At 71.7% G+C, this 56,287-nt stretch carries 51 protein-coding genes (1 of these 51 cut by a window edge); 20 read left to right on the plus strand and 31 right to left on the minus strand.

Going from position 1 to position 56,287, the window contains the following annotated elements; genetic code table 11:
* The 12 genes from ABZ016_RS35375 to ABZ016_RS35430 form a co-directional block, all read right to left on the minus strand.
* A partial coding sequence (locus tag ABZ016_RS35375) for an aspartate ammonia-lyase (RefSeq protein ID WP_356920810.1) occupies nt 1-962 on the minus strand: 962 nt, incomplete at its 3' end.
* A gap of 124 nt (nt 963-1,086) precedes the next feature.
* Entirely contained in the window at nt 1,087-2,103 is a 1,017-nt protein-coding gene (locus tag ABZ016_RS35380) for an asparaginase (protein ID WP_356920881.1), read from the minus strand.
* Nucleotides 2,104-2,135: 32 nt separating this feature from the next.
* Entirely contained in the window at nt 2,136-3,578 is a 1,443-nt protein-coding gene (locus ABZ016_RS35385; RefSeq protein ID WP_356920811.1) for an amino acid permease, read from the minus strand.
* Nucleotides 3,575-4,252, minus strand: a complete 678-nt coding sequence (locus ABZ016_RS35390) for a FadR/GntR family transcriptional regulator (protein WP_039931813.1) — start codon at nt 4,250-4,252, stop codon at nt 3,575-3,577. The genes ABZ016_RS35385 and ABZ016_RS35390 overlap by 4 nt, the downstream gene beginning before the upstream one ends.
* 186 nt (nt 4,253-4,438) lie before the next feature.
* Nucleotides 4,439-5,275, minus strand: coding sequence for an undecaprenyl-diphosphate phosphatase (locus ABZ016_RS35395; protein ID WP_356920812.1), 837 nt, complete (start codon nt 5,273-5,275; stop codon nt 4,439-4,441).
* Nucleotides 5,276-5,398: 123 nt separating this feature from the next.
* On the minus strand, nt 5,399-5,746 hold the full coding sequence (gene crcB, locus ABZ016_RS35400) for a fluoride efflux transporter CrcB (RefSeq protein WP_356920813.1): 348 nt from the start codon (nt 5,744-5,746) through the stop codon (nt 5,399-5,401).
* On the minus strand, nt 5,743-6,123 hold the full coding sequence (locus tag ABZ016_RS35405; protein ID WP_356920814.1) for a DUF190 domain-containing protein: 381 nt from the start codon (nt 6,121-6,123) through the stop codon (nt 5,743-5,745). Before ABZ016_RS35405 ends, crcB (ABZ016_RS35400) begins: the two co-directional genes overlap by 4 nt.
* Nucleotides 6,120-6,575, minus strand: coding sequence for a fluoride efflux transporter CrcB (crcB, locus tag ABZ016_RS35410; protein WP_356920815.1), 456 nt, complete (start codon nt 6,573-6,575; stop codon nt 6,120-6,122). The genes ABZ016_RS35405 and crcB (ABZ016_RS35410) overlap by 4 nt, the downstream gene beginning before the upstream one ends.
* 343 nt (nt 6,576-6,918) lie before the next feature.
* The gene (locus ABZ016_RS35415; protein WP_356920816.1) at nt 6,919-7,878 is read right to left on the minus strand and encodes an SMP-30/gluconolactonase/LRE family protein; all 960 of its coding nucleotides are present in this window, start codon (nt 7,876-7,878) and stop codon (nt 6,919-6,921) included.
* Between the two features lie 46 nt (nt 7,879-7,924).
* Complete coding sequence (locus ABZ016_RS35420; RefSeq protein WP_356920817.1) at nt 7,925-8,182, minus strand: helix-turn-helix domain-containing protein; 258 nt, start codon at nt 8,180-8,182, stop codon at nt 7,925-7,927.
* Between the two features lie 207 nt (nt 8,183-8,389).
* On the minus strand, nt 8,390-9,949 hold the full coding sequence (locus ABZ016_RS35425; protein WP_356920818.1) for an arabinogalactan endo-1,4-beta-galactosidase: 1,560 nt from the start codon (nt 9,947-9,949) through the stop codon (nt 8,390-8,392).
* Nucleotides 9,950-10,061: 112 nt separating this feature from the next.
* Nucleotides 10,062-12,083 (minus strand): beta-galactosidase, encoded by a 2,022-nt coding sequence (locus ABZ016_RS35430; protein WP_356920819.1) that lies wholly within the window; start codon nt 12,081-12,083, stop codon nt 10,062-10,064.
* A 184-nt stretch (nt 12,084-12,267) separates the two neighbouring features.
* On the opposite strand from ABZ016_RS35430, the gene ABZ016_RS35435 reads away from it, so the two are divergent.
* The 5 genes from ABZ016_RS35435 (at nt 12,268) to ABZ016_RS35455 (ending at nt 16,958) form a co-directional block, all read left to right on the plus strand.
* A complete protein-coding gene (locus ABZ016_RS35435; RefSeq protein ID WP_356920820.1) occupies nt 12,268-13,587 on the plus strand; it encodes an extracellular solute-binding protein in 1,320 nt (439 codons plus the stop codon).
* Nucleotides 13,584-14,561 (plus strand): sugar ABC transporter permease, encoded by a 978-nt coding sequence (locus ABZ016_RS35440; protein WP_356920821.1) that lies wholly within the window; start codon nt 13,584-13,586, stop codon nt 14,559-14,561. Before ABZ016_RS35435 ends, ABZ016_RS35440 begins: the two co-directional genes overlap by 4 nt.
* Nucleotides 14,558-15,469 carry a carbohydrate ABC transporter permease gene (locus tag ABZ016_RS35445; protein WP_356920822.1) on the plus strand — a complete coding sequence of 304 codons (912 nt, stop codon included), beginning with the start codon at nt 14,558-14,560 and terminating at the stop codon, nt 15,467-15,469. Before ABZ016_RS35440 ends, ABZ016_RS35445 begins: the two co-directional genes overlap by 4 nt.
* Nucleotides 15,466-16,497, plus strand: a complete 1,032-nt coding sequence (locus ABZ016_RS35450) for a LacI family DNA-binding transcriptional regulator (protein ID WP_356920823.1) — start codon at nt 15,466-15,468, stop codon at nt 16,495-16,497. Before ABZ016_RS35445 ends, ABZ016_RS35450 begins: the two co-directional genes overlap by 4 nt.
* Before the next feature lie 71 nt (nt 16,498-16,568).
* Nucleotides 16,569-16,958: a MarR family transcriptional regulator gene (locus ABZ016_RS35455; protein WP_356920824.1), complete on the plus strand. Its 390-nt coding sequence runs from the start codon at nt 16,569-16,571 to the stop codon at nt 16,956-16,958.
* Nucleotides 16,959-16,971: 13 nt separating this feature from the next.
* Here the strand turns inward: ABZ016_RS35455 and ABZ016_RS35460 are convergent, their stop codons facing one another.
* On the minus strand, nt 16,972-17,841 hold the full coding sequence (locus tag ABZ016_RS35460; protein WP_356920825.1) for a LysR family transcriptional regulator: 870 nt from the start codon (nt 17,839-17,841) through the stop codon (nt 16,972-16,974).
* Nucleotides 17,842-18,165: 324 nt separating this feature from the next.
* On the opposite strand from ABZ016_RS35460, the gene ABZ016_RS35465 reads away from it, so the two are divergent.
* From ABZ016_RS35465 to ABZ016_RS35505, 9 genes are read left to right on the plus strand one after another with little or no spacing between them, the layout of a single operon-like run.
* A complete protein-coding gene (locus ABZ016_RS35465) occupies nt 18,166-18,870 on the plus strand; it encodes a lysophospholipase (protein ID WP_356920826.1) in 705 nt (234 codons plus the stop codon).
* Nucleotides 18,867-19,709 carry a sulfurtransferase gene (locus tag ABZ016_RS35470; protein WP_356920827.1) on the plus strand — a complete coding sequence of 281 codons (843 nt, stop codon included), beginning with the start codon at nt 18,867-18,869 and terminating at the stop codon, nt 19,707-19,709. The genes ABZ016_RS35465 and ABZ016_RS35470 overlap by 4 nt, the downstream gene beginning before the upstream one ends.
* A gap of 14 nt (nt 19,710-19,723) precedes the next feature.
* Nucleotides 19,724-20,602 (plus strand): ABC transporter permease, encoded by an 879-nt coding sequence (locus ABZ016_RS35475; RefSeq protein WP_356920828.1) that lies wholly within the window; start codon nt 19,724-19,726, stop codon nt 20,600-20,602.
* 3 nt (nt 20,603-20,605) lie between these two features.
* Complete coding sequence (locus ABZ016_RS35480; RefSeq protein WP_356920829.1) at nt 20,606-21,322, plus strand: ABC transporter ATP-binding protein; 717 nt, start codon at nt 20,606-20,608, stop codon at nt 21,320-21,322.
* Nucleotides 21,319-22,287 carry an ABC transporter substrate-binding protein gene (locus tag ABZ016_RS35485; protein WP_356920830.1) on the plus strand — a complete coding sequence of 323 codons (969 nt, stop codon included), beginning with the start codon at nt 21,319-21,321 and terminating at the stop codon, nt 22,285-22,287. Before ABZ016_RS35480 ends, ABZ016_RS35485 begins: the two co-directional genes overlap by 4 nt.
* Before the next feature lie 13 nt (nt 22,288-22,300).
* Complete coding sequence (locus ABZ016_RS35490; RefSeq protein WP_356920831.1) at nt 22,301-23,398, plus strand: LLM class flavin-dependent oxidoreductase; 1,098 nt, start codon at nt 22,301-22,303, stop codon at nt 23,396-23,398.
* Between the two features lie 10 nt (nt 23,399-23,408).
* Entirely contained in the window at nt 23,409-24,416 is a 1,008-nt protein-coding gene (locus tag ABZ016_RS35495) for an ABC transporter substrate-binding protein (protein WP_356920832.1), read from the plus strand.
* A complete protein-coding gene (locus ABZ016_RS35500; protein ID WP_356920833.1) occupies nt 24,413-25,519 on the plus strand; it encodes an acyl-CoA dehydrogenase family protein in 1,107 nt (368 codons plus the stop codon). The genes ABZ016_RS35495 and ABZ016_RS35500 overlap by 4 nt, the downstream gene beginning before the upstream one ends.
* Nucleotides 25,516-26,892, plus strand: a complete 1,377-nt coding sequence (locus tag ABZ016_RS35505) for an FAD-linked oxidase C-terminal domain-containing protein (RefSeq protein WP_356920834.1) — start codon at nt 25,516-25,518, stop codon at nt 26,890-26,892. The genes ABZ016_RS35500 and ABZ016_RS35505 overlap by 4 nt, the downstream gene beginning before the upstream one ends.
* Nucleotides 26,893-26,927: 35 nt before the next feature.
* Here ABZ016_RS35505 and ABZ016_RS35510 read toward each other — a convergent pair whose 3' ends face one another.
* The 3 genes from ABZ016_RS35510 to ABZ016_RS35520 form a co-directional block, all read right to left on the minus strand.
* Nucleotides 26,928-27,326: an SseB family protein gene (locus ABZ016_RS35510; RefSeq protein WP_356920836.1), complete on the minus strand. Its 399-nt coding sequence runs from the start codon at nt 27,324-27,326 to the stop codon at nt 26,928-26,930.
* Between the two features lie 137 nt (nt 27,327-27,463).
* Entirely contained in the window at nt 27,464-28,141 is a 678-nt protein-coding gene (locus tag ABZ016_RS35515) for a 1,4-alpha-glucan branching protein (protein ID WP_356920837.1), read from the minus strand.
* Between the two features lie 51 nt (nt 28,142-28,192).
* Nucleotides 28,193-29,188: an aminoglycoside phosphotransferase family protein gene (locus ABZ016_RS35520; protein ID WP_356920838.1), complete on the minus strand. Its 996-nt coding sequence runs from the start codon at nt 29,186-29,188 to the stop codon at nt 28,193-28,195.
* A gap of 296 nt (nt 29,189-29,484) precedes the next feature.
* Here ABZ016_RS35520 and ABZ016_RS35525 point away from each other — a divergent pair, with 296 nt between their 5' ends.
* The 4 genes from ABZ016_RS35525 to ABZ016_RS35540 all read left to right on the plus strand — a co-directional run bounded on the left by ABZ016_RS35525 (nt 29,485) and on the right by ABZ016_RS35540 (nt 35,944).
* Nucleotides 29,485-30,618 (plus strand): MFS transporter, encoded by a 1,134-nt coding sequence (locus ABZ016_RS35525; RefSeq protein ID WP_356920882.1) that lies wholly within the window; start codon nt 29,485-29,487, stop codon nt 30,616-30,618.
* Between the two features lie 29 nt (nt 30,619-30,647).
* Nucleotides 30,648-32,414 (plus strand): glycoside hydrolase family 35 protein, encoded by a 1,767-nt coding sequence (locus ABZ016_RS35530; protein WP_356920839.1) that lies wholly within the window; start codon nt 30,648-30,650, stop codon nt 32,412-32,414.
* Complete coding sequence (locus ABZ016_RS35535) at nt 32,408-34,792, plus strand: beta-galactosidase (protein WP_356920883.1); 2,385 nt, start codon at nt 32,408-32,410, stop codon at nt 34,790-34,792. The genes ABZ016_RS35530 and ABZ016_RS35535 overlap by 7 nt, the downstream gene beginning before the upstream one ends.
* 87 nt (nt 34,793-34,879) lie before the next feature.
* The gene (locus ABZ016_RS35540) at nt 34,880-35,944 is read left to right on the plus strand and encodes a LacI family DNA-binding transcriptional regulator (protein ID WP_356920840.1); all 1,065 of its coding nucleotides are present in this window, start codon (nt 34,880-34,882) and stop codon (nt 35,942-35,944) included.
* A gap of 10 nt (nt 35,945-35,954) precedes the next feature.
* Here the strand turns inward: ABZ016_RS35540 and ABZ016_RS35545 are convergent, their stop codons facing one another.
* The 13 genes from ABZ016_RS35545 to solA all read right to left on the minus strand — a co-directional run bounded on the left by ABZ016_RS35545 (nt 35,955) and on the right by solA (nt 51,134).
* Complete coding sequence (locus tag ABZ016_RS35545) at nt 35,955-37,922, minus strand: heavy metal translocating P-type ATPase (RefSeq protein WP_356920841.1); 1,968 nt, start codon at nt 37,920-37,922, stop codon at nt 35,955-35,957.
* A 121-nt stretch (nt 37,923-38,043) separates the two neighbouring features.
* Nucleotides 38,044-39,327, minus strand: a complete 1,284-nt coding sequence (locus ABZ016_RS35550; protein ID WP_356920842.1) for an FAD-binding oxidoreductase — start codon at nt 39,325-39,327, stop codon at nt 38,044-38,046.
* Between the two features lie 29 nt (nt 39,328-39,356).
* Nucleotides 39,357-40,022, minus strand: coding sequence for a haloacid dehalogenase type II (locus ABZ016_RS35555; protein WP_356920843.1), 666 nt, complete (start codon nt 40,020-40,022; stop codon nt 39,357-39,359).
* 37 nt (nt 40,023-40,059) lie between these two features.
* A complete protein-coding gene (locus ABZ016_RS35560; RefSeq protein ID WP_356920844.1) occupies nt 40,060-40,998 on the minus strand; it encodes an aldo/keto reductase in 939 nt (312 codons plus the stop codon).
* Entirely contained in the window at nt 40,995-42,449 is a 1,455-nt protein-coding gene (locus ABZ016_RS35565; protein ID WP_356920845.1) for an aldehyde dehydrogenase family protein, read from the minus strand. Before ABZ016_RS35565 ends, ABZ016_RS35560 begins: the two co-directional genes overlap by 4 nt.
* Nucleotides 42,446-43,399: a M14 family metallopeptidase gene (locus ABZ016_RS35570; protein ID WP_356920846.1), complete on the minus strand. Its 954-nt coding sequence runs from the start codon at nt 43,397-43,399 to the stop codon at nt 42,446-42,448. Before ABZ016_RS35570 ends, ABZ016_RS35565 begins: the two co-directional genes overlap by 4 nt.
* Nucleotides 43,400-43,436: 37 nt before the next feature.
* Nucleotides 43,437-44,828, minus strand: coding sequence for an aminotransferase class III-fold pyridoxal phosphate-dependent enzyme (locus tag ABZ016_RS35575; RefSeq protein WP_356920847.1), 1,392 nt, complete (start codon nt 44,826-44,828; stop codon nt 43,437-43,439).
* Nucleotides 44,825-45,691, minus strand: a complete 867-nt coding sequence (locus tag ABZ016_RS35580) for an ABC transporter permease (protein WP_356920848.1) — start codon at nt 45,689-45,691, stop codon at nt 44,825-44,827. The genes ABZ016_RS35575 and ABZ016_RS35580 overlap by 4 nt, the downstream gene beginning before the upstream one ends.
* On the minus strand, nt 45,688-46,608 hold the full coding sequence (locus tag ABZ016_RS35585; RefSeq protein WP_356920849.1) for an ABC transporter permease: 921 nt from the start codon (nt 46,606-46,608) through the stop codon (nt 45,688-45,690). Before ABZ016_RS35585 ends, ABZ016_RS35580 begins: the two co-directional genes overlap by 4 nt.
* A gap of 5 nt (nt 46,609-46,613) precedes the next feature.
* Nucleotides 46,614-47,753 (minus strand): ABC transporter ATP-binding protein, encoded by a 1,140-nt coding sequence (locus ABZ016_RS35590; RefSeq protein ID WP_356920850.1) that lies wholly within the window; start codon nt 47,751-47,753, stop codon nt 46,614-46,616.
* The gene (locus ABZ016_RS35595) at nt 47,746-48,876 is read right to left on the minus strand and encodes an ABC transporter substrate-binding protein (protein ID WP_356920851.1); all 1,131 of its coding nucleotides are present in this window, start codon (nt 48,874-48,876) and stop codon (nt 47,746-47,748) included. Before ABZ016_RS35595 ends, ABZ016_RS35590 begins: the two co-directional genes overlap by 8 nt.
* A 57-nt stretch (nt 48,877-48,933) precedes the next feature.
* Nucleotides 48,934-49,995: a succinylglutamate desuccinylase/aspartoacylase family protein gene (locus ABZ016_RS35600; RefSeq protein ID WP_356920852.1), complete on the minus strand. Its 1,062-nt coding sequence runs from the start codon at nt 49,993-49,995 to the stop codon at nt 48,934-48,936.
* Nucleotides 49,996-49,997: 2 nt separating this feature from the next.
* Nucleotides 49,998-51,134: an N-methyl-L-tryptophan oxidase gene (solA, locus tag ABZ016_RS35605; protein WP_356920853.1), complete on the minus strand. Its 1,137-nt coding sequence runs from the start codon at nt 51,132-51,134 to the stop codon at nt 49,998-50,000.
* A gap of 277 nt (nt 51,135-51,411) precedes the next feature.
* Between solA and ABZ016_RS35610 the strand changes: the two genes are divergently transcribed.
* Both ABZ016_RS35610 and ABZ016_RS35615 read left to right on the plus strand, forming a co-directional pair.
* Nucleotides 51,412-52,158 carry an IclR family transcriptional regulator gene (locus tag ABZ016_RS35610; RefSeq protein ID WP_356920884.1) on the plus strand — a complete coding sequence of 249 codons (747 nt, stop codon included), beginning with the start codon at nt 51,412-51,414 and terminating at the stop codon, nt 52,156-52,158.
* Between the two features lie 303 nt (nt 52,159-52,461).
* The gene (locus tag ABZ016_RS35615) at nt 52,462-53,205 is read left to right on the plus strand and encodes an IclR family transcriptional regulator (protein WP_356920885.1); all 744 of its coding nucleotides are present in this window, start codon (nt 52,462-52,464) and stop codon (nt 53,203-53,205) included.
* 15 nt (nt 53,206-53,220) lie between these two features.
* On the opposite strand, the gene ABZ016_RS35620 is transcribed toward ABZ016_RS35615, so the two are convergent.
* Nucleotides 53,221-54,660, minus strand: coding sequence for an NAD-dependent succinate-semialdehyde dehydrogenase (locus ABZ016_RS35620; protein ID WP_356920854.1), 1,440 nt, complete (start codon nt 54,658-54,660; stop codon nt 53,221-53,223).
* Nucleotides 54,657-56,287, minus strand: the 3' portion of a protein-coding gene (locus tag ABZ016_RS35625) for an FAD-binding and (Fe-S)-binding domain-containing protein (protein WP_356920855.1). 1,240 nt of this gene lie beyond the right edge of the window; only the last 1,631 of its 2,871 coding nucleotides appear in the window; the start codon falls outside the window, past its right edge — the gene reads right to left on this strand; the stop codon is at nt 54,657-54,659. The genes ABZ016_RS35620 and ABZ016_RS35625 overlap by 4 nt, the downstream gene beginning before the upstream one ends.

A 56,287-nucleotide genomic window follows, 5' to 3' on the forward strand; every position in this document is an offset into this window, starting at 1 on the left:
GACGAACCCGCCTGCACCGGCGGCAGGTTGATCTCGCCGAGCCCCGCGCGCGGGCCGGAGGACAGCAGCCGCAGGTCGTTGCAGCTCTTGGAGAGTTTGACCGCGATCCGCTTGAGCACGCCCGACATCTGCACGAACGCCCCGCAGTCCTGGGTCGCCTCCACCAGGTTGGCCGCCGTCACCAGCGGCAGGCCGGTGAGGGCGGCGAGGTGCCGGCGGGCCGCCTCGGCGTACCCGGCGGGGGCGTTGAGGCCGGTGCCGATCGCCGTGGCGCCCAGGTTGATCTCATGGATCAGCTCGACAGCCTCGGCAAGACGGGACCGGTCCTCGTCGATCATGACGGCGTACGCCGAGAACTCCTGACCGAGCGTCATCGGGACCGCGTCCTGCAACTGGGTACGGCCCATCTTGAGCACGTCGCGGAACTCCACCGCCTTGCGGGCGAAGGAGTCCTGGAGCACGGACATCGCCTTGAGCAGTCCGCGCACCGCGAAGACCGTCGCGATCTTGACGGCGGTCGGGTAGACGTCGTTGGTGGACTGGCCGAGGTTGACGTCCTCGTTCGGGTGGAGGTACCCGTACTCGCCCTTGGCGTGACCCAGCAGTTCCAGCGCCCGGTTCGCCACGACCTCGTTGGCGTTCATGTTGGTCGAAGTGCCCGCGCCGCCCTGGACGACGTCGACCACGAACTGGTCGTGCAGCTCGCCGTCGCGGATCTCCCGGCAGGCGGCGACGATGGCGGCGGCCTTCTTCGGGTCCAGCAGGCCGAGTTCCTCGTTGGCGAGGGCGGCGGCCTCCTTGACGGCGGCCAGGGCGTCGATCAGGTGCGGGTACGCGGAGATGGGCGTGCCCGTGATGGGGAAGTTCTCCGTGGCCCGCAGGGTGTGCACACCCCAGTAGGCATGGGCGGGGACGTCACGGTCGCCGAGCAGGTCGTGTTCGGAGCGGGTGGCGGCGGTCATGAGAGTTCTTTCTGAGGTGAGGAGTGGGTACGCGCCCCGAAAGGGGCGCGGGGAACTGCGCGATCAACCACGGACGGCCGTCAGACCGGCGACGACCCGCAGTCCCCCTCGGTTCGGCCTGGCACTACACGCAGGCCGTGGACGGAACCGGGTCCAGAGCTCGCACGGCCCGCACACACCCCACCGGCTCCCCTCCCCCGAGCAGCGGCTCACCCGCGAACTCGGTGAGCAGCTCCGGATCGACGCCCGCACGGGCCAACGCGGCGGCGGCGACCGGCACACGCGCCCGGTTCGCGCCATCCGCGATCTTCACCGCGACGGCCCGCCCGTCGGGCAGCGCCGCGACCTGCACCCCCTCGAAGCCGTCCTTGCTGAGCAGCCCGGGCACGGCCCGCATCAGCGCGGCGACGTCCCGGCCGGAGCCGGAGGCCATCTCGGCGTGCTCGCGCATCGCGTCCGCGACACGGGCCTCGGGCGTGCCCGGTGCCGCGGTGGCGATCCGGGCGGTGGCGCGGGCGAGGCCGTGCAGGGAGATGGAGAACAGGGGGGCGCCGCAGCCGTCCACGGTGACCCGGGCGATGCGCTGCCCGGTGAGGTCCTCGACGATCTCGGCGATGGCCTGCTGGAGCGGGTGGCCGGCGTCGACGTAGTCCTCCAGGGGCCAGCCGTTGAGGGCGCAGGTGTAGAGCATGGCCGCGTGCTTGCCGGAGCAGTTCTGGGCGAGCCGTGAGGGCAGCCGGCCCTCACGCACCCAGGCGTCCCGCACGACCGGGTCGAACGGCATGTCCGGGACGTTGCGCAACTGCTCCTCGGTGAGCCCGGCGAGATCGAGGATGCGCCGGGCACCGGAGAGGTGGCGGTCCTCCCCGGAGTGGCTGGCCGCGGTCAGCGACAGCAGCTCGCCGTCGAGCGGCAGCCCGGCCCGCACCATGGCCACGGCCTGGACGGGCTTGATCGCGGAGCGCGGATAGAAGGCGGCCTCGATGTCTCCGATCTGGAGCTGGACCTCTCCGTCGGCGCCGAGGACGACGACGGAGCCGTAGTGGATGCCTTCGACGATTCCGCCGCGTATGAGGTGGGCGACGGGGGCGTGGACGGGTTCACGGACAAGGGGTGCGTCCGCAAGGGAACTGCTGAACATCACTGCCTGCTTCTCGGGGAGCGGCGCGTCGGTCACGCGTCGGCTCCGGTGGTGGACTTGCGCGCGATACGGCCGCGGATGGCGAACCATCCGGCGACCAGTGCTCCGACGATCAGCGGCAGGCACAGCACGGTGGTGCGTCCCGCGCCGCCGTCGGCGTACATGAGGACCAGGACGGAGGCGAGGAACGCCAGCGTCACGATCTCGGTCCAGGGGGAGCCCGGCAGCCGGTAGCCCGGGCGGGTCAGCTCGCCCTTCTGGGTCTTCTGCCAGAAGAGGAGGTGACAGATCATGATCATGCCCCAGGTGGCGAGGATGCCGATCGCGGCGAAGTTCAGCACGATCTCGAACGCCTCGGCGGGCACGACGAAGTTGAGGCCGACGCCCAGGACGCAGATTCCGCTGGTGAGCAGGATGCCGCCGTAGGGCACCTGGCTGCGGCTCATCACGGAGGTGAACTTGGGCGCGGATCCGGCCATGGCCATGGAGCGCAGGATGCGGCCGGTGGAGTAGAGGCCGGAGTTGAGGGAGGACATCGCGGCGGTGAGGACCACGAGGTTCATCACGCCGCCGGCCGCCGGGATGCCGATGTTGGACAGCACCGTCACGAAGGGGCTCTCGCCGGCGGTGTACTTGTTCCACGGCAGCAGCATCGACAGCAGGACGACCGAGCCGACGTAGAACAGGCCCACGCGCCACATGATCGAGTTGATCGCCTTCGGCATGATCTTCTCGGGGTTCTCGGTCTCACCGGCAGCGACGCCGACCAGCTCGACGGAGGCGTAGGCGAAGACGACGCCCTGGATGATCAGCAGCATGGGCAGCAGGCCGTGCGGGAAGACGCCGCCGTTGTCGCTGATGAGGGACGGGCCCGGGCTGTGGCCGTCGACGGGGTGCTGGGTGACCAGCAGGAAGATGCCGATGCACATGAAGACGACCAGCGCGCCGACCTTGACGATCGCGAACCAGAACTCCAGCTCGCCGAAGATCTTCACCGAGATGAGGTTCACGGTGAGCACCACGGCCAGCGCGATCAGCGCGATCACCCACTGCGGGATGTCGGAGAACATGCCCCAGTAGTGGGTGTAGGTCGCCACGGCGGTGATGTCGGCGATGCCGGTGGTCGCCCAGTTGAGGAAGTACATCCAGCCCGCGGTGTAGGCGCCCTTCTCCCCCATGAACTCGCGTGCGTACGACACGAAGGCGCCGGAGGAGGGCCGGTACAGCACGAGTTCGCCGAGGGCGCGCACGACCAGGAAGGCGAAGAGGCCGCAGACCCCGTAGGCGATGAAGAGGGACGGGCCGGCGTCGGCCAGCCGGCCGCCGGCGCCGAGGAACAGGCCGGTGCCGATGGCACCGCCGATGGCGATCATGTTGACGTGCCGGGACTTCAGGGACTTGCTGTAGCCGGCGTCTCCGGCGTCTACATGGCTGGAACGTTTCTGCACGCCTTCGTGCAGGGACTGCTCACTCACGCCTCGGGTCCGCCTTCCGTGGGGGTGTCCGTGCGCGAAGAACGCACGATGTCGGTGAGGGTCGTCTCGACGCGGTCGAGGTGGTGGGCCATGGCCTCCACCGCGTCGTTCTCGGAACCGTCGATCAGCGCCTCGACGATCGCGCGGTGCTCGCGGTTGGACTGCTCGCGGCGCCCGCCCAGCTCGTTGAGGAAGGCCGACTGACGGGCCAGCGCGTCCCGGATCTCCTCGATGACCCGGCGGAACACCGGGTTCTGCGCGGCCTCGGCCACGGCGAGGTGGAACAGCGTGTCCATGGCGACCCACGCGGTGGTGTCCGTCTCCCGCTCCATCCGGTCCAGGAGGTGGGCCAGGTGGTCGAGGTTCTCCGGGGTGCGCCGCCGGGCCGCATACCCGGCGACCGGGATCTCGACGTGGCGGCGCACCTCCAGCAGGTCGCTGGCCGAGTAGTCGCCGAAGGTGGGGTCCTCGACGGTGCTGGCCACGACGAAGGTGCCCTTGCCGGTCCGTGAGACGGTCAGGCCCATGGTCTGCAGGGCCCGCAGCGCCTCACGCAGCACGGGCCGGGAGACCTCGAGGGTGCGGCACAGCTCCGCCTCGGAGGGGAGCTTGTCGCCGATGGCGTACTCGCCCCGCTCGATGGCACCGCGAAGGTGCGCCAGCACCGCTTCCATGGCACTGACGCGACGCACAGGCTGTCCGGCTGTCCGGCTGTCTGACAGGTTCACGGTGGCGATCCTGAGGGGCGCGGGAGGCCCCTGTCAAGAGGCCGAAAAGAAACGTTCACGGGGCCGGAAGCCTGCGTTCAGGCGCCCGGCCCCCTGTTCCGAGGGGCAGGCCGGGCGTGCCGGCGCGGACGGTCAGCTGTTGAGCACACCCGTCCCGAGCAGGCCGAACAGCAGCACGCCGACGGCGATCCGGTAGATCACGAAGGCGTTGAAGGAGTGCTTGGCGACGAACTTCAGGAGCCACGCGATGGAGCCGTAGGCCACGACGAACGAAACGAGCGTCCCCACCGCCAGCGGGGCCGCGCCCACGCCGGTGCCGAGGGCGTCCTTGAGTTCGTAGAGCCCGGCTCCGGTCAGGGCGGGGATGCCGAGGAAGAAGGAGAGCCGGGTGGCGGCGACGCGGTCCAGGTCGAGCATCAGCGCGGTGGACATGGTGGCGCCGGAGCGCGAGAAGCCGGGGAACAGCAGGGCGAGGATCTGGGAGCTGCCCACGAGCATGGCGTCCTTGAACGAGGTGTCGTCCTCGCCGCGCTTGTGCCGGCCCATCCGGTCCGCCGCCCACATCACCCCGCTGCCGACGATCAGCGAGCCGGCCACCACCCACAGCGAGGCGAGCGGTCCCTGGATGAGCGGTTTGGCGGCGAGTCCCACGAGGACGATCGGGATGGTGGCGTAGATGACCCACCAGGCGAACTTGTAGTCGTGGTGATAACGCTCCTCCTTGTCCCGCAGGCCCCTCCCCCAGGCGGAGACGATGCGCACGATGTCCTTGAAGAAGTACACGAGCACCGCGGCGATCGCACCGACCTGGATGACGGCCGAGAACCCGACCACGGCGTGGTGGTCGACGGGGATGCCCATGAGCCCCTCGGCGATCTTCAGATGGCCGGTGGAGGAGACGGGCAGGAACTCGGTCACCCCCTCGACGGCTCCGAGGACGACGGCCTGACCGACGTTGATGACGCTCATGGGATCCAGTTCTGTCCGGGGGAGGCGGAAGCGGAGGGGACAGTCTTACTACACGCGGGCGAGGACGGATCTCACGTACACGCCTCACCCACGCGGATCGCCCGCACGTCTCACCCGCCCATCTCACATGTGCGCGAGCGCGGCCCCCGCGAACGCCGCTGCGAGGCCGGCCGCCACACTCGCCACCACGTTGACGGCGGCGTGCAGCCGGGCCCCCGTCTCCGCCAGCCGCAGCGTCTCGTAGGAGAACGTCGAGTATGTCGTCAGCGCACCGCACAGACCGGTGCCGAGCAGCAGCTGGAGGTGCGTGGTGGCTCCGGTGAGCAGACCGAGGATCAGGGAGCCGGAGACGTTCACCGTGAACGTGCCCCAGGGGAAGACCGAGTCGTGCCGGGACTGGACCGCCCGGTCGGTGAGGTAACGGAGCGGGGCGCCGACCATCGCGCCGCCGATGACCAGCAGCCAGTTCACAACGACTTCTTACCCTTCGGGTCCGTTTCGCCGGTGATGTCGCCCCGGCCGGTGTACCGGATGACCTCGCAGTGGTCGAGGGTCACCAGACCCTCGGTGACGAGGTCGTCCAGCTGCGGCAGGAAGGCACGGACACGCGGCTCGGTGTCGACGATCACCACGGCGACCGGCAGGTCCTCGCTCAGGGACAGCAGCCGCGAGGTGTGGATCAGGGCGGACGCTCCGAAGCCCTCGACACCGTGGAAGACACTGGCCCCCGCGAGGCCCGCCGCGTGGGCCCGGTGGACGATCTCCGAGTAGAGGGGCCTGTGGTGCCAGGTGTCGCTCTCGCCGACGAAGACGGTCAGGCGCAGTGCCCTGCCGGTCAGCCTCGTCATGGCTGCCTCCGTTTCAGGATGCGGCGTGTCGTCCGGGCCGCGAGCCACACCGCTGTGAGTGCCGCCGGCGGGGTCGCCGCGAGGTAGGTCAGACCGGTGGCGGCGTGGCCTCGGTCGATCAGCTTCTGGATGTCGACGGCGTAGGTCGAGAAGGTGGTGAAGCCGCCGAGGACGCCGGTGCCGAAGAAGGGGCGGACGAGGGGGTGGGCGGTCATGATCTCCGTGACGACCACCATGAACACGCCGATCACGGCACAGCCGGCGATGTTCACCCAGAAGATCGTCCAGGGAAAGCCGCTCGCGGGCGCGGGCCACCAGAGGGAGGCCGCGTAGCGGGCGGTGGCCCCCGCGCCCCCGCCGAGGGCCACGACCGTGACGACGGGCACCTGGGCACGCCAGGAGGGCGGACGTCGGGTGGAGGCCTGGACGCGGAGGCTCTCGGGGGCTTTCACGGGGGTATGTCTCCTACTCGCCGGAGCCCGGGACGGTCCGGGCGCGTGCCGTCGCAAGTAGGGACCGTTGGCGGCGTCCTTGCCGCGGTTCGGGTACGGCGGGCCCCACCACCGCGCCGCGAGAGGGAGTCGCGGCCGGGGTTCAGGTTAACCCCGGGGGCGCGCGGGCTCACTCCCGGGACGGGGGCTCGGGTCACCCTTGGGCCGGTGAGCGGGTCACTCCCGGGACGGCGGCTCGGGCCCTCCCAGACCCCTGGCCGGGGTCACTCCCGGGACGGGGCTCGGGTCACCCTTGGGCCCGTGATCAGCTCACTCCTGGGACGGGTGCATGCCGGTAGGCGGGTCACTTCAGGGCGGGTGGTTCGCAGATCGCCACGCCCCGCTCCCAGAGGCTCCCCAGCACCAGGTGGCCGTCGGCCTCGCAGACGCTGGTGATCATGCGGTAGCCGGAGCGGCGCCGGGCCAGGTGGTGGACGACGCGCCCCTCGTCGTCGAAGGCCAGGACGGCGATCGTGCCGGTGGGCCGGAACGGGGCGTGCACGGCGGCGCGGGCGGCGGCCCGGCGGACCGCGGGCGCCCCACGGTGGAGCAGGTCCAGGGCCGGCACGCGGGGACCGGCCAGCGCCACCCAGATCGGTCCGTCCGGGGCACCGCGCCAGAGGTTGTCGGGCATGCCCGGGAGGTTCTCCGCGAAGGGCTCGGCGCGGCCGGCCTCAGGGCCGGTGAGCCGGTAGCGGGTCAGGCGCCGGGCCCCTGTCTCGGCGACGACGAGGAACGACTCGTCGGCTCCGGCGGCGAGCCCGTTGGCGAACTGCAGGCCGTCCAGCACCACCTCGGGCGTGTCTTCGCCGGGCGCGAGGCGCAGCAGCCGTCCGGTTCCGGTGTGCTCGACGATGTCGCCGATCCAGTGGTCCAAGGGGTGGCGGCGGCTGGAGACGGTGAAGTACACGCTGCCGTCGGAGAGGGACACGGCGTTGCTGCAGAACCGCAGCCGCTCCCCCGCCACCGAGTCGGCGAGGACACGGACCGTGCCGTCGCCGGTGTCGACGCGCAGCAGTCCGCGTTCGGCGTCGCACACCAGCAGGGCGCCGTCGGGGAGGAGTTCGAGGCCGAGCGGCCTTCCGCCGGTCTCGGCGATCACCTCGGAGCGGGCCGCGACCGGGTCCGCCAGACCGTCCAGACGCACGATGCGGCCGTCGGCCAGCCCGGTCAGGACGCGGCCGCGCGGGTCGGCGGCCACGTCCTCCGGGCCGTGGCCCACCGCGATGTAGTGGCGTGGGACGAGTGCCGTGGGACGGTCCATCGCGCGTGTGCCCTTCGTGTCGGGGGATGTCGCTGTACCGGGTCGCCTACCAGCCCTTCTCAAACATCCGGGCGACCTCGGCGATCCGCATCTCGTCGCGGTGGTAGTGCACACGGCCCCCGGACCGGCTGGTGCGCAGCATGCCGGTGACCTCGAGCAGCCGGAGGTGGGTGACGGCGACCGGGCGGGGTATCGAGAACCGCTCGGCGACGGCGTCCGCGGTGACGCCGTGCGTGGCGGGTCCGGGTTCCTTCATCCAGGCCAGGATGCGCAGCCGTGTCTCGTCGGTGGGAGTGCTCAGCATCTCGTGCCCCTGCCTCGCGGCTTTCGGCCCTTTACCGTGTCTTCCCACTGTCTCGCAGTCGAAGCCGCGGCGCCCGGCACTCCGCATCCTTGACCAATACCGGACTTCCCTGCGCCCTGCAGGAGTTCGTCCTGTTCGGGGCTCTGGGTGCGGGAACGGGCGAGGGCCCGGCCACACGAGTGCGGCCGGGCCCCCTGCCCCGTCGGGTCAACGGTGGCGGAACCAGGACGTCGAGGACAGCGCCCGGTCGTCGTAGCCGAACAGTGCCTGGTTCTCCCAGGCGTTTCCGGAGGCGGCGTCGGTCGGGTCCCAGCCGTTGCCGCCCACCGCGGTCCAGGTCGCCTCCCAGTAGAAGATGCCGAGGCCGCGGCCGCCCGGTACGGCCTCCACGATGCTCGCCACGTCGTTCATCCACCGGGTCTGGCCGGCCACGCTCGCCGGGTAGCCGGAGACCAGTTCGTCGCCGGTGTTGATGATGTTCTCGTGCGCGTCCTCGCTGTCCAGGCGGAACGGGTAGGCGGTCTCGGCGACGAAGACCGGCTTGCCGTAGCGGGCGGCCGCGTCGTCGAGAGTCGTCTGGAAGTCGGCCAGTGCGCCGTGCCAGTAGCCGTAGTACGACAGGCCGATCGCGTCGAACTTCACACCGTGGGAGCGGGCGTTGTCGAACCACCAGCGGGTTCCGTCCAGGTCACCGCCCTTGGCGAGGTGCAGCGCGACGGTGGTGGAGGAGTTGACCGCCTTCACCGCGTCGTAGCCGGAGTTGAGCAGTCCCGCCAGCTGCGTCCAGTCGGACGTCGATCCCTCGTTCCACAGCATGCCGCCGTTGATCTCGTTGCCGACCTGGACCATGTCGGCGGTGGTGCACTGCGCCTTCAGGGCGTTCAGCACGTCGTACGTGTGGTTGTACACGTCGGCCCTGAGTTGACCGTAGGAGTGTCCGGCCCAGGCGGCGGGCTTGTCCTGGCGGCCGGGGTCGGCCCAGAAGTCCGAGTAGTGGAAGTCGACCAGCAGCTTCATGCCCTGCGCCTTGACGCGCTTGGCCATGGCGAGGACGCGGGCCTTGTCGTTGTAGCCGTCGGCCGGGTTCACCCAGACCTTGAGCCGTGCGTAGTTCATGCCGGACGACTTGAGGATGGTCAGGGCGTCGCCGGCCACGCCGGAGCCGTTCCGGTAGACGCCGCCCTTGGCCTCGCTCTTGGCCAGGGAGGAGATGTCGGCGCCCTTGATCGACGTACCCGAGGTGCCCGGTGTGAAGGTCAGGTCGTCGACGTTGATCCAGTTGCCGGCGTTCGCGTCACTGTTGACGCTGATCGTGCACTGGTTGCCGGTCACCTTGACCGGCACGACGAGCCTGATCCACCCACCGGCCGAGACCGGAAGGTCGGTGCGCTGCTCGGCGCCGCCGCAGTTCTTCAGTGCCAGGTACGCGGACTTCTGGCCGCCGCTCGAACGCACCCAGGCGGTGAGCTTGTAGCTGCCGTTGGTCAGCCCGGACAGGTACTGGTACGTCTCCGCCTTGTAGGCGGTGGCGGCCCAGTGGCTCAGGCGGTGACTCCCGCCGTGACCGCCGGTCTCGGTGAACGAGGCGCCGGTGTCGCCGTACTCGGACCAGCCGGCCGGCGTGGCGGCGCCCGCGCCGTCGCTCTCGAAGCCGCCGTTGGTGAGGGTGCTCGCGGCGTGGGCGGTCTGGGCGGGCAGGGCGGTGAGGGCGAGCCCGGCGGCGAGCGGGAGCAGCAGGGCCCGGAGCGTGCGTCTGGGATGGAACATCGTCGTCCGTCGTCCCTTCGACGTGGGGGATGGAGCGCCCCTCGCAGGAGGCGGGTGAGGGGCGGGCCCTCCGCCCGCGGCTCGTGGCTCGCGCGGGCGGAGGGAGTCGGTTTCAGCCGTCGAGCCGGACGACCCGGACGGCTCCGGCCGGGACCGCCAGCCGGCCCGCGGCGCGGTCACCGGTCAGCAGCTCGGTACCGGGCGCCTCCAGTGGCACCTTGACCTCGGACGCGGTGTGGTTGACGGCGAACAGGTAGGTGCCCGACCCGCCGGTGCGGCGCACCACTTCGACGTCCCGGGGCAGGTCGGCGCGCGGGGCGAGCCGCGCGTCCTCGCCGGCCATGCCGAGCAGCGCGTCGAGGCCGTCGGCGCCCAGCCGGGTGGAGACGTACCAGGCGGTGCCCTCGCCGAGACGGTGCCGGGTGACGGCGGGCCGGCCGGCGGTCAGCCCGCCGGCGTACGTCAGGACGGTCTCGGCGCCGCGCGGCACCACGAACTCCGTCCACACGTCGGCGTCCAGTTCGGAACCGTCGGGGCCCGTGACCCGCACCCGTTCGCCCGGCAGCAGCGGGGAGAACTCCTCGACGGTGAGCCCGAGGACGTCCCGGAGGGGGCCGGGGTAGGCGCCCTCGTGGACGGCGTCGTGCTCGTCGACGATGCCGGAGAAGTACGAGACGACGAGTGTGCCGCCGCTGGCGACGTAGGCCTTGAGGTTGTCCCCGGCGGCCTCGGTCATCAGGTACAGGGCCGGTACGACGACAAGGGGATAGCTCGACAAGTCGCCTTCCGGGTGAACGAAGTCGACGGTGAGGTGGCGGTCGTAGAGGGCTTCGTAGAAGGCGTCGGCGCGTTCGCGGGCGTCGTGGTCCTCGCTGGGACGCCAGTCGAGGTTCTGCGCCCACCAGGAGTGCCAGTCCCACACCACGGCCACGTCGGCCTCGGTGCGGGTGCCGCGGATCTCACTCAATGCGTCGACGGACGCACCGAGTTCGACGACCTCGCGCCACACGCGGGTGTCGGTGCCGCCGTGCGGGAGCATCGCCGAGTGGAACTTCTCGGCTCCGCGCCGGGACTGGCGCCACTGGAAGAACATGGCACCCTCGGAGCCGCGCGCCACATGGGTGAGGGAGTTGCGGGCCATCTGGCCGGGAGCCTTGGCGGGGTTGCGGGGCTGCCAGTTGACGCCCGAGGTGGAGTGCTCCAGCAGCAGCCAGGGGGCGCCCCCGGCCACCGAGCGGGTGAGGTCGGCCGCCATCGCGAGGTTGACGTGGGTGCGGCGGCCGTCGGTGATCAGGTAGTGGTCGTTGGTGACGACGTCGACCTCGCGGCCCCAGGCCCAGTAGTCGACGGAGTCGCACTGGCTGAGGGCCGTCATGAAGTTGGTGGTGACCGGGACGCCGGGCGAGAGACGGTGGAGGATGTCCCGCTCCGTCAGGAAGTTCTCGCGCATGGTGGCGTCGGCGAACCGCTTGTAGTCCAGGGCCTGGGCCGGGTTGCCCACGGTGGGGCTCAGGCGGGGCGGGTTGATCTGTTCGAGGTCCGTGTAGCGCTGGCCCCAGAAGGCCGTGCCCCAGGCCTCGTTGACGGCGTCGACCGAGCCGTACGTCGTGGCGAGCCAGCGGCGGAAGTGGGCGGCGCAGGAGTCGCAGTAACAGGCCGAGACGGGGACGCCGTACTCGTTGTGCACGTGCCACAGGGCCAGGGCCGGGTGGTCGCCGTAGCGCTCGGCGAGGGCGGTGGTGATGCCGGCGGCGGCCGTGCGGTAGTCGGCGTTGCTGTGGCAGATCGCCGCGCGGGAGCCGAACTCGAGGCGGACGCCCTCGGCCGTCACGGGCAGGGCCCCGGGGTGGGCCCGGTAGAACCACACCGGCGGGCACACGGTCGGCGTGCCGAGGTCGACGCGGATGCCGTTCTCGTGCAGCAGGTCCAGGAGCCGGTCGAGCCAGCCGAAGTCGTACGCCCCGGGCGAGGGTTCCAGCAGCGCCCAGGAGAAGATCCCGACGCTGACCATGGTGACGCCGGCCTCCCGCATCAGCCGGACGTCCTCCTGCCAGACGCTCTCCGGCCACTGCTCGGGGTTGTAGTCCCCGCCGAAGGCGAGCCTGGTGAGGCCCCTGGGGGTGGTCTCCGGCATGGATGGTCTCCCGGTCGGTCGATCAAATGGGAACGTGCACACACAGCAGCGCAGTGCGGAGCCCAACATAACCGCACAGCATCAACCATTGACAAGTGTCCGGGATGTTTCTCTACTGTGAACGCTCACAGAAGCATGGCAGGTTCTCGCAGCAGGCGAGGACCCCAGGTCAGGGGAGAGATCCATGCCGTACGCGAAGCGCCACCGCCTCGTGAGATCCGCCGTCGCCCTGGTGCTCGGCACCACCGCCCTCGCCGCCTGTGGCACCGAGTCGGCGGACAGCGAGACCGAGTCGGGCCCGGCCTCGCTGACGTACTGGACCTGGACGCCCGGCATGGACAAGGTCGTGGACCTGTGGAACGAGGGGCCGGGCAAGAAGGACCGGATCACCGTCACGGTGAAGAAGCAGGCGTCCGGCGACACGCTGGTCACCAAGATCCTCACCGCGCACAAGGCGGGCAAGGCCCCCGACCTGGTGCAGGCGGAGTACCAGGCGCTGCCCACACTGGTCAGCAACGACGCGCTGGCGGACATATCGAAGAACGTCGGTGACGCGCAGGGCAGCTTCGCCGACGGCGTCTGGCAGCAGACGACGCTCGGCACGGACGCCGTGTACGCGGTCCCGCAGGACATCGGGCCGATGATGTTCTACTACCGCGAGGACCTGTTCAAGGAGTACGGCCTGTCGGTGCCGACGACCTGGGACCAGTTCGCCGAGACCGCCCGGAAGCTGAAGAAGGCGGCCCCCGACAAGGACCTCACCACCTTCTCCGCCAACGACTCCGGCCTCTTCGCCGGCCTCGCCCAGCAGGCCGGCGCCAAGTGGTGGACGACCTCCGGCGACCAGTGGAAGGTCGCCATCGACGACGCGGCGACGCAGAAGGTCGCGAAGTTCTGGGGCGACCTGGTGAAGGAAGGAGCCGTCGACAACCAGCCGATGTACACCCCGGCCTGGAACAAGGCGCTCAACACCGGCAAGCAGATCGCCTGGGTCAGCGCCGTGTGGGCACCGGGCACGCTCACCACCGCCGCCCCCGACACCAAGGGCAAGTGGGCCATGGCCCCGCTCCCCCAGTGGTCCGCGAGCGAGAACAGCACCGGCAGCTGGGGCGGTTCCTCCACCGCCGTCACCACGGACTCCGAACACCAGGGGGCCGCCGCGAAGTTCGCCGCCTGGCTGAACACCGACCGTGAGGCTCTCAACGCGCTGGCCAAGGAGAGCGGCATCTACCCGGCCGCCAAGAACGCCCAGACCAGCGGCGCCTTCCTCAAGCCGCCGGCCTACTTCTCGAACCAGGCCGACTTCTACAGCAAGGCCGCCGACATCGCGGAGACCACCGCGCCTTCCGCCTGGGGCCCGAACGTGAACGTCGCCTACACCACCTTCAAGGACGCCTTCGGTGCCGCCGCGAAGAACAAGTCGGACTTCGGCGCCGCGCTGAGCAAGATGCAGGACGACACCGTCGCCGACATGAAGAAGCAGGGCTTCGAGGTCGCTCGGTGAAAAGCACGGCACACAGGCAGTCGTACGGGGTCAAGGGGGCCCCGTACGCCCACCCGTCTCCCACCACCACCCTCAAACGAGCGCGAAGCGCCCCCTATCTCTTCCTCCTCCCCGCGACGGTCCTGTTCGCGCTCTTCTTCGCGCTGCCCATCGGCTACGCGGTCTGGCTCAGCTTCCGCAAGGTGAAGGTCTCCGGCCTGGGTCTGGGCTCCGGCGCCCGCACAGAGGTCTGGGCGGGTCTGGAGAACTACACCGACGCCCTCTCCGACAGCGAGCTGCTCGACGGGACGCTGCGTGTCCTGGGCTACGGCTGCATCGTCGTCCCGGTCATGCTCGGCCTGGCCCTGCTGTTCGCGCTGATGCTCGACTCCGACAAGGTGCGGCTCGCGCCCTTCACCCGGCTCGCGATCTTCCTGCCGTACGCCGTCCCGGGGGTGGTGGCGGCGCTGCTGTGGGGCTTCCTGTACCTCCCGGACGTCAGCCCCTTCTCCTTCGTACTGGACAGGCTGGGCCTGCCGCAGCCGGACCTGCTGGACGGCGGGCCGCTGTACCTCGCGCTGTCGAACATCGCCGTGTGGGGCGGCACCGGCTTCAACATGATCGTCATCTACACCTCGCTCCAGGCGATCCCGGCGGAGGTGTACGAGGCGGCGAAGCTGGACGGTGCCACGCCGACGCAGATCGCGCTGCGGATCAAGATCCCGATGGTGGCCCCCTCCCTGGTGCTGACCTTCTTCTTCTCGATCATCGCGACCCTCCAGGTCTACAACGAGCCGACCACCCTCAAGCCGCTCACCAACTCCGTGTCCACGACGTGGAGTCCGCTGATGAAGGTGTACCGGGACGCGTTCGGCGACGGTGACATCCACGGGGCCGCGGCGCAGGCCGTGATCATCGCCTTCGTGACGCTCCTGCTGTCCTTCGGCTTCCTGCGGGCCGCGAACCGCCGTCAGAAGCAGGAGGCCGCTCGATGAGCTCCCTTGCCGTCCCCCAGGCCGAGCCCGTGGCGGGCACCACCCCCGGCAGCACGGCACAGGGCCGTCCGCCGCTGCGCCGCCGGATCGCGCTGATCCCGACGGTCACCCTCCTCCTGGGCGCGCTCTACTGTCTGCTGCCGGTGGCCTGGGTGGTCATCGCGGCCACCAAGTCCGGGCGTGAGCTGTTCTCCACGTTCACGTTCCTGCCGGGCACCGGCTTCGCCGGCAACGTCCGGGACCTGAGCGCCTACCGCGACGGCGTCTACTGGGAGTGGATGGCCAACTCCGCCCTGTACGCCGGGCTGGGTGCCCTGCTGTCGACCTGCGTGTCCGCGGTCAGCGGCTATGCGCTGGCGACCTACCGCTTCCGGGGCCGCGAGGCGATCTTCAACGTGCTGCTGGCGGGCGTGCTGATGCCGCCGGTGATCCTCGCCGTCCCGCAGTACCTGCTGCTGGCCAAGGCCGACCTCACCGACTCCTACCTGTCCGTACTGCTGCCGCAGATCCTCTTCCCGTACGGCGTCTACCTTGCGCGGATCTACGCCGCCGCCGCGGTGCCCGCCGATGTGGTCGAGGCCGGTCGGATGGACGGGGCGAGTGAGTGGCGGATCTTCACCCGGATCGCACTGCCGATGATGCTCCCCGGCATGGTCACGGTGTTCCTGTTCCAGTTCGTGGCGATCTGGAACAACTTCCTGCTGCCCTACATCATGCTCAGCGACGACGAGAAGTTCCCGATCACGCTCGGCCTGTTCACGTTGCTGGAGCAGGGCGCCAACGCGCCGGCGCTGTACACGCTGGTGATCACGGGCGCGTTCCTCGCGGTGTTCCCGCTGGTCGCCCTCTTCCTGGTCATCCAGCGGTTCTGGAGTCTGGATCTGCTCTCCGGAGCCGTAAAGTCATGACCATGAACGCTGCGGGGGGCAGGCGCAGGCCGCCCACGATCCACGACGTGGCGCGCGAGGCGGGGGTCTCGCGCGGCACCGTCTCGCGTGTGCTCAACGGCGGCCACTACGTCAGCCCGGCCGCCCAGGAGGCGGTCGACGCGGCCATTCGCAAGACGGGTTATGTCGTCAACCGGCACGCCCGCTCCCTGATCACCGGGCGGTCCGACTCGATCGGCTTCCTGCTCACCGAGCCGCAGGAGCGGTTCTTCGAGGATCCCAATTTCAACGTCCTGCTGCGCGGCTGCACCCAGGCGCTCGCCGCGCACGACATCCCGCTGCTGCTGATGCTGGCGGGCACCGAGGACGAACGGCGTCGGATCGCCCGGTACATCACCGCCGGGCACGTCGACGGGGTGCTGCTGGTCTCCAGCCACTCGGGCGATCCCGTCGCCGAGCAGTTGCGCGGCGCCGGAGTGCCACTCGTCGCGTGCGGCAAGCCGATCGGACTGGGCTCGAAGGTGAGCTACGTGGCCGCCGACGACCGCGACGGCGCCCGCGACATGGTGCGGCACCTGCTGTCGCTCGGACGGCAGCGGGTCGGCATGGTGACGGGCCCGCTGGACACACCAGGCGGTGTCGAGCGCCTCGCCGGCTACGAGGAGGTGCTGGCGGAGGCGGGGCTGGACTTCGACGAGCGGCTCGTCGTCTCCGGCGACTACAGCCGGGCCAGCGGCGAGGCGGGCGCCGAGCGGCTGCTGTCGCGGGTCCCGGACCTGGACGCGGTGTTCGTGGCCTCCGACCTCATGGCACAGGGGGTGCTCACCGCCCTGTCGCGGGCGGGGCGGCGGGTGCCGCAGGACGTCGCGGTCGGCGGCTTCGACGACTCACCGGCCGCCCTGGCCGCCAGCCCCGAGCTGACGACCATCCGGCAGCCGTGGGACCGCATCAGCACCGAGATGGTGCGGGTGCTGCTCGCGCAGATCGGGGGTGAGGACCCGGCGGCGGTGATCCTGCCGACGGAGTTGGTGAAGCGGCAGTCGACCTAGGTCCTGCGCTCCCCGGAAAGACGCCACCGCATGCACAGTCATCGAACCGCGGGCCGGTGTACGGTTCGGATATGGCGGCGAAAACGGCTGGTGCGCGGCTTGAGGAGCGGTGGCGGGACATCCTGTCGGCGCACGCGCGCACGATGTGCGAGATCGACCGGGCGCTGCATCCGCACGGCCTCGGCGCGTCCGACTTCGAGGTCCTGGACATGCTCGCGACCGCGGCGCCCGAGGAGGGCGAGCAGTGCCGGGTGCAGAACCTGGTGGGGCGGGTGCACCTCAGCCAGAGCGCGCTGTCGCGGCTCATCGCCCGGCTGGAGAAGGACGGGCTGGTGACGCGTTCGGTGTGCATGGAGGACCGTCGCGGCGTGTGGGTCGCCCTGACCGCCAAGGGCCGTGACCTGCACGCCGAGGTACTGCCCCTCCAGCGGGCGGCGCTGGCCCGGACGCTGGGCGAGTAGGCCCCCCGGGGGGTCACGCTCCCGTCGGGGCCTCCTCGCGCAGCAGCTCCCGTACGGCGTCGAAGGCGGCCGCGACGGTCGCCAGGTCCGCACCGGAGCGGGCGAGCGCGCTCATCGGGATGGGTGTGACCGGGGGCAGCGCCGCGCAGGAAGTGAGCCCGTCGGGGGCGGAGCCGACTGCCGCGAGCAGCGCCACGCCCTGACCGGTGCGAGCGATGTCGAGGACGCCCGCGAGATAGCCGGCGTCACCGACCACCTGGGCGGGCATGCCGTGCGCGGCGAGCGTTGCGATGGCCCGGCGGCGGATCGCACAGGGATCCTCGACGGCGACCAGCGGCACGGGAGCGGGCTCGGGCGGCGGCTGCCAGCCGGGCACCGCGTACCAGGTCAGCGGGAGACCGCCGACGGGGGTGCCCTCGGTCGCGGCGGCCTCGGTGACGTAGACCGCGACGTCGACGCCACCGCGCTCCACTGCCTCCACGAGTCGGGCGGAGCGGTCGATGCGGTAGCGGACCCGGCAGCCGGGGCGCACGTCCCGGACGGCGGCGGTCAGCCGGGGCAGGAACTGGTCGGCGGCGTGCTCGGTGGCGCCGATAGTGACCGTGCCCGCGTCGACGTCGAGCAGGGTGCGGACGGCCTCGTCGTGCACAGCCAGGATGCGCCGGGCCTGTTCCAGGAGCCGGTGGCCGTCGGCGGTGAAGCGCGTGCCGCGCCCCTCGCGCTCGACGACCGGCCGCCCGAGGGTCTTCTCCAGCTTGCGCACGTGCTGGCTCACCGCCGACTGGCTCAGGTCCAGCGCCCGGGCGGCGCGGTGGAAGCCGCCGCAGTCGGCCACGGCGGTCAGGCTGCGCAGGGCGACGAGGTCGAGAACGGGTCGGTGCATGCGGCGACCGTAGTCGCTTGACTGACCGATCGCTATTCCTGATCGGTTTCGATGCGGAATCGTCGTTGGACGGCGCCTGTCACGACCGGTCATGATGAACGCATGCTGCACGCGACCGCTTCCGCTGCCCTTCTGACGCAGCGCCGAGTCATCGACTTCGGCGTGGCGTGCAGCGCGCGCTGTCGCTGACCCTTCGCAGCACTTCCCCGCTCCAGCACCTGAGCTGATCACGTCCTTCCGCACTGACACGTGACAGCCGGTATCCCCCGCCCTGCCTTGTCCTGCCCTGGACACCCCCTGCCCCGACACGGGAGTTGCCCCCTCATGTCCTCTTCGCTCCGTTCCTGGGACGAACCCGAAGGTCTCGCCGCCCGCGGCACGCTGATCGTGCTGGCCGGACGTGGTGAACACGCGGGCGTGTACGAGCGGTTCGGCCGCCGGCTCGCCTTCGACGCCTACCGCGTCCGCGCCCTCGGTGACCCGTCCGCCGATCCGGGCGTGCTCGACACGGCCGCCGAGCTGCTCGCCGACGAGTCCCTGCCCGGACCGAAGGTGCTGGTGGGTTCGGACACCGGCGCCCACCACGCCGTACGACTCGCCGCCGAGCGGACCCCCGGCCTCGACGCCCTGGTCCTGGCGGGTCTGCCCACCGGCCGCTGGACGGCGGGGAGTTGGGAGGAGGAGACCGAGGCCCGCACCGCCTGCCCCACGCACCAGGGGCGCCTCGCCGGCGACCCGGAGTTCCGGCGCGGGGCGCTGGACGTCACCCCGGAGCTGTCCGGACCGGACCTGGACCGGGTGCGGGTCCCGGTGCTGGCGCTGCACGGCAGGGACGACGTGGTGAGCCCGCTCGACGCGGCCCAGAAGACATACGCCGGCCACCCCGTCGAGCTGGTGACCTTCCACGGCGGGCGGCACGACGTCCTCAACGACGCCCTGCACCGCACCGCCGCCGCCACCGTCGTGCTGTTCCTGGAGCGGCTGCGCGTGTCCTCCGAACTCCCCCTGATCGCGGAGGGTCTCGCATGACCGTGACGACGAGCGCCCCCGAACTGCGCGAACGACTGGCCTCCGAGCAGCCGCCAGTGCTCCTCGACGTCCGCTGGGCACTGGGCGACCCGCACGGGCGTGAGCACTACGAAGAGGGCCACATCCCGGGGGCGGTGTACGTCGACCTGGAGACAGAGCTGGCCGCGCCGCCGAGCCCGGAGGGCGGGCGTCACCCGCTGCCCGACCTCGCGCGGCTGGAGGCGGCGGCCCGCCGCTGGGGCGTCGGCCGGGACCGGCCCGTGGTGGTGTACGACGACCTCGGCAACACGGCGGCGGCTCGCGCCTGGTGGCTGCTGCGGTACGCCGGAATGACGCACGTGACGCTCCTCGACGGGGCCCTCGGCGCCTGGCGAGCCGCCGGACTGCCTCTGGAGACGGGTGCGCCCGCAGCTCCGGAACCCGGTGACGCAGTCCTGGCCGCGGGACGTCTGCCGGTCATCGACGCCGACGGTGCCGCCGAACTCGCCTCTTCGGGCCTGCTGCTGGACGCCCGGGCGGCCGAGCGCTACCGCGGCGAGGTGGAGCCGGTGGACCCGCGCCCCGGCCACATCCCGGGGGCCGTGTCCGCGCCCACCGGGGAGAACCTCGCGGCCGACGGCACCTTCCTGCCCCCGGAGGTACTGCGCGAGCGGTTCGGCAAGAAGGGGGCGGACGGGGCCACGCGCATCGGCGTGTACTGCGGCTCCGGAGTCACCGCGGCACACCAGATCGCCGCCCTAGAGATCGCCGGATTCGAAGCGGTGCTCTTCCCCGGCTCCTGGTCCGCCTGGTCCGCCGACCCCGCCCGCCCGGCCGTGACCGGCCCGCTCCCGGCCTGACGAAGGAAACCGCCATGACGACCCCGACACCGGCCACGGCGGTGCTGCCCGAGCAGACCGCCGACCCCGGACCGCCCGCCACCACCCGCGTGACCCTCCGCGGCAGTACGAAGTCCCGCCGCCGCCTCTCCCTCCCCCGTTCCGTACGCCGTTCCGCGGGCCCGGTCGGCCTGGTCCTGCTGTGGTTCCTGACCTCGGCCACCGGCGTCCTCCCCGAGACCGTGCTGGCCTCGCCCGTCGACGTCGTGAACCAGGCCGTGGAACTCACGCGCAACGGTGAACTGCCCTCCGCCATCGCCGCGTCGGGCCGCCGCGCCGCCGTCGGCTTCCTGATCGGCGCGTCCGTCGCGCTGAGCCTGTCCCTGCTGGCCGGGCTGTTCCGGCTCGGCGAGGACGTCATCGACTCCTCGATGGGCATGTTCCGGGCGATCCCGTGGGTGGGTCTGATCCCCCTGTTCATCGTCTGGTTCGGCATCGAGGAGACCCCGAAGATCGCGCTGGTGGCGCTCGGCGTGACGTACCCGCTGTACTTCAACATCTACGGCGGCATCCGCTCCACCGACTCCCAGCTCGTCGAGGCGGCCCGCATGATGGGCCTCGGCAGGCTCGGGCTGATCAGGTACGTGATCCTGCCGAGCGCGCTGCCCGGGGCCCTCGTGGGACTCCGGTACGCGCTGTCGACGGCCTGGCTGGCGCTGGTCTTCGCCGAGCAGGTCAACGCGGACGCGGGCCTCGGCTATCTGATGAGCAACGCCCAGCAGTACTTCCGCACGGACGTCATCGTGCTCTGCCTCGTCGTGTACGCGCTGCTGGGGCTCGCCTGCGACTTCGCCGTACGGATCCTTTCGCGCCGGCTGCTGACCTGGCGCGCCAACTTCGAGGGCGAGGCGTAGAACATGACCAACAGTGTGGAGACCAGGGGGCTTTCGCGGTCCTTCGACGGCAACACCGTGCTGCACGATCTCGATCTGGACATCCGGGAGGGCGAGTTCGTGGCCCTGCTCGGGCACAGCGGCTGCGGCAAGTCGACGCTGCTGAGGATCCTGGCCGGGCTCGACGAGGAGATCGGCGGCGAGGTCACCGTGCCCGCCCGCCGCAGTGCCGCCTTCCAGTCGCCGAGGCTGCTGCCCTGGCTGAAGGTCTGGCGCAACGTCGTCCTGGGGCTGCCCGGCCGCCCCGACAAGGCGCTGGCGCTCAAGGCGCTCGACGAGGTGGGCATCGCGGACCGCGCGACCCTCTGGCCCAAGACGCTCTCCGGCGGCCAGGCCCAGCGCGTCTCGCTGGCCCGGGCTCTCGTCCGCGAGCCCGAACTGCTGCTCCTGGATGAGCCGTTCGGCGCCCTGGACGCGCTCACCCGGGGCAGGGTGCAGCAGCTGGTGGCCGAGCTGTGGCAGCGGCACGGCTGCGCGATCCTCCTGGTCACCCATGACGTGGAGGAGGCCCTGCTGCTCGCCGACCGGGTCCTGGTGATGGACGAGGGCCGGATCGCCCACGAGCTGAGTGTCGACCTGCCCCGGCCCCGGGACCTCACCGCCCCGGAATTCGTGTCCCTGCGCGCCCGCCTCCTGAACTGGCTGGGCGTGACCCGCACCCTGGAAGGAACCCCGTCGTGAACCGCCGTACCGCAGCCGCCGCGCTGAGCATGACCACCCTGCTGGCGCTGACCGCCTGCGGCGGGAACTCCTCCGCGGACGCCTCCTCGTCGCAGCAGGTCACTCTCACCATCGGCGACCAGGCCAAGACCCTCCAGACGATGGTCGCCGCCGCAGATACCCTGAAGGGTGCGAAGTACAAGGTGAAGTGGGCCGAATTCGAGGGCGCGGCCCCGCTCTACCAGGCCGTGCAGGCGGGTGCCGCCGACACCGGGTACTCCGCGGACCTGCCGGCGCTCCAGGCGCTCAGCGGCGGGGTGAAGGTGAAGAACGTGGCCGCGCTGAAGAACGACGGCCGGCATGTCGGGCTCGTCGTGCGCAAGGACTCCGGCATCGACAGCGTGAAGGACCTCAAGGGCCAGCGGGTCGTGGTGTCCTCCGCCAAGGGCAGCGTCTCCGAGTATCTGCTGGCCAACGTGCTGAAGCAGAACGGGCTCGACTACAAGGACGTCAAGGTCCAGTACCTGCTGCCGACCGACGCGCAGGCCGCGTTCGCCTCCGGGAAGGTCAAGGTCTGGGCGACCTTCGGGGTCTACCAGGCCGTCGGGCTGAAGCAGGGCGGGCGCCTCCTCGCCGACGGCGGGGACGGCCGGGTCAGCGGCATCGGCTTCGTCAACGCCAGTGAGCAGGCCCTCGCCGACCCGTCCAAGAAGTCCGCGCTCGCCGACTTCCTCAAGCGCCTCGGCACGGCCCTCAAGTGGACGAGCACCCACAAGGAGGCCTACGCCGAGGCCATCCGGACCCGTAACGGCGCCGATCCGGCCGTGGCGAAGACGCTGGCCTCCGCCGGCTACAGCAAGGTCCTGCCGGTCACGGGCGATGTGAACTCCACCGTCCAGGGCGTGGCCGACCTCATGCACGGCATCGGCGTCCTCGACCCGAACGTCGACGTGGCGAAGTCCGCCGACCCCTCCCTTCTCGACTGACCAGGAGCCGTACATGCCTGTCGAATTCATCAGCGCCGTCCACACGGACGCCGGAGCCTCGGGACCGGCGGCCGCGAGCCGCACCGGGCTCGACGTCGACCACCTGCGCAAGTACGCCCGCGCCCTGGACGACGGCGGTTTCGACCACACCCTGGTCGCCTATCACTCGGCCTCGCCGGACGCCTTCCAGATCGCCCAGTTCGTCGCCACCCACACCGAGCGGATCCGCCCGATCCTGGCCCACCGGCCGGGCGTGATCTTCCCGACGCACGCCGCCCGGGCGCTGGCCACCCTGGACCGGATCAGCGACGGCCGGCTGACCGTGCACATCATCTCCGGCGGCAGCGACGAGGAGCAGCGCCGGGAGGGCGACTACCTCGGGAAGGCGGAACGGTACGAGCGGTCCGACGAATACATCCAGATCCTGCGGAAGGTGTGGCAGGCGGACGGGCCCGTCTCGCACCAGGGCAAGTACTTCACCTTCGAGGGCTACTACTCGGACGTGAAGCCGGTGAACGGGCTGGTGCCGATCTCGGTGGGCGGCTCGTCGCAGGACGCCTACCGGGTGGGCGGGCAGCAGGGCGACATCTTCGGGCTGTGGGGCGAGCCGCTGAAGGAGACGGCCGAGCAGATCGCGGCAGTGAACAAGGTGGCAGCGGCCGCCGGGCGCCCCGACCCCCGTATCTGGGTGTCGTTCCGCCCGATCATCGCGCCCACCGACGAACTGGCCTGGGAGAAGGCGCACCGCACCCTGGGCGTGCTCAAGGACCAGGCGCGCAACACCGAGCTGCTGCGGCACTACCGCACGACCGGCCGCCCGGCCAACGTCGGCTCGCAGCGGCTGCTGGACATCGCCGAGCGCGGCGAGGTGCACGACCGCTGCCTGTGGACGGCCCCGGCGGCCGCCACCAACGCGGCCGGCGCGTCGACGGCCCTGGTCGGCTCGCCCGAGACGGTCGCGAAGGCGCTGCTGGACTACGTCGACATCGGCTGCGACCTGCTGTCGATCCGTGGCTACGACCCGCTGAACGACGCGATCGACTACGCCCGCCACGTCCTGCCCCTGGTCCGCCAGGAACTCGCCCACCGCGCCAGCACCCAAGCCGCCTGATGGAGAGCCCGTGTTGTTCCGGCACACCCTGCGTACGTCCGCCGCCGCCCTGGCCCTGCTCCTGCCCTTCGCCGCGGGCTGCGGCGGCCCGGCGCAGGCCGAGTCCCCGTCCGACCTGTCCTCCGTCACGCTCTCCGTCGGCGCCACCGGCTGGAAGACCGAGGAGGCGGTCCTGAAGTACGCGCACCTCGACGACACCCCCTACAAGGTGAGGTGGAGCCAGTTCCAGGGCGGTGAGCAGCAGCTCCAGGCCGTCCGGGCCGGAGCCCTGGACCTCGCCTCGTCCAGTGAGATCCCGCCCGTCTTCGCCGCCGCGGACGGCGCCCCGAACTTCAAGGTCGTCGCCGTGCAGCGCGGGGCGACGCTCAACCAGGAGGTCGTCACCCGCAAGGGCTCGAAGGTCACCGGCATCGCGGGACTGAAGGGCAAGAAGGTCGGCTACGTCCAGAACACCACCGCCCACTACTTCCTCTACACGCTGCTGAAGCAGGCCGGTCTGAAGTGGTCGGACATCGACGCCAAGCCGCTGCTGCCGAACGACGGGCTCGCGGCCCTGAACGGCGGCAGCATCGACGCCCTCGCCTCCTACGGCACGTCGATCATCACCGCGCACCAACAGGGAGCCCGCACGATCGGCTCGGGCAAGGACATCCTGTCGGGCAACTTCCTGTGGTCGGCGCGCGACAACGTGCTGCAAAGCCCGGCGCGGCGGGCCGCTGCGGCCGATCTGATCGCCCGGATCACCAAGGCGTACGCCTACGTCCGCGACGGCCGCGAGGAGGGCTTCGCGAAGATCACCGCAGCCGCCACCCACCAGCCCCTGGCCCAGGCGCGGAAGGACCTCGTCGACGCCCAGAAGCAGCGCCCGACGCGTGCCCGGCCGGTAGGCGACGACACCATCGCCTCCCAGCAGAAGGTCGCCGACGCCTTCACCGAACTGGGAGCGCTGAAGCAGCACCTGGACGTGAAGTCCTTCTGGACCACCGCCCTCGACGCCGATCTGAAGAAGGCCCTGTGACCGAGCGCATCGCCGAACTGGCCGCCGAGCACGACCGGTCGGCCGCCTTCCCCGCCGAGTCCCTCCGGATCGCCCACGAGGCCGGGCTGCTCACCGCGACGATCGGCCGGCCCTACGGCGGTCAGGGCGCGGGAGTCGAGGAGACCGCGCGGATCCTGCACCGCCTGGGGCGGGCGGACCCGTCCGTCGCCCTGATCGCCGCGATGACGCTCACCAACCACGCCCGGCAGGCGGTGCGGCCGCACTGGCCCGAGGAACTGTACGCGCGCGTGGTGAAGGAGTCGTTCGAACGGCCGGTCCTCCTCAACCACGCGCGCGTGGAGCCCGATCTGGGCTCCCCCGCGCGGGGCGGGCTGCCCGCCACCCGGGCCCGGCGCACCGCCGGCGGCTGGGCGGTCAGCGGCACCAAGCGGTTCGTCACGGGCGCCGAGGGGCTCGACTGGTTCCTGGTGTGGGCGACGACCGACGAGCCGGAGCCGCGCGTGGGCACGTTCCTGGTGCCCGGCGGCTCGCCCGGCGTCGAGATCACCGGCCGCTGGGACCAGCTGGGCCTGCGGGCCAGCGGCAGCCACGACGTGACGTTCCGGGACGTCGAGATCCCGTACGACCACGTCATCGGGCTCGGACCGTACGGACCGGCCGCCGAGCAGGACAACCGTGCGGGCGCCAGTCTCCATCTCCCGCTCGCCGCCCTCTACCTGGGAGTGGCCCGCGCCGCCCAGTCCTTCTTCCACACCTTCGCCCACGCGCGCGTGCCCGCCAACCTCGGTCATCCGGTGGCCCGCACGGAGCGCTTCCGGCGGACCGCCGGGGAGATCGAGGTGCTGCTCGCCGCCGCCGAGCAGCTCGTGTTCGACGGCGCCGCGCGGGTGGACACCGCCCATCCCTCCTACACCCCGGAACAGGCCCTCGGCGCAAGGGTCCTGGCCGACCGGCACGGGGTGCGGGCCGTGGAGCTGGCCGTGCGGCTGCTCGGCAACCCGGGGCTGGCCCGCGGCAATCCGCTGGAACGGCACTTCCGCGACATCCAGTGCGCGCCGGTCCACGCGCCACAGGAGGACATCGCCCTGCTCGCCCTCGGCACGAAAGCACTGAACCCATGACAGTGGCACCGGAAACAACCGCCTCCGCACGTCTGCTCGGCCTGCTCGCCCGTGACCTGCCGCCCGACCGGCTGCTCACCGATCCGGGCACGATCACCGCGCACACCACCGACCGCTCCGGCACCCGGCCGGACGGGGAGCCGCTGGCTGTCGTACGGGCCCGGCGCACCGAGGACGTCATCGTCACCCTCCGGCACGCGCACGAGCTGGGCGTCCCGGTGGTGCCACGAGGTTCCGGAACCGGTCTGTCGGGCGGGGCGGCGGCCGGAGAGGGCTCGCTGGTCCTGGACCTGTCCGGCATGAACCGGATCCTCGAACTCTCGGCGGACGACCAGCTGGCCGTCGTGGAGCCCGGAGTGATCACCGCCGAACTGGACCGGGCGGCCGGTGAGCACGGCCTGCGCTACGCGCCGGATCCGGCGAGCGCGGCGTGGTCGACCATCGGCGGGAACATCGCGACCAACGCGGGCGGGCTGCGCTGCGCGAAGTACGGGGTGACCCGGGACAGCGTCCTGGGTCTGGAGGCGGTCCTCGCGGACGGCACGGTGGTGCGCACGGGCCGCCGCACCGTCAAGGGTGTCACCGGCTACGACCTGACGGCGCTGCTCACCGGCTCGGAGGGCACGCTCGCGGTGATCACCTCGGCGACGTTGCGGCTGCGGCCGGTGCCGGTGGCGACGGCGACGCTCGCGGCGTACTTCGGCACCTTCGAGGCAGCGGCGGAGGCGTCGTACGCGATCACTCGGGCCGGGGTGGAGCCCGCGCTGGCGGAACTGGTCGACGGGCCGGTGCTGCAGGCCGTCGACCCGGCGCTGCGGGAGCGGGGGGCCGCGCTGCTGGTGGTGCAGTGCGACGGTGCGGGCGCGGCGAGCGAGGCCGCGGCGGTGGCCCGGCTGCTGGAGCCTCTCGCGACGACGGTGGAGCGGACGGAGGACCCGGCCCGGGCGGAGGCGCTGCTGGCGGCGCGCCGGCTCGCGCTGCCGTCACTGGAGCGGCTCGGCCGCCCGCTGATCGAGGACATCGCGGTCCCGCGCTCCCGGCTGGCGGAGGCGGTCCGGGAGATCCGGGCGATCTCGGCACGCCACGACGTACCGGTGTTCACCATCGCGCACGCCGCGGACGGCAATCTGCATCCGATCATCGTCGTCGACCCGGCCCTCGACGGGCTGCCGGACACGGTGTGGGAGGCGGCGGGCGAGATCTTCGCGCTGGCGCTGCGGCTCGGCGGGACACTGACCGGGGAGCACGGTGTGGGTGTGCTCAAGCGGCAGTGGGTCGCCGAGGAACTCGGGCCGGCGGCCCACGCGGTGCAGCGGCGGATCAAGGAGGCTCTCGACCCGCGGAACGTCTTGAACCCCGGCAAGGCCCTCTGACCTGCCTACCGCGTGGGCGCCCGGCGCGAGTGCTACTAACGGGCCAGCAGGGTGCGGACTCCCTCCGAGGTCAGCGTCAGGCGGTGCTCCGAACTGCCGTCGATGGTGAGCGACAGGTCGTCGGCCGGCCACTGGGCGGCGAGGGCGCCGAGCGGCACCATGCGGTAGCGGGAGACGAACGGCAGCAGCCCGGCCATCTCCACCTCGGAGGTGAACACGGGCACCACCGGCTCGCCGCCCGGCTGCTCCAGTACCGGCAGCGCCACCGCCGAGGGGTTGGCGGCATCGGCGTCGCCCGCGTCGTCGGGCACGGGGATGAGCACGTCGCTGTTGGCGAGCGCGTCCAGAGCCGCCGCGTCCTCGGTGTTCTCGGCGAGGACGTCCAGTGCCCGCTGGGCGGGCGTGGGCGTGGGGTCGTTTGCGGGTGTCTCCATGGCACATTCCCTGGTAGCGGCGGTCGTGCGGCCTGCCCGGGACAAGATCCGCCCCGGACACGGTCCTGCTCGCGTACCCGAACGTTCCCTGGGCAATCCTGCTTGATCTTGGAGGTTCGGAGGAGGGGTTCTGGGGATCAGGAGGATGCCGGGCCCAGCGGGCCGGGGCCGGAGTGCAGGACGGCGAAGACTCCCCGGGCGCGGGTCCCGTCCGGCAGCTGCCAGACGCCCGTGAGGTGGCCGGTCGTTCCTCGCGGAGGGGAGAACGGGCCGTCCGGGGCGGGCCGCAGGGTCCGGTGCAGGCGGAGGGCCGGGCCCTGGGGCGAGGTCAGTCGGGTGCCTTCCTGGTCGTCGGTGGGGGTGAAGTCCGCGGGGAGGGGGCCTTCGCCGGTGTAGATCGCGGCGACGTCGCGGTCAGGGGTGTCGGTGAGGCTCTGCTGCTGGGCCTGCACCCGGCCCTCGACGAGGGCCGTCAGCTGGGTCAGCAGGACGGGGTCGTGGCAGCCGTCGTAGGCCCAGCGGCGGCCGAGGACACCGTGCTCCATGGTGCCGACGAGGGCGTCCTCCGCGCCGTCGAGCGGGGCGCCGCGGTAGGTGAGAGGTACGAGGTACGTGATCGGGTGGTCACCGGTGGCGTCGGTGGCGACGATGAACTCGATCCCGACCTCGCCCTGCGGGTCGTCCAGCCGGAACCCGCCGGCCTTGGTCAGCTCCGGATCGGCCGGCCCGCCGCGGTACCAGGGGCGTGAGGGCAACCAGGAGGTGAGCAGTTCCAGTTTGGTCGGCTTGAGTGTGGTGTGGTGGATGACGGCCATGTCATCGTTCCCTTCCGTTACGTCGGTGCGAGTCTTGTGCTGGACTGGCGGTCAGGACGCGTGGGCGCTGAAGACGGTGTTGCGGCGCAACTGCCCGGCGCACCACCGGAAGTGTCCGTCGCTGTCGTCCGGACCGAAGAGGTCGTAGGTGCTGAGGGCGTATGCGGCCTGGTACGCGGTGAGGGCGGCGGGCGCGTAGCCGAGTTCCTGGGCGAAGAGTCGTGTGAGGTCCGCGGTGTGCCGCCGGGCGTGCGGACCGTACATGTCGCAGACGGCCGCGGTGACGGCCGCCTCGAAGGCGGGGTCGCCGGCGGTCGTGCAGAACCCGAAGTCGAGGACGGCGACGGGGCGGCCGGCGGCGTCGACGTGGATGTTCGGCGGGATCAGGTCGCCGTGGATCACGGTGACCGGGGCGTCGGGAAGCGAACGCAGCGCGTCCAGCGTGCGCGCGACTCCGCCGTCGAAGTCGGGCACATGCGGAGCGAGAGCGGTGCCGTGCCGGGCCACCGCCCGGGCGACCAGGGCCGCGAGCGCGTCCTGGAACCGGTCGTGGCCCTGCCACAGCGGACGGTCGTCGCCCTGGACGGTCAGCCTGCGCATCGCGTCCGTGCCCGGCACCGAGGCGAGGCCACGCAGTACGGCGAGCAGTGTGTCGCGGTGCCGGACGGGCAGTTCGCGCTCGTACTCCTCGTGCGCGGAGTCGCCCCGCAGCGGGGCGCCGGGCAGCTCACGCTCGTACGTCACCACGGCGTCCCGGTGCCGCTCGACCTCGAAGATCTCCGGCGTGGCGAAGGGCAGGCGGTGTCGCGCGAGGTCCGCGTACACCTGGCGGGTGAGCTCGACCGGCGGCCGGCCGTTCCACACCTTGGCGACCCGGCCCTCGCCCAGCGCGTAGACGACGCCCTCGACACCGGCCCCGATCCGGCGCGCCCCGGGATGTCCCCGGTCGGCGAAGTGCCGGGGCCACGGATCGGCGGCGGAATCCGGTACGGCGTTCGGTGCGGTGTTCGGCCCGGCTTTCGCCGCGGAGTTCGGTGCGCTGTCCACCCGCGCAGTAGATCAGCAGTTCCTCCTGTCTGACCAGGTGTTTTCGGTCGAGCCGAGTCGGCGGGCACCGAGTGGAGGTCGTACCCGAGATCCAGCCCGTCGGTAATTCCTCCAGCGTTCAACGGTGTTGACGGGCGCAATGTTACCGGTAACATCACCTCTGTTTCCGACGTTCGCGACTGTGTCCTCCGCCCACTTTCGACCGTGGGCCGTCCCCCGGAGTCCGCGTGACCGACCAGCACACCGCACAGCGCGCCACCCCCGTCTCTCCCACCCCGCCGGTCCCGCTCGCCCCGGTGTTCAGCAGGGCCGCCGTCATCGCCTCCTGCGTGGGCTTCGTGCTCATCGGTGCGTTGCAGGCCCTGTACGGACCGGCGATCCCCGCGTTCCGTGCGGAGTTCGGGCTCTCCCCGTCCACCGCGGGGCTGGGTCTCAGTGCCCACTTCGTCGGCGGCGTGGCCGGTGTGCTGCTGTTCGACCGGCTCTACGGACGGGTCGGCAACCGGCGGATCCTCGGCAGCTCCTACCTGTTGATGGCGGTCGGCGCGGCGGGTTTCGCACTGGCGCCCGGCTGGCCGGTCGCCCTGGCGGCGGCCCTGCTCGCCGGGCTCGGTTTCGGCGGTATCGACTACGGGCTCAACCAACTGTTCGCCGTCGGCTTCGGCCACCGTTCGACCGCGATGCTGAACATCCTCAACGCCCACTTCGGCATCGGCGCGATCCTCGGCCCGGCCGTGATCGGCGCGCTCGGCGCCGAGCACTACCCGGCCGTCTTCCTGTGCTTCGCGCTCGCCAACCTGCCGCTGCTGCTGTGCCTGAGGGGCGTACGGAACGACGCGCCCCTCCCGGCCCCGGACGACACCGGCAGCGGTCAGGTTCTCCGGCGGAGCCTCGGCTCGGTCCTCGCCGTCTTCGTCGTGCTCTACGTCCTGCACGTGGGCATCGAGGCCGGTGTCGGCGGCTGGGAGCCCACGCACCTGGAGACCGTCGGCTACGGCGCGGGCGTCGCCGCCACCGCCACCTCCGTGTACTGGCTGATGATGACCGTCGGCCGGTTCCTGGTCGCCCCGCTCGCGCTGCGCTTCTCTGCCCAGGCCATCGTCACCGTGTCGTGCGCGGGCATGACGGTCTGTCTGCTGGCGGCGTCCGTACCGGCGCTCGCACCGTACGCCTACGCCGGTGTCGGCCTGTTCATCGCGCCGATCTTCCCCACCGGACTGCCGTGGCTGAACCGGGCCGCACCGCGGGCCCGGAGGGCCGGTGCGCTGGTCATCGCGGCCTCCATGATCGGCGGTGTCGCGGCGGGCCCCGTCCTCGGCAAGGCCATCGAGTGGTCCGGCGTCCGCGCGGTGCCGCTCCTGCTGTGCGGGGTCTCGGCACTCTGCCTGGCCGCGACGCTCTGGCTGATCCGCGGCACCCGATCCCATTGACCGCCCCTGCCTCGAAGGGAAGCCTCCGCATGCCCGCTCTGACGACGACGTCCGACGGATTCCTGCTGCACGGCGAGCCGTTCCGGATCCTCTCCGGCGCGCTGCACTACTTCCGCGTCCATCCCGACCTGTGGTCCGACCGGCTCCGCAAGGCACGGCTGATGGGACTCAACACGGTGGAGACGTACCTGCCGTGGAACCACCACCAGCCCGATCCCGAGGGGCCGCTGGTGCTCGACGGCTTCCTCGACCTGCCCCGGTTCCTCCGGCTCGCCCAGGACGAGGGACTGCACGTGCTGCTGCGTCCGGGCCCGTTCATCTGTGCCGAGTGGGACGGCGGCGGCCTCCCCGACTGGCTGACCTCCGATCCGGACGTCCGGCTGCGGACCAGCGATCCCCGCTTCACCGGGGCCGTCGACCGCTACCTCGACCTGCTGCTGCCGGCGCTCCGGCCGCACCTGGCCGCGGCGGGCGGGCCCGTGATCGCGGTGCAGGTGGAGAACGAGTACGGGGCCTACGGTGACGACCCCGCGTATCTGAAGCACCTGGCCGACGCGTTTCGCTCCCGGGGCGTCGAAGAACTGCTGTTCACCTGCGACCAGGCCGATCCCGAGCACCTGGCCGCGGGAAGCCTGCCGGGGGTGCTGACGGCCAGCACGTTCGGCAGCCGCGTCGAGCAGTCGCTCGGCCGGCTGCGCGAGCACCGCGGCGAAGGCCCGTTGTTCTGCGCCGAGTTCTGGATCGGCTGGTTCGACCACTGGGGCGGCCCGCACCACGTGCGGGACGCGGCCGACGCCGCCGCCGACCTGGACCGGCTGCTGTCCGCCGGTGCGTCCGTCAACATCTACATGTTCCACGGCGGCACCAACTTCGGGTTCGCCAACGGCGCCAACCACAAGCACGCCTACACGCCGACCGTCACGTCGTACGACTACGACGCCGCGCTCACCGAGTGCGGCGACCCGGGTCCGAAGTACCACGCCTTCCGCGAAGTCATCGCCCGCCACGCGCCCGTTCCCGACGAGCCCGCCCCGTCCCCGGGCGTCAAACTCGCGCCTACCGAGGTCGAGTTGGACAGCCGGGCGCTGCTGCTGCCCCTCACCGGCGCGCTCGCCGATCCCGTCCGTGCCGACTCCCCGGTGACCATGGGCGATCTCGGCCAGCGCACCGGTTATGCCCTGTACCGCACCACACTCCCCACCGCCGGGGACGGCCTGTTGCGCTTCGGCGGTGGTGTCGGAGACCGTGCCCAGGTCTTCGTCGACGGCGCCCCGGTCGGGGTACTGGAGCGCGAACGCCACGACGAGACGCTGCCCGTGCGTGTCCCGCGAACCGGCGCGACGCTGGAGGTCCTCGTCGAGAACATGGGCGGCGTCAACTACGGGCCTCGCATCGGAGCGCCCAAGGGCCTGCTCGGGCCCGCCTCCTTCAACGGTGCCGCCTTGCGCGGCTGGGACTGCCACCCGCTGCCGCTGGACGACCTGGGCGCGGTGCCCTTCACTCCGGCCGGCGAGGCGGCGGTCACCGTCCCGGCCTTCCACCGCGGCACCTTCGAGGTGGCCGAGCCCGCCGACGCCTTCCTCGCCCTGCCCGGCTGGACGAAGGGGCAGGCCTGGATCAACGGCTTCCACCTGGGCCGCTACTGGAACCGTGGGCCGCAGCACACGCTCTACGTGCCCGGACCGGTGCTGCGCAGGGGTGCGAACGAGCTGGTGCTGCTGGAGCTGCACGGCACCACCGTCACTCGCGCCCGGCTCACCGACGCGCCCGACCTCGGCCCGGAGAACACCTGGTGACCCCGCACCGGCTGCGCGTACCCGCGCCCTCCGCTCCCCCACGGACCGGTCACCTCCCCTTCGCCGACGCCCCGGGCGTGCCCGACCGCGTCGAGGTCACCAGCCGCTGGCTCACCCGGGGCGGCCGTCCCTGGTTCCCGGTCTCCGGCGAGTTCCACTACTCCCGCTACCCGGCCCGGGAATGGGAGGAGGAGCTGCTGAAGATGAAGGCGGGCGGGGTGACCGCCGTCGCCTCCTACGTCCTCTGGATCCACCACGAGGAGGTCGAGGGCCGGATCCGCTTCGACGGCGACCGCGACCTCAGGCGCTTCGCCGAACTCTGTGCCCGGCACGGTCTGGACTTCGTCCCCCGTATCGGCCCCTGGTGCCATGCGGAGGTCCGGGGCGGCGGCCTGCCCGACTGGCTGCTCGCCCGTGCCCTCACCCCCCGCACCGACGACCCGGCCTATCTGGAGGCCGTACGCACCTGGTTCGCGGCCGTCGCGCACCAACTGCGCGGCCTGGACCGGGAGCACGGCGGTCCGATCGTCGCGATCCAGGTCGAGAACGAGCTCTACGACCAGCCCGGCCACCTGCGGACGCTGAAGCGCCTGGCCCAGGAGGCCGGGCTGAGCGCGCCGCTGTGGACGTCGACCGCCTGGGGCGGGGTGTCGCTCCCGGGCGAGGAACTGCTGCCGCTGTACGGCGGTTATCCGGAGGCGTTCTGGGCGGAGGCGGACGAGGGCTGGCCCGACGCCTGCCGCAAGCACTTCTTCTTCACCCACGAGCGCGACGACGAGGCCATCGGCGCCGATCTGCGGCCCACAACGGTGCGCGGAGCCCGCCCGGCACCGGCCGACCGGTTCCCCTGGGCGACCTGTGAGTTGGGCGGTGGCATGGCGGTGGCCTACCACCGGCGGCCCCGGGTCGAGGCCGCCGACGTGGGTGCGCTGGGGCTCACCAAGATCGGCTGCGGCTCGGTGTGGCAGGGCTACTACATGTTCCACGGCGGCACCAACCCGTCCGGCGAGCTGACGACCCTTCAGGAGTCGCACGCCACCGGTTACCCCAACGACCTGCCGGTGCTGAGCTACGACTTCCAGGCCCCGCTCGGTGAGTACGGCCAAGTGCGCCCCTCGTACCACGAACTGCGGCTCCAGCATCTGCTGCTCGCCTGCTTCGGGCACCGGATCGCGCCCATGGAGTCCGTGCTGCCCGAGCGGCCTCCCGCCGGGCAGCACGACCGGGACACGCTGCGCTGGGCTGTCCGCACCGACGGCACCTCGGGCTTCCTCTTCGTGACCAACCATCAGCCGCACGAACCGCTGCCGGACCATCCGGACACGGCCTTCACGGTCGACTTCCCGGGCGCGGCGGCGCTGACGCTGCCGAGCACTCCCGTCATGGTGCCCTCCGGCGCGTACTTCTGCTGGCCGCTGCGGCTGGAGGTGGCCGGACTGCGGCTGGAGTGGGCGACGGCGCAGCCGGTGTGCACCGTCGAGGCGGCCGGCCGTACGGTCCTGGTGCTGGCCGCGACCGACGGCATCGCGCCCGAACTCGCCCTGGACGCAGCGACGGTGGGGTCTGTCGCAACGCCGTCCGGGGACGTGACACCGGTCGCCGGCCGGGTCCTCGTCAGCGACGTGCGGCCCGGCACCGACGCCCTGGTCGAGGTGGACGCGGCCGACGGTTCACGTGTCGGCCTGCTGATCCTGGACGCTGCCACGGCCCGTGCCCTCTACCGGGGCACCGCGTGGGGAGCCGAGCGGCTGGTGCTGTGCGAGGACGGTGTCGTCTTCGACGGGGACGAGGTACGGCTGCGCAGCCGGGCCGCCGAGCCGTCGTTCGCGGTGCTGCCCGCGCCGGAGTCCGCACCGGTGGTGGAGGGGGCCCGGGTGCGGGAGGCCGCGGAAGGTGCGTTCACCCGCTACACGATCGAGGCCGGGCCCGCGGCGGACACCCCGGTGCCCGTCACCCTGGTCCGGTCCGCCGGTCCGGCGCCCGAGCCGGTGTACGGCGTGCGGGGCCGGGCGAGCGCGCCTGAGGACAAGTACGTGGAGACGGTGTCCGCCGAGTACCACGTCGACGTGCCGGAGGACCTGCTGCGGGAGCCCGCCGGTGTGCTGCTGCGGCTGAGCTGGACCGGCGACCTGGCCCGGGCCTATGTGGGGGACGTCCTGGTCGCCGACCAGTTCTACTCGGGGCGTGTGTGGGACATCGGCCTGGACCGGCTGCCCGTCGGCCAGGTGCGTGCGCGGGGGCTGCGGCTGAGGGTGCTGCCGCTGGCCGCGGACGCCCGGGTGCATGTGCCGGGGCAGGTGGGGGACGCCTGGCGGGCGGCCGGGGTGCGGCACGCCGAGTGGGTGGTCACGCGCTCCTGGACGGCCCGGGCCGGCTGAAGCCCCCGCAGTCGCCACCCGGCCTATGCTGTGCTCCTGCCGGGCGGCCGAGGACCGCCGTATCCGACGTCGAGGAAACCACCCGCCATGACACCGAGCGCCACCGACAGCCCTGCCCCCAGGGGCCGCAGCCGGCGCAACTTCGCGGGGACGCGGCCGGTGATGGCCGACGTGGCCCGGCTGGCCGGCGTCTCCAAGCAGACCGTGTCCCGGGTGCTCAACGACCACCCGGCCGTCCGCCCCGGGACCCGTGAGGCGGTCCTGGACGCCATGCGCACGCTCGGCTACCGGCCCAGCCGCAGCGCACGGTCCCTGGCCAGCGGCCGGACCCGGATGCTCGGGGTCATCTCCTTCGACGCCGCCCGGTACGGGCCCGCCTCCATCCTGACGGCGATCAACACCGCGGCTCAGGACGCCGGTTACCTCGTGAGCTCCATCGCCCTCTACACGGCGGACCACGACACCGTCGTCGAGGCGGTGAACCGCCTGTCGGCCGAGGGCGCGGACGGCGTCATCGCGATCGCCCCTCAGCAGTGGGTGGGCCGAGCCCTGGCCGAGACCGACCTAGGCACGCCCCTGGTGGTGCTGGAGAGCGCCCTCGACAGCGGCACGCCCCCGGTCACCGGCGACTCCCGCACCGGCGCCCGCAAGGCCACCGAGCACCTCCTCGGTCTCGGGCACACCACCGTCTGGCACATCGCGGGCCCCGCCGGGTGGACCTCCGCCGATCACCGGCTGGCCAGTTGGCAGGCCACGCTCCAGGCGGCCGGTGCGGTCGTCCCCGCCCCGCTCGCCGGGGACTGGAGCGCCGACTCCGGTTACGAGCTGGGCCGCAGGCTGGCCCGGCGCCCGGAGGTGACGGCGGTGTTCGCCTCCAACGACCAGATGGCCCTGGGCCTGCTGCACGCCCTGCACGAGTCCGGACGGTCCGTCCCCGGCGACGTCAGCGTCGTCGGCTACGACGACATCCCCGAGGCCGCGCATCTCCTGCCGCCGCTGACCACCGTCCGTACCGACTTCGCCGAGATCGGCACCCGTTCCCTGCGTCTCCTGCTGGACCGCATCGACGGTCCAGAGGAACGGCCCCAGGTGGAGACCCTGGTGCCCGTCGACCTCGTGGTGCGTGCCAGCAGCGGGCCACCGCCGCGCTGAGGCCGACGCGTCAGCCGTTTCCCTCGGCGGCCGCGCGCTGCCAGGCGGTCTCCCGCAGCAGACGCAGGCCGTTCAGGCCGACCAGGACGGTGGAGCCCTCGTGGCCCGCGACGCCGAGCGGCAGCGGCAGGGTCCCGGCCAGGTCCCAGACGACGAGGCCGGCGATGAACACCCCGGCGATGACGAGGTTCTGGACCACCAGCCCGCGGGCGCGGCGGGACAGGGCGACGGTGGTGGGGACCGCGGCGAGTTCGTCGCGCACGATCACCGCGTCCGCGGTCTCCAGGGCGAGGTCGGAGCCCGCCCGGCCCATGGCGACGCCGGTGTGCGCGGCGGCCAGGGCGGGTGCGTCGTTGACGCCGTCCCCGACGACCAGCACCTTGCGGCCCGCACTCGCCATCTCCTGCACGGCGGCCAGCTTGTCCTGCGGCAGCAGCCCGGCCCGTACGTCGTCGATGCCGGCCTCGGCGGCGACGTGCGCGGCGGCCCGTGGGTTGTCGCCGGTGAGGAGCGCCGGGGCGGCGCCGGTGAGCGTGGCGAGCGCGGTGACGGTGGCGGCGGCGTCCGGGCGGAGCCGGTCGGCGAGGCCGAGCAGTCCGGCGGGGGCGCCGTCGACGACGACCAGGACGGCGGTACGGCCGGCCTCCTCCAGTTCCCCAGCGGTCCCGATCGCGTCGTCCAGCAGCCTGGCCGGGGCGCCCACCTGGACCTCACGGCCGCCCACCAGGGCGGTCACACCGACACCCGGCGCGGACGTGAAGTCCCGTGCCTCCGGCAGGTCGAGGCCGCGTTCACGGGCGGCGTCCACGACCGCCCGTGCCAACGGGTGCTCGCTGGGACGCTCGGCGGCTGCGGCCAGGGTCAGCAACCCGTCCTCGTCCAGGCCGGATCCCGGCAGCGGCCGGACGTCGGTGACACGCGGGCTGCCCTCCGTCAGCGTGCCGGTCTTGTCCAGTGCGACCGCGTCCGCCTGGCCGATCCGTTCCATCACCACGGCCGACTTCACCAGCACACCGTGCCGTCCCGCGTTGGCGATGGCCGACAGCAGGGGCGGCATGGTGGCCAGCACGACCGCGCACGGTGAAGCCACGATCATGAACGTCATGGCACGCAGCAGCGCGTCGGTGAGCTGTGCGCCGAAGGAGAGCGGCACCAGGAAGACGGCCAGGGTCGCGGCCACCATGCCCAGCGAGTAACGCTGTTCGACCTTCTCGATGAACAGCTGCGTGGGCGCCTTGGTCTCGGAGGCCTCCTGCACCATCCGGACGATCCGGGCGATCACCGAGTCGGAGGCGTCGCGCTCGACCCGGATCCGCAGGGCGCCGGTGCCGTTGAGGGTGCCGGCAAAGACCTCGTCGCCCTGTCCCTTCGCCACGGGGAGCGGCTCGCCCGTGATGGTCGCCTGGTCCACCTCGCTCGCCCCGTCCAGCACGCGGCCGTCGGCTCCGAGGCGCTCACCCGGGCGTACCAGGACGGTGTCCCCCACGGCCAGCTCGTCGACCGGCACGGTCCGTTCGCCGCCGTCCGGGGCCAGCCGGGTGGCCGTGGCGGGGGCCAGGTCGAGCAGACCGCGGACGGAGTCGGCGGTACGGGCCGTGGCCAGCGCCTCCAGCGCGCCCGAGGTGGCGAAGATGACGATGAGCAGCGCGCCGTCCATCACCTGCCCGATCGCCGCCGCGCCCAGGGCGGCCACCACCATCAGCAGGTCGACGTCGAGCGTGCGGTCCTTCAGCGCCTTGAGGCCCTCCCACCCGGGCTCCCAGCCGCCCGTGACGTACGACAGGGCGTACAGCGGGCCCCAGCTCCAGGCGGGGGCGCCGGTCAACTGCAAGGGCAGCGCGAGCAGGAAGAAGACGGTGGCCGCGGCGGCCCAGCGCGCCTCGGGGAGCGCGAGGGCACGGGTACGCCGCCGGGCCACCGGTCCGGTGCGTGCGGGCTTCGCCCGTTCGACCGGATGAGGCGCGAGCGTGGAGGTCATCAGGGGTCCTTCTGGCGGGGGGGCGCGTGGCACGTGGTGCCCACCATACAGGAACACATGAAGACTGATTCATGTCTTCATTCCCCATCAGGGTCCTGGGAGTTACCGGGGGCTGCCGGGGTCAGCGCACCTTGTCCTTCGCCTTGTAGTAGGCGCCGCCGAACGGCAGGAACCAGGCGGTGCCGTTGTAGAAGGGGACCGGGACTTTGGGGAAACCGAGCCCGCGCAGCGGGTTGGCCTCCGGGCGGCCGTCCATCATCTCGGCGACCGCGCGGCCCATGTAGGTGGCCATCTGGACGCCGTGGCCGCAGTAGCCCATCGAGTAGTAGAGGCCGTCGGCTTCGCCCGCGTGCGGGAGGCGGTCCCAGGAGAAGCCGACCATGCCACCCCACACGTAGTCGACCCGCACCCCCGCGAGCTGGGGGAAGATCTCGGTCATCTCGGCCTTCAGAACGTCGCCGCTCTTGATGTCGGAGGCCGGGTTGGACGGGGCGAAGCGGGCCCGGCCGCCGAAGGCGAGACGGTGGTCGGGGGTCAGGCGGATGTAGTGGCCGATGTTCTTGGAGTCGACCACCAGGCGGCCGTTCGGGATCAGTTCTTTCGCGCGGGCCTCCCCCAGCGGCTCGGTGACGATGATGAAGCTGCCGACGTTGATGAGCCGCTTGCGGAACCAGGGCATCGACTTGTCGGTGTAGGCGTCCGTGGCGGCCATCACCTGCTTGGCGCGGATGGTGCCGTTCAGGGTCTCGACGACGAAGCCGCCGCCCGGCAGCCGGGTGAGGCCGGTGGCCGCGTTGCGCTCGTGGATCTCCGCCCCGGCGCGTTCGGCGGCCTCGGCCAGACCGTGGACGTAACTGCCGACGTGCAGGGCGGCGCTCAGCGGGTCGAGCAGGGCGCCGTGGTAGTAGTCGGAGTTCAGTTCGGACTTCAGCTCCCCCCGGCTCAGCAGCCGGGTCTCGTGGCCGAAGTTCTCGGCCAGGTCGCGCTGGGTGGCCCGCATCGACGCGAAGTGCTGTGGCTTGAAGGCCACTCCGAGTCGGCCCGCGCGGTGGAAGTCGCAGTCGATCCGCTCGGTCCGGGTGATCTCCTCGACCACGTCGACCGCCTCGCGGAAGGCGTCGTACAACGCGCGGGCGCGCTCCTGGCCGTACCGTTTGCGAGCCTCGCCGACGCCGATGGTGAGGCCCTGGGTGCACATGCTGCCGTTGCGTCCGGAGGCGCCGGAGCCGACCTTGTCCTTCTCGACGAGGACGACCCGGGCTCCCTTGCGGGCGGCGTGGTAGGCGGTGGACAGGCCGGTGAGGCCGCCGCCGATCACCACCACGTCCGCCTCGTCGGGCAGGTCTTTGCGGGAACGGTCGGGCAGGGCGGGGGCGGTGTCGAGCCAGTAGGGGACCTGCTTCATGGCGTGCGTCCTCACATTCGTCCGGGGGGTCAGCAGCCGAGCAGCTTCGGCAGGCCCGTCATGTCGGGCAGCTCGTCGTACGGCTGGTAGTCGGCGCTGCCCGGGCGGCCGTAGCGGTTGATCCACACCCGGCGCCTCAGGCCGAGGTCACGGGTGGGGATGTGGTCGTACTCCCAGCCCTGGGCGGTGTGGATGACCTGGGACGGCTCGACGCCCATGGTCCGGAAGGCGTGCTCGAAGGTCTGCCGGTCCGGCTTGTAGGCGCCGGCCTGCTGGGCGGTGATGACGTGGTCGAACTCCACGCCGATGTTCTCGACGTTCCGCGCGATCAGGTCGTCGTCGGTGTTGGAGATGATGGCGATCTCGTACCTGCTCTTCAGCGCGCGCAGGGCGTCCGGGACCTCCGGGAAGGGGCCGAAGGTGGGGACCGCCTCCACGAGGGCGTCGCCGTCGGACTCCCGGTACTCCAGGCCGTGCAGGCGCATGGCGTTGCGCAGGCTGGAGTGCAGGACCTCGTAATAGGGACGGTAGGCCTCCAGAACGGCCTGGAAGCGCATGACGCGGAAGTCGTCGAGGAACTCGTCGACGTCCAGGTTGTCCAGGTCCAGCCGGTCCTCGAGGACCTTCAGGGTGGTCGGGCCGAGCTGGAAGTCGACCAGGGTTCCGTAGGCGTCGAAGGTGACGATCTCTCGCATGGTGTTCAGCCTCGTTTCGCGGGTTCTGTAAGGGGTGTCAGACGACACGTGCGCCGGGCGTGACGATCGCGTCGAGGGCGGCCAGGTCGGCCGCGTCGGGGATCCAGTCGGCCGCGGCCGCGTTGGCCGTGACCTGCGCCGGGGTCATGGCGCCGCAGATGACGGAGCCGACCGCGGGCAGCGCGGCCAGTCCGCCCACGGCGACCTGGAGGAGGGTCAGGCCGCGCTCCGCGCCGTACGCGGTGAGCGCTTCGGCCTTGTCGAGGGCGGCGTCGGTGAGCCAGCCCTGCCGCCAGGAGAGCCGGCTGCCGGGCGGGGGCTCCTCGCCACGCCGGTACTTGCCGCTGAGCAGGCCGTTGGCGAGCGGGTAGTACGGCAGGAGTCCCAGGCCGTGGCGCAGACAGGCCGGGATCAGGTCGTTCTCCACGCTCCGGTCGAGCAGGTGGTAGCGGGCCTGGGTGGAGACGAAGGCGTCGGTGAGCTGCTCGGCCGGGAGGTCGGAGCAGCCGATGTGGCCGATCTTGCCCTCGGCCACGAGTTCGCGCAGGGCGGCGACGGTCTCCTCCAGCGGGGTGAGGCCGTCCGGCTCGTGGTACTGGTACAGGTCGATCCGGTCCGTGCCGAGCCGTCGCAGGGAGGACTCGACGGCGAACCGGATGTAGGGGCGGGCGCCCCGCCTGCCGTACATGTCGGCCTCGGGGCCCATCTCCATGCCGAACTTGGTGGCGAGGACGACGTCGTCCCGATGCCCCTTGAGGGCGGCGCCGAGGAGGCGTTCACCGTCCCCGCGGGCACCGCCGCTCCCGCCGAACCCGCCGTACATGTCGGCGGTGTCGAACAGGGTGACCCCCGCGTCGAGGGCGGCGTGCACGACGGCCTTCGTGCCGTCCTCGTCGAGGCGGGAGCCGAAGTTGTTGCCGCCGACACCGACCACCGAGACGGCCGGGCCACGTTCACCGAGCGTGCGGTACCTCATGACCGGCTCCCGAACCCGATGCAGACGTTCTTGGTCTGGGTGTAGCTGTCGAGGGCTTCGAGGCCCTTCTCCCGGCCCCAGCCGCTGTGCTTGTAACCGCCGAAGGGCAGCTCGACGCCGGTGCCGACGCCGGTGGCGTTGACGTAGACCTGCCCGGCGCGGATGCCCTCGGCCAGGCGCATCGCCTGGTCGAGGTCACGGGTCCAGACGTAGGAGGACAGGCCGTACGGGCTGTCGTTGGCGATGTCCAGGGCCTCGGCGGCGTCGTCGAAGTCGATGACGGTGACGACGGGGCCGAAGATCTCCTCGCGGGCGCAGCGGGCCTGGTTGGTGAGGCCGGTGAGGACCGTCGGCTCGATGTAGTAGCCGTCGGCCAGCGCCGGGTCGGCCGGGGCACCGCCGCCGACCCGCGCCAGCGCGCCCTCCTGCCGGGCCAGTTCGAGGTAGCCCAGGACGCGGTCCCGCTGCCGGGCGGCGACCAGGGGCCCGATGTCCGGGTCCGTCAGGCCGGGGCCGACCCGCAGCGCGGCGACCTTCTCGACCAGCCGGTCGAGGAACTCCTCGGCCCCGCGCTGGAGCAGCAGCCGGGTTCCGGCGGAGCACATCTGGCCGGCGTTGCTGAACGAGGCGCCCAGGATCGCGGTCAGTGCCAGGTCGAAGTCGGCGTCGGCGAAGACGACGAACGGCGACTTGCCGCCCAGCTCGGTGACCGAGGGCACCACGTTGGCGGCGGCGGCCTGGGCGACCTTGACGCCGGTGGGCACCGAGCCGGTGAAGGTGACCTGGTCGATGCCGGGATGACCGGCGAGCGCGGCCCCCGTCGCGCCGTCGCCGGGAACGACGTTCAGCACGCCCGGCGGGAGACCGCACTCCAGGGCGATCCGGCCGATCTCCAGCGGGGTCAGCGGTGCTTCAGGCGACGGCTTGAGCACCACCGTGCAACCCGCGGCGAGGGCCGGGGCGGAGCCCCGGGCGGTGTTCTGGAGCGGGTAGTTGAACGGGATGATCTGGCCGGAGACCCCGATCGGCTCGCGGACGGTGTAGTCGATCAGGCCGGGGCCGAGGGGGATGGTCGTGCCGCCGAGCTTGTCCGCGGCACCCGCGTAGAACTCGAAGTAGCGGGCTGCCGCCTCGACATCGGCCCTGGCCTGGCTGAGCGGCTTGCCGACGTCCCGGCTCTCCAGCCGTGCCAGCCGTTCGCCCTCGCCGCGGACGGCCCCGGCGATCCGGTGCAGGAGCCGGGCCCGGTCGGCGGCGCGCGTCCGGGCCCATTCGGGTGCCGTGAACGCCGCGCGGGCGGCGGCGACCGCCTGGTCCACGTCCGCCGGCCCGGCGAGGGCCACCTCGGTGAAGGCCGTGCCGTCCGCCGGGTCGAGGACGGCGAAGGTGCGCCCGTCGGCGGCGGGAATCCGCTTGCCGTCGACGAGCAGCAGCCGGGTGTCGCCGCTCATGGCGTGATCTCCCCCTGCACCTCGCCGAAGATGACGACCTCGTCGCCCGGGCGCACCGTGCGGATCCGGCGCACCCAGAGGACGATGCCGTCCTGCGGGGCGCGGACCTCCTCCAGCGTGTTGCCGTAGTGGTCGACGATCGTGGCGATCAGGTCGCCTTCCTTGCAGCTCTCCCCCGGGTCGGCGTGTCCGACGAAGAAGCCGCCGGCGTCGGAGCGGGCGAAGGTGCCGGAGACGGCGGTGTAGGTGTCACGCAGCTCCGCGCTGCCGTCGATCATCTTCAGCTGCCGCAGGATGTTGCGGATCGAGTGGGCGTGCAGGGCGACGTTCTCCTCGCGGTAGGTGCCTCCGCCGACCTCGATGGTGATGGCCGGCTTGCCCGCCGCGAGGGTGGGGTGGCGGACCGTGCCGCCCCACTTGCCGCCCTTCCAGACCAGTTCGTGGCCGGCCGCCAGCGCGAGGTCGGTGGCCAGGTCCTCGTAGCCGCCCTGGAGGATGACCAGCGGGGCGATCTCACCGAAGGTGCCGCCGGTGTGCAGGTCCACGAGGGCGTCGACGGCCGGGACGACCTGCTCGACGAAGGTGGCAGCCAGGCGCAGCGAGTACGAACCGTCCGCGTCACCCGGGAAGATCCGGTTGAGGTTCAGGTGGTCGAGACCGCTGGTGCGGGCCGCCGCCTCGAACGCGGGGGTGTTCATGCAGGGGATGGCGACGAGCGTGCCGCGCAGGGAGGCCGGGTCGATCTCCGCGAGGACCCGGCGGACGGCCTCCTGGCCGTCGTACTCGTCGCCGTGCACGCCCGCGTCCACGCACAGCACCGGGCCGTCCTGGGTGCCGTTGACGACGATCAGCGGGATGCCGAGTTCCACGCCGTAGCTGCTGGTTCCGACCGGGATGAGGCCTTGGGCGCGCTCGCCGGGGGCGACGGTCAGCGGACCGATGGAGTACATGTCGTTCCTTTCAACGAACCCCTTCGGAAGAAGGGGGTCACAGGCGGGCGGAGGCCTCGTCGAGGGTGTCCGCGATGATCTCGGCGATACGGTCGAGGAGATGGCGGTCGCTGATCAGCGGGGGCGCGATCTGGACCAGCGGAGCGGCCCGGTTGTAGACACGGGCCAGCAGACCGGCCTCGCGCAGTCGGCGCGGGATCAGGTCGACGACCAGGTCGGCGCGTGCGCGGTCGCTGAAGCCGCCGTCCTCCTGGTCGCCGACGAGTTCGCAGGCGTAGAAGAAACCGGCGCCGCGGACGTCGCCGACGATCGGCAGGCCGGCGAGGGCGGCCATGCGCTCGGCCAGGTGGGTCTGGTGGTCACGGACGTTGTGCAGGATCCGGTCCCGCTCCATGATCTCCAGGCTGCGCAGGGCGATGGCCGCGCTCAGCGGGTGCCCGGCGAAGGTGTAGCCGTGGTTGAGGACCGCGCCCGGCCGGTTGATGACCTCGACGACCGCGTTGCTCACCAGGGTGGCGCCCATGGGGGCGTATCCGGCGGTGATGCCCTTGGCGACGGTGACGATGTCGGGGCGGGCGCCGTAGTGGTCACCGCCGAACCACTCCCCCAGCCGGCCGAAGGCGGTGATCACCTCGTCGGCGACGAGGAGGAAGCCGTAGCGGTCGGCGAGGGCGCGCAGACCCTGCCAGTAACCGGCCGGCGGGGTGATGCAGCCGCCGCGGTTCTGCACCGGCTCGGCGATCAGCATCGCGACGGTCTCCGGGCCCTCGGCCAGGACCGCTGCCTCCAGTTCGGCCAGCAGGCGGGCGGTGAACGTCTCGTCGTCGACGTACTCGGGGGCGAGTCCGAACCGGTTGGTGCTGGACACGAACCGGGTCTCGATCGCGCCGGGCCCGTACGGTTCCCGCAGCCCGGGGTCGTCGGTGAACGACAGGGCCCCGAGAGTCAGGCCGTGGTAGGCGCCGCGGCGGGCGACGGCCTTGGTGCGGCCTGTTTCGCCGCGCAGGGCGTGGTAGCGGCGGGCGATCTTCCAGGCGGTCTCGACGGCTTCGGCGCCGCCGCCGGAGAAGAAGGTGTGCTCGATGCCGGCGGGGGCGATCCGGGAGAGGTGCTCGGAGAGTTCGATGGCCGTCGGGTGCGCGGAGGAGGACCACAGCGGGCTGAAGCACAGTTCGCGCAGCTGACGGCCGGCGGCCTCGGCGAACTCGGGGGCGTAGGAGTAGCCGAGCTGGCAGCAGTACAGGCCGGAGAGGCCGTCGATGTAGCGCTTGCCGTCCGCGTCGTCGACGTAGGGACCCTCGCCGCGGCGGACGACGAAGAGGTTCTCGCCGTCCCGGCCGAGGGAGCCGTTGGGGGTCATGTTGAGGAGCAGGTGTCTGGCCGCGGTGGCGGACAGTCCGTCCGCCGGGGCCTGGGTGCTGAGGGTCATGAGGTCTCACTTCCGGCGGGGAGGCCCACCGCGGGCTCGGTCGGCAGCAGTCCCTGCTGCTTGCCGGAGCCGCTGAGCCGGCGCGCCACGCCGACCAGGGCGAGGCCCACGACGGCGACCGCGATGAGGATCGCGCTGACGGCGGTCACCGACGGGTCGACGTTGTACTGGAGGACGTTGAACACCTGGACCGGCAGGGTCACGGTGTCCACCGAGGACAGGAACTGCGAGATGAAGAACTCGTCGAAGCTGGTGATGAAGGAGAAGATCGCGGCGGCGACCATGCCGGGCATGGCCAGCGGGAGGGTGACGCGCCGCCAGACGGTCAGCCGGCCGGCGCCCATGCTGGCCGCGGCGTCCTCCAGGCGTTCGTCGATGCCCTTCAGCGTGGCCATGAGGATCATCACCGCGATGGGCGAGGCCAGGACGGTGTGGCCGAGGGCGATGGCGATGGGGCTGCCGAGCATCGCGGCCGGTTCGAAGAGCAGGAACAGGCCGAGCGCGATGACGACTTGCGGGATCACGAGGGGGGCGAGGACCAGGCCGTAGACCGCCGAGCGCAGCGGGAGGTCGCTGCGGACGAGGGCGGTGGCCGCCGTCATGCCCAGGAACAGGGAGAAGACCGTGGTCAGGGAGGCGACCAGGGCACTCAGGGAGAGCGCGGCCGGCCACTTGCTGCCGTCGGCGAGCAGTTGCTTGTACCAGCCGAACGTCCAGGCGCTGGGCGGGAAGTTGCCGAAGGCGTCCTTGCCGAAGGAGGTGACCACGATGACGACGATCGGCAGGACCAGGAACAGCAGGATGAGCGTGGCCAGGACGGCCAGGGTGACGCGTCCGGCCAGGGTGGGGCGCAACTCGATCATGATGCCGTCCCCCGCTTCCGCAGGGCCTCGCCGGCCGACTTGAGCAGCCTGAGCAGCAGCAGTCCGGCGAAGGTGAGCAGCAGCAGGATGATGCCGAGGGCCGAGGCGCCGTTCCACTGGTTCTGCTTCATGACCTGCTCGTCGATGAGCGAGGCGACCATGGTCTGCTTCTCGCCGCCCATCAGGGCGGGGGTGAGGTAGTAGCCCAGGCAGAGGATGAAGCACAGGACACCGGCGTTGACCAGGCCGGGGGCCACCAGAGGCACGTAGACCCGGCGGAAGATGGTGATCCGTCCGGCACCCATGCTGGCCGCTGCGGCCAGCAGCCGACGGTCGATGCCCTTCATCACGGCGTACAGCAGCAGCACGGTGTACGGCAGCATCACGGCGGTGGTGCCGATGACGACGCCGATCTCGTTGTAGAGCAGCTGGAAGGGCGCGCCCGGGAAGTGGACGCCCGTCAGGATGTTGTTCACGACGCCGTTGTCGCCGAGCAGGATGATCCAGCCGTAGGTGCGCACCAGCGCGCTGATGAAGTGCGGGACGACGACGACCAGCATCGCCAGTCCCGCCCACAGCGGCTTGAGCCGGGAGATGGCCGAGGCCAGGGCGAAGCCGACGACCAGGCTGATGAGCGAGGTCTCGGCGGAGATGCGCAGGGTGGTGAGCAGGATCTCCAGGTTGGCGCCGCGGAAGGCGTCGGCGTACCAGTGGAGGGTGAAGCCGCCGGTGCCGGTCTTGAGGCTCAGCATCAGGGTGCTGAAGATCGGATAGACGAAGAGGATCAGCAGGTAGACGACGACGGGCGCGGCGTTCAGGAGTCCGAAGCGGGTGCGGCGGTCGGACAGCGCGTGTCCCCTTCGTTTCTTGTGGGGCACCGGTGCGACGGAGCGGGACGCGGGAGCGAGCACGGCCACGGCTCTCACTCCCCGTTTTCCGTGTCGGTGAAGACGCTGACGTTCGCGGGGTCCGCGGTGAGTCCGACGCGCTCGCCGACGGTGGGGGCGCGTCCGGAGGGCAGTTCCAGCCGTACGAGTTCGGTGTCCGCGCCGCCCATGGGGCGGACGGTGACGCGGACGAGTGTGCCGACGTAGGTGACCGAGTCGACGGTGCCGGTACAGAACCCCTCGTGGGGCGGGCACAGGGTGAGCCGGCCGGGCTGGATCGCCGCGCGCACCCGCGCGCCGTCCGGGACGGCCTGCGGGCGGGCCCTGATCAGGCCGCCGGTGTCGAGCCGGACGGTGGTGCTCTCGGCGGTCTGCTCCTCCAGGCGGCCGGGGAGGAAGTTGGCGGCGCCGAGGAAGTCGGCGACGAACGGGGTGCGCGGGCGCTCGAAGAGCTCCTGCGGGGTGTCGAACTGGTCGATCCGCCCGTCCCGCATGACCGCGATGCGGTCGGAGAGTACCAGGGCCTCTTCCTGGTCGTGCGTCACGTAGATGACGGTCAGGCCGAGTTCCTGCTGGATGCGCTTGATCTCGGTCTGGAGCTGGTCGCGCAGCTTCTTGTCGAGGGCGCCGAGCGGTTCGTCCATCAGGATGACCGGGGGCCGGTACACCAGGGCGCGGCAGAGCGCGACGCGTTGTTGCTGGCCGCCGGACAGCTCGCGCGGGCGGCGGCGGGCCATGGCGGACAGGCCCGCCATCTCCAGGGTCTCGCCGACCCGGCGGCGCTGTTCGGCCTTCGGCACGCCACGCAGGGTCAGCGGGAAGGCGACGTTGTCCCACACCGTCATGTGCGGGAAGAGCAGGTACTGCTGGAAGACGAAGCCCAGACCGCGTTTCTGCGGGGCGAGGCGGGTGACGTCACGGCCGCCGACGACGATGCTGCCGGAGTCGGGCTCGCAGAACCCGGCGATCATCATCAGGGTGGTGGTCTTGCCGGAGCCCGACGCGCCCAGGAAGGTGACGAACTCCCCCGCGGCGATCTCCATGGAGACCTCGTCCACGGCGGTGACGCCGGCGTAGGTCTTGCGGAGCCGGGTGACGGACAGGGGTTTTCCGGTGCCGGCCGCGGGCGGTGGGGCGGCGAGCGAGGGCTCGGGCATCACGTCGGTCTCAGGCATGCGTCCACTCCTGCCAGCGCTTGGAGACGGCGTCCTGGTTCTTGATCCACCACTCGACGTCCAGGTCGAAGCCGTTCTTCAGGTGTGCGGGCGAGCTGGCGAGGTTCTCGGCGGTGGCGGGCTTGAGTTTCTTGTAGGCGGCGGGCACGGAGGGGGCCATCGGGTAGAGCTCGGCGTAGGCGGCCTGTACCTCGGGGCGCAGCGAGAAGTCGATGAGCCGGTAGGCGGCGTCGAGGTTGGCGGCTCCCTTGGGGATACCGAGCGCGTTGCTCTGGCGGCGGGCGCCGTTCCATCCGTACGCGAGCGGCGCACCGCCCTTGATCAGCGCGTCGAGGCGGCCGTGCCAGACGCTGGAGGCGTCGACCTCCTTGCGGCCCAGCAGCACGCCGGGCAGGGCGCCGGTGTCCCAGAACTTCCGGACGTGGGACTTGATCTCGCTGAGGACCTTGAAGGCCCGGTCCACGTCCAGCGGGTACAGCTTGTCGAGCGGTACGCCGTCGGCGAGGAGGGCGAACTCCAGCTCGGGCAGGTCGGCGTCCAGGGCCTGGAGGGCACGGTTGCCGGGGAAGGCCTTGGTGTCCCAGAAGTCGGCCCAGGAGGAAGGTTTCTTCCCTCCGAACGCGTCCGTGCGGTACGCCATCACGCTGGCCCAGTAGTTCTTGCCGACGGCGTTGGTGGTGACCAGGTTCTCGGCGATGCCGGCCTTCTTGAAGTTCTTCAGCCGGTCGTGGTCCAGTTCCTCGGTGGCGCTCTCCTTGTGGAAGAGCACGAAGTCGGCCATCGAGTCGTCGATGACGTCGAACTCGGGGCGGCCCTGCTTGATCTGGGCGAGCATCTGGGCGTACTGGATGTTCACCACCTTGACCTGGATGCCGGTCTCCTTGGTGAACGGCTCGTAGATCGCCTGCTGGTTGGCGTCGCCGTAGGAGCCGCCGCTGTTGCGGACGACCAGTGTCTTGGAGCCTTTGCCACCGGATCCGGCCGCGGCCCGGCTGGTGCCGGTGCCACAGCCGCTGAGGGCGGTCGCGGCGGCGAGACCCGCCGTCGCTCCGCCGACTCCGCGCAGGAAGAGCCGGCGGTCCATCCGCGCGCCACGCGGTAGAGCCGCATGTCGATTCGTCATCGTGTGCCTCCTGGGGTGGTGCTACGGGGGAAGAAGGGGGGCGGCCGGGGTGGGGGTTTACGCGGGGGTGTCCGTCGCTTCGGGCGCGGCGCCCAGGCCGGGGGTACTGAGGGAGTCGGGGCGGGCGGCCGTGGCGGGGTCCCAGGGGACGGCGAGGGCGGCCAGTTCGTCGCCTTCGGTGACGGTCAGGCCGTGCATGCCGTAGAAGATGCGGCCGCCGGCCGGGGCGTGGACGGGGTGCTCGCGGCCGTCGGCCGGGGCGACGATGTGGCCGAGGACATCGCCCTCGGCGACCTCGCCGATGACGTCGGCGTCGAAGGAGAACTGCGGGTACCACAGTCCCGTGGCCTCGGCCGTGACCCCGGCGGACCAGACCCATTCACGGATCGGGGCCGGCACGGAGCCGTCCGGTTCGAGCACGCCCAGGTGGCGCAGAGCCCCGAGCAGGCCGTCGACGCGGTGCAGGGCCGTTGCCTCGTCGCGCTGTCCGAGTTCGCCCACTTCGACGAGGACGGCCGAGATGCCACGGCGGGCGGCGGCGGCATGGCTGTTGCCGCCCTCGGCCGTCAGTCCGAGGATGACGTCCTCGACGCCGAAGGAGCCCGCCAGTCCGGCCGTTGCCTTGTCGAGGTCCGGGTCGCCGGTGAGGCGGTAGCCGACGAAGTCCCTCAGGACCTGGTCGATACCGCCGCAGTGCAGATCGATATAGGTGTCGGCGCCGTCGATCAGGTGGGCGAAGAGCCAGGCGGCGAGCCGCTCGGTGGGGCCGCCGTCCGGGTCGCCGGGGAAGACGCGGTTGATGTTCACGCCGTCGAGCGGGGAGACGCCCAGCCTGCCCTGGTACACGGCGGGCGGGTTGGCGACCGGACAGATGACGAGCTGTCCGCGTACCCGGCCCGGTTCCAGCAGGTTCGTCAGTCGTGTCGCGGCGTCGACGGGGGTGAACTCGCCGCCGTGCACGCCGGCGGTGATGACGACCCGGGGGCCGGGGCGGGCGCCGTTGACCAGGGTCAGCGGGATGTCGAGGGTGAGGGCGCCGAGGTCGGCGCGGACGGTGCCACGTGTCTTGGTGCCGGGCCCGGCCGTGAGGGAGCCGACGGACAGGGTGGTGTCGTTCATGGTCATGCCTCCGTGCGGCCGACGGTCGAGAGGAAGCCGATGGGCTGGGCGGAGGTCCCGTCCAGGGCGAGATCCGCGGCGATGTCGCCGAAGGCGGGCGAGAGTTTGAAGCCGTGTCCGGAGAAGCCGGCGAGCAGGACGACGTTCTCGGCGCCGGGCAGCGGGCCGACGAGCGGTCGGCTGCTCTCGGTGTAGCCCTCCATGTAGACGGAGAGCCGGACGGGGTCGGGGTGCAGGTCCGGCAGGTAGCGACCCATGAGCTCGGTGAAGATCCCCAGTTCCTCGGGCCCCACGGTGCGGTCCAGCCGGTTCGGGTCGCCGGCCGGGAGGTGCAGCGCGCGGGACAGGCCGAGCTTGACGGAGATGCCGTCCGGGGAGGGCAGGCCGTAGCAGTGGGTGGGTGCCGTGCGGATGAAGGCGGGGCGTTCCTCGCCGGACCAGGCGTCGGTGGTGGGCACGTACCAGGCGCTGACGAGACGGCGGACGTCGACGTCCCAGGGCAGGTCGGGCAGCAGGTCGTTGACCCAGGGGCCGGGGGTGACGACGGCCGTGTCGAAGCGTTCGCTTCCGGTGTCGGTGCGGATCTCCACGCCGTTCGCGTGGGGAACGATCTCGCGGACCGTGGTGTACCGGTGGATGGCGGCGCCCAGCTGCTCGGCCCGGCGGGCGGCGGTCTGGATCGTCAGCTCCGGGCGGATGAACCCGGCCCGGCGGTCGAGCACGGCGGCGTCGCCGTCCTCGATCCGGTACTGCGGGAAACGCTTGGCGAGCGCCTCGGTGTCGAGCACCTCGTGGTCGAGGCCGTGCTCGGCGATGGACTGCAGGACGGTGGCCATCTGCTGGTGCTCCGCGGGCCCCATCAGCAGACAGCCGGTCAGGCGGCGCAGCTCGCGACCGGTCTCCTGCTGGAGCCGCTCCCAGAGGGCGTCCGCGTGCTGGAGCAGCGGCACGTACCGGGAGTCCTCGAAGTGGGCGCTGCGGAAGATGCGGGTCTCGCCGCCGGCGGCGCCGCGGTCGTGGCCGGGTGCGTAGCGGTCGTAGCCGACGACCTCCGCGCCGCGGGCCGCGAGTCGCCAGGCGGCCTGGCTGCCCATCGTTCCGACGCCGACGACGGCGACGCGCTTCCTGGCAGCTGACACAGGGCTTTCCTTTCGTATCGCCGGGGCGCAAGCTGAGCCCTGGCGTGAGGCTGTCGATTCGAGGAGGTTCAGGCGGAGACCGGGCTCTTCGGAGGCCTCCGGCCGTATTCGCCCCGTTCTCGGAGTCCGGCTCGCCTCTCGGGGTCTTCCGGAGGGCCGTGCCACATTGTGGAATGCTGTGCTAGAATCTGGCACAGAGAATGGCAGTGGCACTCAGGGGAGTCAAGAGGGTGCCGGCTGGAAGTTCCGAGGATTAACAGGGGGAAACCGGATGGAAATGAAGAGCGTCACCAGGTCGCTGCGCATCCTCGAAGCGGTGGCCCAGCATCAGCCGGTGACCGTCGGCGAGCTGACCAAGCTCTTCGGCCTGCCGAAATCGACCGTGCAGCGCACCCTGGTCACCCTGGCGGAGGCGGGCTGGCTGCGCGCCAACCGCAGGGACACCACCCGCTGGGAGATCGGCGCCCGCGTGCTGGCCGTGCGCCCCGCCGCCCTCCAGGGGTCCAGCCTCTTCGCCGCCGCCCGCGAACCCATGATCCGGCTCCGCGACGCGGTCAACGAGACCATCCACCTCTCCGTCCCCGACGCGCTGCAGTGCATGGTCGTCGTGGACCGCGTCGACTGCGACCATCCGGTACGGACCTTCCACACCATCGGCGACACCTCACCCCTGCACGCCACCGCCGCCGGCCGCGCCGTCCTCGCCCACCTGCCCAAGCAGGACGTCGAAGAGCTCATCGCCCGAGGCCTCGAGCGCTTCAGTGACACGACCCCGGCCGAGCCCGACGCCCTGCGCGCCGAGCTGGACCGGATTCGCATCGAGGGCTACTCGGTCAACCAGAACCAGTACCGGCCGGGCGTCTGCGCCGTCGCCGCGCCCGTCCTCGACGAGGAGGGCACGCCGCTGGCCACGGTGGCGATCTCGATGCCCGACTCGCGGTACGACACCGAGCGGCTTCCCGAATGGGGCCGCCTGGCCGCCGACACGGCGGCGGAGATCACGGGACGGCGCATGGGCGCCTGAACGCCACGCACCGGCAGGGGCCGGCCGTACGCACTCGCGTACGGCCAGCCCCTGCGCGTGCAGCGGTCGCCGCCCCGCCCCGCTCAGGGGGGGAGGGAGCGGGAGGCGGGGCGGCCGCACCACGCGGCGGGGTGAGCGCAGTCAGGGCGCTACCGCTGTCCAACGCCGCGCGGCACCGGACTCCGAGGCGTGCCGTATTGTGGAACGCCATGCTAGAATCCGGCACGATCATGCCTGTGGCTCCGGAAGGGGTCAAGAGGTGAGCGGGAGAAATCCACGGAACCGACGGGACTTCGGATGGAAATGAAGAGCGTCACGAGGTCGCTGCGCATCCTCGAAGCGGTAGCCCAGCACCAGCCGGTGACCGTCGGCGAGCTGACCAAGCTCTTCGGCCTGCCGAAGTCGACCGTGCAGCGCACCCTGGTCACGCTCAACGAGGCGGGCTGGCTGCGCGCCAACCGCAGGGACACCACCCGCTGGGAGATCGGCGCCCGCGTGCTGGCCGTACGGCCCGCCGCCCTCCAGGGCTCCAGCCTCTTCGCCGCCGCCCGCGAACCCATGATCCGGCTCCGGGACGCGGTCAACGAGACCATCCACCTCTCCGTCCCCGACGCCCTGTACGGAATGGTGGTCGTCGACCGCGTCGACTGCGACCACCCCGTACGGACCTTCCACGCCATCGGCGACACCTCGCCGATGCACGCCACCGCGACCGGCCACGCGATCCTCGCCCACCTGCCGAAGTCCGAGGTCGACGAGCTCGTGGCCGGCGGACTCGAACGCTACGGCGAGGAGACCATCACGGACCCCGCCGAGCTACGCGCCGAGCTCGGACGGGTCAGGGAGCGGGGATACTCCGTCAACCACAACCACTTCCGCCCGGGTGTCTGCGCGATCGCCGCGCCCGTTCTGGACGGCGACGGCACACCGCTGGCCACGGTGGCCGTCTCCCTGCCCGACTCCCGTTTCGAGCCCGCCCGGCTCGACGGGCTGGGCAGGCTGGTGACCGGCACCGCGGCCGAGATCACCGCCCGCCACCTGGGCTGACCTTCGCCCCGGCCTTCACCGCACCGGCACGGCCAGGTACTGGTACTCCAGGAACTCGTCGATCCCGACCCGTCCGCCCTCGCGGCCGAGCCCGGACTGCTTGACGCCGCCGAAGGGCGCGGCGGGGTTGGAGACGAGGCCGGTGTTGAGTCCGACCATGCCGACTTCCAGGCGTTCGCTGACGCGCAGGCCGCGGTCCAGGCCCTCGGTGAACACGTAGCCGACCAGACCCCAGGGTGTGTCGTTGGCGCGGCTCACCACCTCGTCCTCGTCGTCGAAGGTGAGGATCGCGGCGACCGGCCCGAAGATCTCGGTGTCCATCAGGCGGCTCTCGGGAGAGACACCGGCGAGCACGGTCGGCGGGTAGAAGCAGCCCGGCCCCTCCGGCGTACGGCCGCCCACCAGCACCTGGGCACCGCGTTCCACCGCGTCCGCGACCAGTTCCTCGACCTTGCCGCGTCCGGCGGCGTCGATCAGCGGCCCGACGTCCACGCCGTCCCGGGTGCCGGGGCCCACCACCAGCGCGCCCATCCGCTCGGCGAGCCGCTGCCCGAACTCGTCGGCCACGGACCGGTGCACGAAGAAGCGGTTCGCGGCGGTGCAGGCCTCGCCCATGTTGCGCATCTTGGCGACCATGGCGCCGTCCACGGCCACGTCCAGGTCGGCGTCGTCGAAGACGATGAAGGGGGCGTTGCCGCCCAGCTCCATCGAGGTGCGTACGACGGTGTCGGCACACTGGGCGAGCAGCAGCCGGCCGACGGCCGTGGAGCCGGTGAAGGACAGCTTGCGGATCCGGCCGCCGCGCAGGAGGGGTTCGCACACCTCGCCGGCGCGGGAGGTGGTGACGACGTTCAGCACGCCGTCCGGCAGCCCGGCCTCCTTGAGGATGCCGGCCAGGGCGAGGCTGGACAGCGGGGTCTGCGGGGCCGGCTTGAGGATCATCGTGCAGCCCGCGGCGATCGCCGGACCGATCTTGCGGGTGCCCATGGCCAGCGGGAAGTTCCACGGCGTGATCAGCAGGCAGGGGCCGACCGGGCGGCGGGAGAGCAGCATGCGGTTCCGGCCGTCGGGCAGGATGCCGCAGCCGCCGTCGATGCGGACGGCCTCCTCGGAGAACCAGCGGAAGAACTCGGCGGCGTAGGCCACCTCTCCCCTGGCCTCGGCGAGCGGCTTGCCCATCTCCGACGTCATCAGCCGGGCGAGCTCGTCGGTGCGCTCCAGGATCAGCTCGTGGGCGCGGCGCAGGATCTCGCTGCGGGCCCGGGGCGCGGTGCGGGCCCAGTCCTGCTGCGCCTGGACGGCCGCCTCCTCCGCGAGCCGGGCGTCCTTCGGCCCCGCGTCGGCGACGTGGCAGAGGGTCTCGCCGGTCGCGGGGTCGTCGACGGGCAGGGTGGCGCCGTCCGCGGCATCCACCCAGGCCCCGCCGATGAACAACTGGTTCAGAACGTCGGTCATGGTGTCTCTCCTGGAAGATCGGCGGCGGGGTCGAGGAGTTCGGCGAGGTGCAGGGCACGGACACCCCGGTAACCGGCGAGGTGGTCGATCTGGGTGGCGCAGCTGAAGCCGTCGGCGACGACGGTGCGTCCTTCGAGGGCGTCGAGACGGGGCTTGAGGGCGAGGTCCGCGACGGCCATGGAGGTGTCGTAGTGCTCCGCTTCGAAGCCGAAGTTCCCGGCGAGTCCGCAGCAGCCCTCGGCCTCGTCGACATCGCGCACACCGAGGCGGCGCAACAGGTCAGCCGGACGGCGGCCCTTGAAGCCGGCGTACTCGTGGCAGTGGGTCTGGAGCACCAGGGTCTCGGGCAGCGGTGGCGGTGTCCACCTCTGGTCGGCCAGCTCGGTCAGCGCGCCGGTGAAGGTGTGGACGCGGCCGGCGACGCGTCGCGCGGCCTCGGTGCCGAGCAGTTCGGGCACGTCGCGTTTGAGTGCGGCCGCGCAGCTCGGCTCGGCCACGACGATCGGCCGGTCGTCGCCGTCGTCGAGGGCGGCGACGGTACGGGACATGACCCGGCGGGCCGTACCCAGCTGGCCGGTGCTGACCCAGGTCAGGCCGCAGCACAGGCCGTCCCGGGGAGCGCAGGGGACCCCGGCGCCGGCGAGGACGCGGCTCGCGGCGCCCGCGACCCCGGGACGGAAGGCGCGGGTGAAGCTGTCGACGAAGAGCAGGGCCCTGGCCGGTTCACCGGTTCGCGCCGTGCGCAGGGCCCGGCGCAGCGCGTGCCGGGAGGCGAAAGCCGGGATCCGGCGCCTGGTGGTCACGCCGCCGAGACGGGCGAGCAGCCGGCCGAGGGGGCCGCGCAGCAGCGCGTTGACGGGGCGGGCGGCGTATCCGGCGAGTGCCGAGGTCAGCGGCAGCCAGCCGAGTGAGTAGTGGGAGCGGGGCCGCAGGCGTCCCTTGTAGTGCTGGTGGAGGAACTCCGCCTTGTAGGTGGCCATGTCGACGCCGACCGGGCAGTCGCTGGAGCAGGCCTTGCAGGACAGGCACAGGTCGAGGGCGTCGCGCACTTCGGTGGAGCGCCAGCCGTCCTGGACGGTCTCGCCGCGCACCATCTCCTGGAGCAGACGGGCCCGGCCGCGGGTGGAGTCGTTCTCCTCGCCCGTGGCGCGGTAGCTCGGGCACATCACCCCGCCCGCGTCGCTGCGGCAGCGGCCGATCCCGACGCAGCGGCGTACCGCGCCCGCGAGACCGTCTTCGTCGTGCGGGAACGTGAACGACGTGTCCACGAGCGGCAGTTCACGCAACGCGAGGTCCGCGTCCAGCGGGGCGGGATCGACGATGACGCCGGGGTTCAGCAGCCCGTCGGGGTCGAAGGCCCGCTTGAACGCGGTGAACGCGGCGATCATGCGGTGGCTGTACATGACCTGGAGCAGCTCACCGCGGGCCCGCCCGTCGCCGTGCTCGCCCGACAGCGTGCCGCCGTGCTCGACGACCAGGGCCGCCGCCTCGGTGAGGAAACGCCGCATGGCCGCCTGCCCGGGCTCGCTCGCAGGGTCGAAGTCGATCCGCACGTGCACGCAGCCCGCGCCGAAATGCCCGTACAGCACACCCGTCAGCCCGTGCGAGGCCAGCAGCTTGCGGAAGT

This window comes from Streptomyces sp. NPDC006372, assembly GCF_040612515.1.
In the GTDB taxonomy this organism is placed as follows: Bacteria; Actinomycetota; Actinomycetes; order Streptomycetales; family Streptomycetaceae; genus Streptomyces.

What these genes read in the sequence shown, in the direction of transcription:
- ABZ016_RS35510 (WP_356920836.1), bottom strand. Translation starts at nt 27,326, where the DNA reads ATGGAGACACCCGCAAACGACCCCACGCCCACGCCCGCCCAGCGGGCA.
- ABZ016_RS35590 (WP_356920850.1), bottom strand. Translation starts at nt 47,753, where the DNA reads ATGCCTGAGACCGACGTGATGCCCGAGCCCTCGCTCGCCGCCCCACCG.
- ABZ016_RS35460 (WP_356920825.1), bottom strand. Translation starts at nt 17,841, where the DNA reads ATGCACCGACCCGTTCTCGACCTCGTCGCCCTGCGCAGCCTGACCGCC.
- ABZ016_RS35545 (WP_356920841.1), bottom strand. Translation starts at nt 37,922, where the DNA reads ATGACCTCCACGCTCGCGCCTCATCCGGTCGAACGGGCGAAGCCCGCA.
- ABZ016_RS35530 (WP_356920839.1), top strand. Translation starts at nt 30,648, where the DNA reads ATGCCCGCTCTGACGACGACGTCCGACGGATTCCTGCTGCACGGCGAG.
- ABZ016_RS35380 (WP_356920881.1), bottom strand. Translation starts at nt 2,103, where the DNA reads ATGTTCAGCAGTTCCCTTGCGGACGCACCCCTTGTCCGTGAACCCGTC.
- ABZ016_RS35465 (WP_356920826.1), top strand. Translation starts at nt 18,166, where the DNA reads ATGTCCTCTTCGCTCCGTTCCTGGGACGAACCCGAAGGTCTCGCCGCC.
- ABZ016_RS35450 (WP_356920823.1), top strand. Translation starts at nt 15,466, where the DNA reads ATGACCATGAACGCTGCGGGGGGCAGGCGCAGGCCGCCCACGATCCAC.
- ABZ016_RS35600 (WP_356920852.1), bottom strand. Translation starts at nt 49,995, where the DNA reads ATGAACGACACCACCCTGTCCGTCGGCTCCCTCACGGCCGGGCCCGGC.
- ABZ016_RS35515 (WP_356920837.1), bottom strand. Translation starts at nt 28,141, where the DNA reads ATGGCCGTCATCCACCACACCACACTCAAGCCGACCAAACTGGAACTG.
- ABZ016_RS35405 (WP_356920814.1), bottom strand. Translation starts at nt 6,123, where the DNA reads ATGACGAGGCTGACCGGCAGGGCACTGCGCCTGACCGTCTTCGTCGGC.
- ABZ016_RS35415 (WP_356920816.1), bottom strand. Translation starts at nt 7,878, where the DNA reads ATGGACCGTCCCACGGCACTCGTCCCACGCCACTACATCGCGGTGGGC.
- ABZ016_RS35425 (WP_356920818.1), bottom strand. Translation starts at nt 9,949, where the DNA reads ATGTTCCATCCCAGACGCACGCTCCGGGCCCTGCTGCTCCCGCTCGCC.
- ABZ016_RS35565 (WP_356920845.1), bottom strand. Translation starts at nt 42,449, where the DNA reads ATGAGCGGCGACACCCGGCTGCTGCTCGTCGACGGCAAGCGGATTCCC.
- ABZ016_RS35610 (WP_356920884.1), top strand. Translation starts at nt 51,412, where the DNA reads ATGAAGAGCGTCACCAGGTCGCTGCGCATCCTCGAAGCGGTGGCCCAG.
- ABZ016_RS35555 (WP_356920843.1), bottom strand. Translation starts at nt 40,022, where the DNA reads ATGCGAGAGATCGTCACCTTCGACGCCTACGGAACCCTGGTCGACTTC.
- ABZ016_RS35570 (WP_356920846.1), bottom strand. Translation starts at nt 43,399, where the DNA reads ATGTACTCCATCGGTCCGCTGACCGTCGCCCCCGGCGAGCGCGCCCAA.
- ABZ016_RS35430 (WP_356920819.1), bottom strand. Translation starts at nt 12,083, where the DNA reads ATGCCGGAGACCACCCCCAGGGGCCTCACCAGGCTCGCCTTCGGCGGG.
- ABZ016_RS35505 (WP_356920834.1), top strand. Translation starts at nt 25,516, where the DNA reads ATGACAGTGGCACCGGAAACAACCGCCTCCGCACGTCTGCTCGGCCTG.
- ABZ016_RS35575 (WP_356920847.1), bottom strand. Translation starts at nt 44,828, where the DNA reads ATGACCCTCAGCACCCAGGCCCCGGCGGACGGACTGTCCGCCACCGCG.
- ABZ016_RS35580 (WP_356920848.1), bottom strand. Translation starts at nt 45,691, where the DNA reads ATGATCGAGTTGCGCCCCACCCTGGCCGGACGCGTCACCCTGGCCGTC.
- ABZ016_RS35470 (WP_356920827.1), top strand. Translation starts at nt 18,867, where the DNA reads ATGACCGTGACGACGAGCGCCCCCGAACTGCGCGAACGACTGGCCTCC.
- ABZ016_RS35390 (WP_039931813.1), bottom strand. Translation starts at nt 4,252, where the DNA reads ATGGAAGCGGTGCTGGCGCACCTTCGCGGTGCCATCGAGCGGGGCGAG.
- ABZ016_RS35620 (WP_356920854.1), bottom strand. Translation starts at nt 54,660, where the DNA reads ATGACCGACGTTCTGAACCAGTTGTTCATCGGCGGGGCCTGGGTGGAT.
- ABZ016_RS35550 (WP_356920842.1), bottom strand. Translation starts at nt 39,327, where the DNA reads ATGAAGCAGGTCCCCTACTGGCTCGACACCGCCCCCGCCCTGCCCGAC.
- ABZ016_RS35490 (WP_356920831.1), top strand. Translation starts at nt 22,301, where the DNA reads ATGCCTGTCGAATTCATCAGCGCCGTCCACACGGACGCCGGAGCCTCG.
- ABZ016_RS35560 (WP_356920844.1), bottom strand. Translation starts at nt 40,998, where the DNA reads ATGAGGTACCGCACGCTCGGTGAACGTGGCCCGGCCGTCTCGGTGGTC.
- ABZ016_RS35480 (WP_356920829.1), top strand. Translation starts at nt 20,606, where the DNA reads ATGACCAACAGTGTGGAGACCAGGGGGCTTTCGCGGTCCTTCGACGGC.
- ABZ016_RS35445 (WP_356920822.1), top strand. Translation starts at nt 14,558, where the DNA reads ATGAGCTCCCTTGCCGTCCCCCAGGCCGAGCCCGTGGCGGGCACCACC.
- ABZ016_RS35475 (WP_356920828.1), top strand. Translation starts at nt 19,724, where the DNA reads ATGACGACCCCGACACCGGCCACGGCGGTGCTGCCCGAGCAGACCGCC.
- ABZ016_RS35540 (WP_356920840.1), top strand. Translation starts at nt 34,880, where the DNA reads ATGACACCGAGCGCCACCGACAGCCCTGCCCCCAGGGGCCGCAGCCGG.
- ABZ016_RS35595 (WP_356920851.1), bottom strand. Translation starts at nt 48,876, where the DNA reads ATGACGAATCGACATGCGGCTCTACCGCGTGGCGCGCGGATGGACCGC.
- ABZ016_RS35615 (WP_356920885.1), top strand. Translation starts at nt 52,462, where the DNA reads ATGAAGAGCGTCACGAGGTCGCTGCGCATCCTCGAAGCGGTAGCCCAG.
- ABZ016_RS35420 (WP_356920817.1), bottom strand. Translation starts at nt 8,182, where the DNA reads ATGCTGAGCACTCCCACCGACGAGACACGGCTGCGCATCCTGGCCTGG.
- ABZ016_RS35455 (WP_356920824.1), top strand. Translation starts at nt 16,569, where the DNA reads ATGGCGGCGAAAACGGCTGGTGCGCGGCTTGAGGAGCGGTGGCGGGAC.
- ABZ016_RS35435 (WP_356920820.1), top strand. Translation starts at nt 12,268, where the DNA reads ATGCCGTACGCGAAGCGCCACCGCCTCGTGAGATCCGCCGTCGCCCTG.
- ABZ016_RS35395 (WP_356920812.1), bottom strand. Translation starts at nt 5,275, where the DNA reads ATGAGCGTCATCAACGTCGGTCAGGCCGTCGTCCTCGGAGCCGTCGAG.